Source organism: Nocardia sp. NPDC050413 (assembly GCF_040655475.1).
GTDB lineage: Bacteria > Actinomycetota > Actinomycetes > Mycobacteriales > Mycobacteriaceae > Nocardia > Nocardia coubleae.
This window is the reverse complement of sequence record NZ_JBFAJZ010000007.1, coordinates 1-56,591: the sequence shown is the minus strand read 5'-3', so window position 1 is coordinate 56,591 and position 56,591 is coordinate 1. Positions and strand designations below refer to the sequence as shown.

56 protein-coding genes (1 of these 56 running past the window's edge) are annotated in these 56,591 nt (G+C 67.3%); 30 read left to right on the top strand and 26 right to left on the bottom strand.

The genetic code is table 11. The features are described from left to right. Nucleotides 1–722, top strand: partial view of an ABC transporter substrate-binding protein gene (locus AB0I19_RS18470; RefSeq protein WP_357150255.1) — the 3' portion only. 337 nt of this gene lie to the left of the window's left edge; only the last 722 of its 1,059 coding nucleotides appear in the window; the start codon falls outside the window, past its left edge; the stop codon is at nt 720–722. A gap of 15 nt (nt 723–737) precedes the next feature. Here AB0I19_RS18470 and AB0I19_RS18465 read toward each other — a convergent pair whose 3' ends face one another. Continuing rightward, the gene (locus AB0I19_RS18465) at nt 738–1,757 is read right to left on the bottom strand and encodes an XdhC/CoxI family protein (protein WP_067641961.1); all 1,020 of its coding nucleotides are present in this window, start codon (nt 1,755–1,757) and stop codon (nt 738–740) included. Between the two features lie 15 nt (nt 1,758–1,772). After that, nucleotides 1,773–2,369: an NTP transferase domain-containing protein gene (locus AB0I19_RS18460; RefSeq protein ID WP_357150254.1), complete on the bottom strand. Its 597-nt coding sequence runs from the start codon at nt 2,367–2,369 to the stop codon at nt 1,773–1,775. A 125-nt stretch (nt 2,370–2,494) separates the two neighbouring features. Between AB0I19_RS18460 and uraD the strand changes: the two genes are divergently transcribed. The 9 genes from uraD (at nt 2,495) to puuE (ending at nt 12,908) form a co-directional block, all read left to right on the top strand. Then, nucleotides 2,495–2,983 carry a 2-oxo-4-hydroxy-4-carboxy-5-ureidoimidazoline decarboxylase gene (gene uraD / locus AB0I19_RS18455; RefSeq protein WP_357150253.1) on the top strand — a complete coding sequence of 163 codons (489 nt, stop codon included), beginning with the start codon at nt 2,495–2,497 and terminating at the stop codon, nt 2,981–2,983. Continuing rightward, nucleotides 2,980–3,297 carry a hydroxyisourate hydrolase gene (uraH, locus tag AB0I19_RS18450; protein ID WP_067484762.1) on the top strand — a complete coding sequence of 106 codons (318 nt, stop codon included), beginning with the start codon at nt 2,980–2,982 and terminating at the stop codon, nt 3,295–3,297. Before uraD ends, uraH begins: the two co-directional genes overlap by 4 nt. A gap of 24 nt (nt 3,298–3,321) precedes the next feature. Further along, nucleotides 3,322–4,194: a factor-independent urate hydroxylase gene (gene pucL / locus AB0I19_RS18445; RefSeq protein ID WP_357150420.1), complete on the top strand. Its 873-nt coding sequence runs from the start codon at nt 3,322–3,324 to the stop codon at nt 4,192–4,194. An 85-nt stretch (nt 4,195–4,279) separates the two neighbouring features. Beyond that, nucleotides 4,280–5,641: an 8-oxoguanine deaminase gene (locus tag AB0I19_RS18440; RefSeq protein WP_357150252.1), complete on the top strand. Its 1,362-nt coding sequence runs from the start codon at nt 4,280–4,282 to the stop codon at nt 5,639–5,641. 219 nt (nt 5,642–5,860) lie between these two features. Continuing rightward, entirely contained in the window at nt 5,861–6,712 is an 852-nt protein-coding gene (locus AB0I19_RS18435; protein WP_357150251.1) for an FAD binding domain-containing protein, read from the top strand. A gap of 61 nt (nt 6,713–6,773) precedes the next feature. Further along, nucleotides 6,774–9,761, top strand: coding sequence for a molybdopterin cofactor-binding domain-containing protein (locus AB0I19_RS18430; protein ID WP_357150250.1), 2,988 nt, complete (start codon nt 6,774–6,776; stop codon nt 9,759–9,761). Next, the gene (locus tag AB0I19_RS18425; RefSeq protein WP_357150249.1) at nt 9,758–11,008 is read left to right on the top strand and encodes an aldolase/citrate lyase family protein; all 1,251 of its coding nucleotides are present in this window, start codon (nt 9,758–9,760) and stop codon (nt 11,006–11,008) included. Before AB0I19_RS18430 ends, AB0I19_RS18425 begins: the two co-directional genes overlap by 4 nt. Next, a complete protein-coding gene (alc, locus tag AB0I19_RS18420) occupies nt 11,005–11,967 on the top strand; it encodes an allantoicase (RefSeq protein WP_357150248.1) in 963 nt (320 codons plus the stop codon). The genes AB0I19_RS18425 and alc overlap by 4 nt, the downstream gene beginning before the upstream one ends. Further along, nucleotides 11,964–12,908: an allantoinase PuuE gene (gene puuE / locus AB0I19_RS18415; RefSeq protein WP_357150247.1), complete on the top strand. Its 945-nt coding sequence runs from the start codon at nt 11,964–11,966 to the stop codon at nt 12,906–12,908. Before alc ends, puuE begins: the two co-directional genes overlap by 4 nt. Here puuE and AB0I19_RS18410 read toward each other — a convergent pair. Then, nucleotides 12,864–13,982: a lipase family protein gene (locus AB0I19_RS18410; protein WP_357150419.1), complete on the bottom strand. Its 1,119-nt coding sequence runs from the start codon at nt 13,980–13,982 to the stop codon at nt 12,864–12,866. The two genes, puuE and AB0I19_RS18410, sit on opposite strands and share 45 nt — an antisense overlap. Before the next feature lie 510 nt (nt 13,983–14,492). Between AB0I19_RS18410 and aceA the strand changes: the two genes are divergently transcribed. The 3 genes from aceA to metE all read left to right on the top strand — a co-directional run bounded on the left by aceA (nt 14,493) and on the right by metE (nt 19,372). Next, complete coding sequence (aceA, locus tag AB0I19_RS18405; protein WP_067484780.1) at nt 14,493–15,782, top strand: isocitrate lyase; 1,290 nt, start codon at nt 14,493–14,495, stop codon at nt 15,780–15,782. A 178-nt stretch (nt 15,783–15,960) separates the two neighbouring features. Next, nucleotides 15,961–16,827, top strand: a complete 867-nt coding sequence (locus AB0I19_RS18400) for a 3-hydroxybutyryl-CoA dehydrogenase (protein ID WP_084457380.1) — start codon at nt 15,961–15,963, stop codon at nt 16,825–16,827. A gap of 220 nt (nt 16,828–17,047) precedes the next feature. Next, nucleotides 17,048–19,372: a 5-methyltetrahydropteroyltriglutamate--homocysteine S-methyltransferase gene (metE, locus tag AB0I19_RS18395; protein ID WP_357150418.1), complete on the top strand. Its 2,325-nt coding sequence runs from the start codon at nt 17,048–17,050 to the stop codon at nt 19,370–19,372. 53 nt (nt 19,373–19,425) lie between these two features. On the opposite strand, the gene AB0I19_RS18390 is transcribed toward metE, so the two are convergent. The 3 genes from AB0I19_RS18390 to AB0I19_RS18380 are packed head-to-tail and all read right to left on the bottom strand — an operon-like array spanning nt 19,426 to nt 22,455. Then, nucleotides 19,426–20,157, bottom strand: coding sequence for a ZIP family metal transporter (locus AB0I19_RS18390; RefSeq protein WP_357150245.1), 732 nt, complete (start codon nt 20,155–20,157; stop codon nt 19,426–19,428). 9 nt (nt 20,158–20,166) lie between these two features. Then, the gene (locus AB0I19_RS18385) at nt 20,167–21,366 is read right to left on the bottom strand and encodes an AI-2E family transporter (protein ID WP_357150243.1); all 1,200 of its coding nucleotides are present in this window, start codon (nt 21,364–21,366) and stop codon (nt 20,167–20,169) included. 36 nt (nt 21,367–21,402) lie between these two features. Further along, nucleotides 21,403–22,455: an NAD(P)-dependent alcohol dehydrogenase gene (locus AB0I19_RS18380; RefSeq protein ID WP_357150241.1), complete on the bottom strand. Its 1,053-nt coding sequence runs from the start codon at nt 22,453–22,455 to the stop codon at nt 21,403–21,405. A gap of 118 nt (nt 22,456–22,573) precedes the next feature. On the opposite strand from AB0I19_RS18380, the gene AB0I19_RS18375 reads away from it, so the two are divergent. Beyond that, nucleotides 22,574–23,653 (top strand): trypsin-like peptidase domain-containing protein, encoded by a 1,080-nt coding sequence (locus AB0I19_RS18375; protein WP_357150239.1) that lies wholly within the window; start codon nt 22,574–22,576, stop codon nt 23,651–23,653. On the opposite strand, the gene AB0I19_RS18370 is transcribed toward AB0I19_RS18375, so the two are convergent. The 8 genes from AB0I19_RS18370 to AB0I19_RS18335 all read right to left on the bottom strand — a co-directional run bounded on the left by AB0I19_RS18370 (nt 23,650) and on the right by AB0I19_RS18335 (nt 31,525). Further along, entirely contained in the window at nt 23,650–24,216 is a 567-nt protein-coding gene (locus AB0I19_RS18370) for a vitamin K epoxide reductase family protein (RefSeq protein WP_357150237.1), read from the bottom strand. The genes AB0I19_RS18375 and AB0I19_RS18370 overlap by 4 nt on opposite strands. Next, on the bottom strand, nt 24,213–24,977 hold the full coding sequence (locus AB0I19_RS18365; RefSeq protein WP_357150235.1) for a DsbA family protein: 765 nt from the start codon (nt 24,975–24,977) through the stop codon (nt 24,213–24,215). The genes AB0I19_RS18370 and AB0I19_RS18365 overlap by 4 nt, the downstream gene beginning before the upstream one ends. A 76-nt stretch (nt 24,978–25,053) precedes the next feature. Next, nucleotides 25,054–25,899, bottom strand: a complete 846-nt coding sequence (locus AB0I19_RS18360; RefSeq protein ID WP_357150234.1) for a polyphosphate kinase 2 family protein — start codon at nt 25,897–25,899, stop codon at nt 25,054–25,056. A 15-nt stretch (nt 25,900–25,914) separates the two neighbouring features. Then, nucleotides 25,915–27,345 carry an alanine/glycine:cation symporter family protein gene (locus AB0I19_RS18355; protein ID WP_357150232.1) on the bottom strand — a complete coding sequence of 477 codons (1,431 nt, stop codon included), beginning with the start codon at nt 27,343–27,345 and terminating at the stop codon, nt 25,915–25,917. Nucleotides 27,346–27,381: 36 nt separating this feature from the next. Next, nucleotides 27,382–28,014 carry a class I SAM-dependent methyltransferase gene (locus AB0I19_RS18350; RefSeq protein ID WP_067484801.1) on the bottom strand — a complete coding sequence of 211 codons (633 nt, stop codon included), beginning with the start codon at nt 28,012–28,014 and terminating at the stop codon, nt 27,382–27,384. After that, a complete protein-coding gene (locus tag AB0I19_RS18345) occupies nt 28,011–29,270 on the bottom strand; it encodes a saccharopine dehydrogenase NADP-binding domain-containing protein (protein WP_357150230.1) in 1,260 nt (419 codons plus the stop codon). The genes AB0I19_RS18350 and AB0I19_RS18345 overlap by 4 nt, the downstream gene beginning before the upstream one ends. Beyond that, nucleotides 29,267–30,685 (bottom strand): AarF/ABC1/UbiB kinase family protein, encoded by a 1,419-nt coding sequence (locus AB0I19_RS18340; protein WP_357150227.1) that lies wholly within the window; start codon nt 30,683–30,685, stop codon nt 29,267–29,269. The genes AB0I19_RS18345 and AB0I19_RS18340 overlap by 4 nt, the downstream gene beginning before the upstream one ends. Before the next feature lie 159 nt (nt 30,686–30,844). Next, nucleotides 30,845–31,525, bottom strand: coding sequence for a TetR/AcrR family transcriptional regulator (locus AB0I19_RS18335; RefSeq protein ID WP_084475774.1), 681 nt, complete (start codon nt 31,523–31,525; stop codon nt 30,845–30,847). Between the two features lie 313 nt (nt 31,526–31,838). On the opposite strand from AB0I19_RS18335, the gene AB0I19_RS18330 reads away from it, so the two are divergent. The 6 genes from AB0I19_RS18330 (at nt 31,839) to purU (ending at nt 36,635) form a co-directional block, all read left to right on the top strand. Next, nucleotides 31,839–33,053: a DUF445 family protein gene (locus tag AB0I19_RS18330; RefSeq protein ID WP_357150417.1), complete on the top strand. Its 1,215-nt coding sequence runs from the start codon at nt 31,839–31,841 to the stop codon at nt 33,051–33,053. Nucleotides 33,054–33,146: 93 nt separating this feature from the next. After that, nucleotides 33,147–33,590 (top strand): helix-turn-helix transcriptional regulator, encoded by a 444-nt coding sequence (locus AB0I19_RS18325; RefSeq protein ID WP_067484807.1) that lies wholly within the window; start codon nt 33,147–33,149, stop codon nt 33,588–33,590. Next, on the top strand, nt 33,590–34,231 hold the full coding sequence (locus AB0I19_RS18320) for a heparin-binding hemagglutinin (RefSeq protein WP_067641943.1): 642 nt from the start codon (nt 33,590–33,592) through the stop codon (nt 34,229–34,231). Before AB0I19_RS18325 ends, AB0I19_RS18320 begins: the two co-directional genes overlap by 1 nt. Before the next feature lie 94 nt (nt 34,232–34,325). Continuing rightward, nucleotides 34,326–34,598 carry a DUF2516 family protein gene (locus tag AB0I19_RS18315; protein WP_067485839.1) on the top strand — a complete coding sequence of 91 codons (273 nt, stop codon included), beginning with the start codon at nt 34,326–34,328 and terminating at the stop codon, nt 34,596–34,598. Between the two features lie 73 nt (nt 34,599–34,671). Continuing rightward, entirely contained in the window at nt 34,672–35,724 is a 1,053-nt protein-coding gene (locus tag AB0I19_RS18310) for an alpha/beta hydrolase (RefSeq protein WP_357150223.1), read from the top strand. Nucleotides 35,725–35,744: 20 nt separating this feature from the next. Continuing rightward, nucleotides 35,745–36,635 (top strand): formyltetrahydrofolate deformylase, encoded by an 891-nt coding sequence (gene purU / locus AB0I19_RS18305; protein WP_357150220.1) that lies wholly within the window; start codon nt 35,745–35,747, stop codon nt 36,633–36,635. A gap of 2 nt (nt 36,636–36,637) precedes the next feature. Here the strand turns inward: purU and AB0I19_RS18300 are convergent, their stop codons facing one another. Beyond that, nucleotides 36,638–37,165, bottom strand: coding sequence for an N-acetyltransferase (locus AB0I19_RS18300; protein ID WP_225278474.1), 528 nt, complete (start codon nt 37,163–37,165; stop codon nt 36,638–36,640). Between the two features lie 70 nt (nt 37,166–37,235). Here AB0I19_RS18300 and deoC point away from each other — a divergent pair, with 70 nt between their 5' ends. Next, nucleotides 37,236–37,895, top strand: coding sequence for a deoxyribose-phosphate aldolase (deoC, locus tag AB0I19_RS18295; protein ID WP_357150217.1), 660 nt, complete (start codon nt 37,236–37,238; stop codon nt 37,893–37,895). On the opposite strand, the gene AB0I19_RS18290 is transcribed toward deoC, so the two are convergent. Next, nucleotides 37,896–38,627: a DUF2993 domain-containing protein gene (locus AB0I19_RS18290; protein ID WP_357150214.1), complete on the bottom strand. Its 732-nt coding sequence runs from the start codon at nt 38,625–38,627 to the stop codon at nt 37,896–37,898. It lies immediately after the preceding gene. A gap of 104 nt (nt 38,628–38,731) precedes the next feature. Between AB0I19_RS18290 and AB0I19_RS18285 the strand changes: the two genes are divergently transcribed. Next, a complete protein-coding gene (locus tag AB0I19_RS18285) occupies nt 38,732–39,340 on the top strand; it encodes a hypothetical protein (RefSeq protein ID WP_357150211.1) in 609 nt (202 codons plus the stop codon). A gap of 16 nt (nt 39,341–39,356) precedes the next feature. On the opposite strand, the gene AB0I19_RS18280 is transcribed toward AB0I19_RS18285, so the two are convergent. The 3 genes from AB0I19_RS18280 to AB0I19_RS18270 are packed head-to-tail and all read right to left on the bottom strand — an operon-like array spanning nt 39,357 to nt 41,229. Next, the gene (locus AB0I19_RS18280; RefSeq protein WP_357150208.1) at nt 39,357–40,160 is read right to left on the bottom strand and encodes a class I SAM-dependent methyltransferase; all 804 of its coding nucleotides are present in this window, start codon (nt 40,158–40,160) and stop codon (nt 39,357–39,359) included. Between the two features lie 10 nt (nt 40,161–40,170). Continuing rightward, entirely contained in the window at nt 40,171–40,695 is a 525-nt protein-coding gene (locus tag AB0I19_RS18275) for a DUF2505 domain-containing protein (protein WP_067484831.1), read from the bottom strand. 48 nt (nt 40,696–40,743) lie between these two features. Continuing rightward, nucleotides 40,744–41,229 carry a DUF2505 domain-containing protein gene (locus AB0I19_RS18270; protein ID WP_067641936.1) on the bottom strand — a complete coding sequence of 162 codons (486 nt, stop codon included), beginning with the start codon at nt 41,227–41,229 and terminating at the stop codon, nt 40,744–40,746. 40 nt (nt 41,230–41,269) lie between these two features. Between AB0I19_RS18270 and AB0I19_RS18265 the strand changes: the two genes are divergently transcribed. Next, nucleotides 41,270–42,361, top strand: a complete 1,092-nt coding sequence (locus AB0I19_RS18265; RefSeq protein ID WP_357150416.1) for a UDP-N-acetylmuramate dehydrogenase — start codon at nt 41,270–41,272, stop codon at nt 42,359–42,361. Here AB0I19_RS18265 and mscL read toward each other — a convergent pair. Beyond that, entirely contained in the window at nt 42,351–42,821 is a 471-nt protein-coding gene (mscL, locus tag AB0I19_RS18260) for a large conductance mechanosensitive channel protein MscL (RefSeq protein WP_067641934.1), read from the bottom strand. The genes AB0I19_RS18265 and mscL overlap by 11 nt on opposite strands. Before the next feature lie 78 nt (nt 42,822–42,899). Continuing rightward, nucleotides 42,900–43,640 carry an SDR family NAD(P)-dependent oxidoreductase gene (locus AB0I19_RS18255; RefSeq protein ID WP_357150203.1) on the bottom strand — a complete coding sequence of 247 codons (741 nt, stop codon included), beginning with the start codon at nt 43,638–43,640 and terminating at the stop codon, nt 42,900–42,902. A gap of 81 nt (nt 43,641–43,721) precedes the next feature. On the opposite strand from AB0I19_RS18255, the gene AB0I19_RS18250 reads away from it, so the two are divergent. From AB0I19_RS18250 to AB0I19_RS18235, 4 genes are all read left to right on the top strand, one after another. Continuing rightward, nucleotides 43,722–44,543 (top strand): alpha/beta hydrolase, encoded by an 822-nt coding sequence (locus tag AB0I19_RS18250; RefSeq protein WP_357150200.1) that lies wholly within the window; start codon nt 43,722–43,724, stop codon nt 44,541–44,543. A 399-nt stretch (nt 44,544–44,942) separates the two neighbouring features. Continuing rightward, nucleotides 44,943–45,884 carry an alpha/beta hydrolase family protein gene (locus tag AB0I19_RS18245; protein WP_357150415.1) on the top strand — a complete coding sequence of 314 codons (942 nt, stop codon included), beginning with the start codon at nt 44,943–44,945 and terminating at the stop codon, nt 45,882–45,884. Between the two features lie 145 nt (nt 45,885–46,029). Further along, nucleotides 46,030–47,388, top strand: a complete 1,359-nt coding sequence (gene mshA / locus AB0I19_RS18240) for a D-inositol-3-phosphate glycosyltransferase (RefSeq protein ID WP_357150414.1) — start codon at nt 46,030–46,032, stop codon at nt 47,386–47,388. Continuing rightward, nucleotides 47,385–47,879 (top strand): YbjN domain-containing protein, encoded by a 495-nt coding sequence (locus tag AB0I19_RS18235; protein WP_225278482.1) that lies wholly within the window; start codon nt 47,385–47,387, stop codon nt 47,877–47,879. The genes mshA and AB0I19_RS18235 overlap by 4 nt, the downstream gene beginning before the upstream one ends. 40 nt (nt 47,880–47,919) lie before the next feature. Here AB0I19_RS18235 and AB0I19_RS18230 read toward each other — a convergent pair whose 3' ends face one another. Further along, nucleotides 47,920–49,095: a lipase family protein gene (locus tag AB0I19_RS18230; protein WP_084457351.1), complete on the bottom strand. Its 1,176-nt coding sequence runs from the start codon at nt 49,093–49,095 to the stop codon at nt 47,920–47,922. A 188-nt stretch (nt 49,096–49,283) separates the two neighbouring features. Between AB0I19_RS18230 and AB0I19_RS18225 the strand changes: the two genes are divergently transcribed. The 3 genes from AB0I19_RS18225 (at nt 49,284) to AB0I19_RS18215 (ending at nt 51,791) form a co-directional block, all read left to right on the top strand. Then, complete coding sequence (locus AB0I19_RS18225; RefSeq protein ID WP_357150197.1) at nt 49,284–50,189, top strand: ROK family protein; 906 nt, start codon at nt 49,284–49,286, stop codon at nt 50,187–50,189. Between the two features lie 17 nt (nt 50,190–50,206). Continuing rightward, a complete protein-coding gene (locus AB0I19_RS18220; RefSeq protein WP_067485849.1) occupies nt 50,207–50,944 on the top strand; it encodes a phosphoglyceromutase in 738 nt (245 codons plus the stop codon). 166 nt (nt 50,945–51,110) lie between these two features. Continuing rightward, entirely contained in the window at nt 51,111–51,791 is a 681-nt protein-coding gene (locus AB0I19_RS18215; RefSeq protein WP_357150194.1) for a cutinase family protein, read from the top strand. Nucleotides 51,792–51,858: 67 nt separating this feature from the next. Here AB0I19_RS18215 and AB0I19_RS18210 read toward each other — a convergent pair whose 3' ends face one another. The 4 genes from AB0I19_RS18210 to AB0I19_RS18195 form a co-directional block, all read right to left on the bottom strand. Then, nucleotides 51,859–52,194 carry a helix-turn-helix domain-containing protein gene (locus AB0I19_RS18210; RefSeq protein ID WP_357150191.1) on the bottom strand — a complete coding sequence of 112 codons (336 nt, stop codon included), beginning with the start codon at nt 52,192–52,194 and terminating at the stop codon, nt 51,859–51,861. A gap of 740 nt (nt 52,195–52,934) precedes the next feature. Beyond that, complete coding sequence (locus AB0I19_RS18205) at nt 52,935–53,504, bottom strand: hypothetical protein (RefSeq protein ID WP_357150188.1); 570 nt, start codon at nt 53,502–53,504, stop codon at nt 52,935–52,937. Continuing rightward, nucleotides 53,494–55,971, bottom strand: a complete 2,478-nt coding sequence (locus tag AB0I19_RS18200) for a hypothetical protein (protein WP_357150185.1) — start codon at nt 55,969–55,971, stop codon at nt 53,494–53,496. The genes AB0I19_RS18205 and AB0I19_RS18200 overlap by 11 nt, the downstream gene beginning before the upstream one ends. Further along, nucleotides 55,964–56,293 carry a hypothetical protein gene (locus AB0I19_RS18195; protein ID WP_357150182.1) on the bottom strand — a complete coding sequence of 110 codons (330 nt, stop codon included), beginning with the start codon at nt 56,291–56,293 and terminating at the stop codon, nt 55,964–55,966. Before AB0I19_RS18195 ends, AB0I19_RS18200 begins: the two co-directional genes overlap by 8 nt. Nucleotides 56,294–56,591: the final 298 nt, after the last annotated feature.

The following is a 56,591-nucleotide window of genomic DNA, read 5'->3' as shown; positions in this document are numbered from 1 at the left end:
CCGCCGTGCTGGAGGGTTTGCCCGCCAAGATCGTCGGCGCGACGTACCAGAAGAATCCCTTCGCGATCGTCAGCGCCGCGGGCAAGCCGATCAAATCCCCGGCCGAGATGAAGGGCCGCAAGATCGGTGTGCAGGACACCAACCAGCTGATCTTCAGCGCCCTGCTGGCCGCCAACGGCATCGCCCCCGGCGAGGTGACCGTGGTGCCCGCCCAGTTCGACCCGACCCCGCTGGCCAACGGCGAGGTGGACGGCTGGGTGAGCTACGTGACCAACGAGCCGATCACCTTGGCGGCCAAAGGTTTCGCCAACGATCACTTCCTCTTCGCCGACTTCGGCCTACCGCTGGTGGCCGAGACCCTGACCGTCGCCCAGTCGACCATCGACAACGAACGCGACAAGCTCAAAGCCTTCCTCACCGCCCAGATCAAGGGCTGGAAGGATGCCGTCGCCGACCCCGCCGAGTCGGCCCGCCTGGCGGTCGAGGTCTACGGCAAGGACCTCAAACTCTCCCTCGACGAGCAGATCAAGGAGGCCACCGCCCAGAACGATTTGGTCGTCTCGGCCGCCACCCGCACCGACGGCCTGCTCACCATGTCCGACGCCCTGATCGAACAGAACATCGCTGCCCTGCGCACTGCCAAGATCGACATCAAGGCAGACCAGCTCTTCGACCTGTCGGTTCTCCGCGAGATCTACGCGGAGAATCCCTCCCTCAAATAGGTCGCCGGCCGCGATCTATATAGCCATGCCCACCGAGGTGGAGTTGCCGAAGTCTCGGTGGGCGGCCAGGCGCAGACCTGCGCGCGAGGCGAGGAAGTCGGCCGTGATGAAGACGGCGGTTTCGGCGGGGGTGCGTGGGCCCGCTTCCAGCCCGGCGGGGACGTGCAGCCGGGACAGGGTGGGCTCGTCGAAGCCGCCCGCGCGCAAATCGTCGAGGCGACGTGCCTGGTCGGCGGGGGTGCCGAGGGCCGCGAGGTAGCCGAGTTCGGGCAGGCGAAGGGCAACGGTGAGCAGGGGAATCTCGAATCGCGGCTCGTTGGCGAGCACGACAATGCCTGTGCTGCTGTCGATTTCGCCTGCGGCGGACAGCGTGTTCAGGTAGCGGTGCGGCCAGTCGACGACCACCTCGGCGCCGGGGAACGACGCCGGGTCGGCGAACTCGGGGCGCGAATCGCAGATGCTCACCCGGTAGCCGATCATCCGCGCCTGGGCGGACAGGGTGGCGGCGTAGGCGTTGGCGCCGAAGATGAGCAGGCGCGGCGGCGGGCAGTAGGATGCGACGAACAGGTCCGACTCGGGCAGGGCGACCAGCTCGGTGGCGTGTTTGCGGTCGGTGATCAGGTGCTGGCCGATGACGTCGGGATCCTGATTCCACACCACGGTGAACACGGTGACCCGGCGATGGGCCTGAATGTCGGCGGCGACGGTGGGGAATTCGGGGAAATCGCGGCAGGAGAACGGTTCGACGAAGATGTCGACGAGGGTGCCGTCGTCGGAAGATGATTCCAGCCCGGTGAGCATGCTGTAGCGGCGTAGTTGCCGGATGCCGGTGCGCGCGGCTTCCATGGCCGCCTCGTACACGGTTTCTTCCAGCCTGCCCGATGCGATGGATCCGAAGACGCCGCCATTGGGGGTGACGAGCATTGCCGATCCGATCGGCAGGGCGCTGGTTCCGATCGTGCGGACTACCGTTGCCAGGCCACCGGTAGCGCCCGAATGCCACACTCGCAGAAGGTCATCGACGATATCGCGCATATCTCAAATCTCCGATCACCGTGCGCCGACTTCCGGGAAATCGCGATCGGTCCCTGTCGCCAAGTCGTCGCACGTGACGCACACCATATCCTGTCGGGTGCCCAAATAGGAACCTGCCCCCGCATCCCCAACGGCGGCAGTGTAAATGGCTTCCCAGTGCTTGTTCTCTATCACAACTGGATGGCCCGGAGTGTCGTGGAACACACTACGAGCCAATCCGCTCTCGCTCGCGCGGGCCGCGGCGAGCACTCGGGCCACCACTTCGGCACCGATATCGGGAGTGTCGACGGGGCGGAAGGCCACATATCGGGTACCCGCCCGCGCCGCCTCGGCCAACCCCGCGCGCACCGTCGCCGACAGCCCGGTGGCCCAGTCGGCGACCCAGTGCCACCGAGTGCCGGGTGGCAGGTTCAGCGCCGCCGGGTCGGGGCCGGTGGCGCCGAGCAGCACGATCACCGGGTCGCAGCCGCCGTCGCGCAAGGCGGTGATCGCGGCGGTGAGCCAGGCACCGTTTTCGGCGAGTGCCTTGGGTTTGCCGTAGCGGGTTCCGGCGCCTGCCGCGAGGACGATGCCCGCGCACGAGTCGTGCGTGAGCGCTTCGATCCGGGGCATGCAGGTGAAGGTAATGGCGCAATGTTGCCGGTCGATTACGGCCGGGGAGCGCGCGGGCGACGACACGGGTACGTCGGTGGTCGGCTCGAGTGGCGGGCCGCCGGTATTGGGGAGATGCTGGATCGATGACTAGGGATGCGATCGGACTCGCGGGCTTCAACTCGTTGCCCGTCGACGCCGCTGAGCAGGCATTGCTTGCCTGTTGCTCGTCGCCGCGCTGGGCGAGGGCCATTGCCGCCGCCCGGCCCTATGTCAACGTGGTGTCGTTGCTCGATGCCGCCGACGCGGCCCTCGACGCGCTCGACGAGGCCGATATCGACGCCGCGCTCGCCGGGCATCCACGCATCGGTGAGCGCGCCTCCGGCGCGGCGGCGCACGAACAGTCCGGTGTCTCCGGCGACGACGTGCGGGCCCGGTTGGCTGAGGGCAACCGGGCCTACGAGGAGAAGTTCGGGCACATCTACCTGGTGTGCGCGGCAGGCCGTAGCGGCGAGGAACTGCTCGCCGTGCTGCGGGCGCGACTCGACAACGATCCGACGACCGAAAGGCGGGTTATGCGAGGCGAATTGGCGAAGATCAATCGGCTGCGCCTGACACAGCTGGTGGCGTCATGACCGGGCTGAGCACGCATGTGCTCGATGCCGTACGCGGGGTCCCCGCCGAGGGGGTCGCCGTGTGGTTGATGCGTGGTGAGTTGCGGCTCACCGAGGCATTGACCGATGCCGACGGGCGAGTGAAAGAGCTTGCCGCCGGGCTTAATCCGGGCGAATACCAGTTGTACTTCGATACCGGCAGTTACTTCGCGGCCCAGGGCGTCGAGACGTTCTACCCGGAGGTCTGTATCGCTTTCACCGTCGGCGAGCAAGCGCATCTGCATGTGCCGCTGCTGCTTTCGCCGTTCGCCTATTCGACCTACCGAGGGAGTTGAGCCGTGGCACTGACCGGCCCGATCATGTTGACCGACAACCGATACGGCAAGGCCGAGAACCGGGTGGTGCGGTTCTACAAGGAGAACGCGCGCCACGAGATCCGCGATGTGAATGTCACGACCACGCTGCGGGGTGACTTCGAGGCGGCCTATACCGAGGGCGATCAGCGGCAGGTGCTGCCGACCGATACGCAGAAGAACACGGCGTTCGCCTTCGCGAAGAAGGTCGGTCTCGACACCGTCGAGGATTACGCGATCGCGTTGGCGAGGCATTTCCACGAGACCGTCGAGCCGGTGAGCAGCGCTCGGGTGGATGTCGAATCATATGGCTGGCAACGGGTTTCGATCAATGGTGCCGAACACGATCACACCTGGGTGCGACAGGGACCCGAGGTGCGCATCGTGGCGGTGACGGCCGCCGATGCCGGGACCTGGCTGATCGGCGGGATCAAGGATCTCGTGCTGCTCAAGTCGACCGGGTCGGAATTCGCCGACTTCCTCGTCGACGAATACACCACTCTGGCGCCCACGAACGATCGCGTCCTGGCCACCTCCCTCGACGTGCACTGGCGATTCGCCGAAATCGACGGCGTCGACTGGGACGAGGTGTTCGCCGGCATCCGCGCCACCCTGCTGGAACTGTTCGCCACCACCTATTCCCGCGCACTGCAGCAGACCCTCTACGCGATGGGAACCGCTGTGCTGGAACGTTTCCCGATGCTGGCCGAGATCCGACTCTCGGCCCCGAACAAACACCACTTCGACTACGACCTCGACCGCTTCGATATCGAGAACAAGGGCGAAGTGTTCTGGGCAGCCGACCGCCCCTACGGTTCGATTCACGCGACCTTGCAGCGTGCGGACGCACCCGATGCCGGAACGGCGTGGTCGGCATGAGCGGGCCGGGTGTGGTCGCCGTCGGCGGCGCGGCGGGTCCCGGGACGGCCGACCACGCCCCGGGTAGCGGGACGAGGTGGTCGCGGTGAGCGCGCCGGATCTGGTTGTCGACGGGTGTGCGGTTGTCACTGTCGATGCGTCCGGGACCGAGTATCGGCGCGGGTGGGTCTCGGTGCGTGGCAACAGGATCGAAGCGCTCGGGGAAGGCAGGGCGCCGGCGTTCGGGGCGGAGACCGCGCGGATCGACGGGCGGGGTTGCCTGCTCACGCCGGGGTTGGTGAACACCCATCACCATCTCTACCAGTGGATCACCCGTGGGCTCGCCGCCGACAGCACCCTGTTCGAATGGCTGAAGACCCTGTACCCGGTGTGGGCGCGGATCGACGAGAAGTCGGTGCGGGTGGCCGCGACCGGCGCGCTGGTGTCGCTGGCCCGTACCGGGTGCACCACCTCCGCCGACCACCACTACCTGTTCCCGCACGGTGGTGGTGACCTGCTCGCCGCCGAGATCGCGGCCGCCGCCGAGGTGGGGTTGCGCTTCCATCCCACGCGCGGGTCGATGGACCTCGGGCAGAGCAAGGGCGGGCTCCCGCCCGACGACGTGGTCGAGTCCATCGACGACATCCTCGCCGCGAGCACCACCGCGATAGAGCAGTGGCACGACTCCTCACCCGACGCCATGGTGCGCATCGGCCTCGCTCCCTGTTCCCCGTTCTCGGTGACCGCCGACCTGATGCGCGAATCGGCCGCCCTGGCGCGATCGGCCGGGGTGCGGTTGCACACCCACCTCGCCGAAACCGTCGACGAGCTGGACTTCTGCCGCGAGAACTTCGACTGCACGCCCACCGAGTACATGGAACGGCTCGGCTGGCTCGGCGACGACGTCTGGTACGCCCACGGCGTGCACCTCGACGACCACGCGATCTCGGCGATGGCCCGCACCGGCACCGGCATCGCCCACTGCCCGACCTCCAACGGCCGCCTCGGCGCGGGCATCGCCCGCACCGCCGACCTGGTCGCGGCGGGCATTCCGGTCGGGCTCGGCGTCGACGGCGCGGCCAGCAACGAGTCGAGCTCGCTGATCGAGGAGCCACGCAACGCCCTCCTCTACGCCCGAGCGGTCGGCGGCCCCCAGGCCATGACGGTGCGTGGGGCACTCGAACTCGCCACCATGGGCGGCGCCCGTGTCCTCGGCCGGGCCGACGACATCGGCTCGATCGAACCCGGAAAGCTCGCCGACCTCGCCCTGTGGCGCCTCGACACCCCCGCCCACGCGGGCATCGAAGACCCGGTCGTCGCCCTGATCCTCGGCTCCGCGCCGCCTTTGGCGGCCCTGCTCGTGAACGGCCGCGAGGTGGTCCGCGATGGTGTGGTCACCACGGTCGACGAAGCGGCCGTCGGCGCCGATGTCGCCCAGGCCCAGGCCACCCTCCTCGCCGGAGCCTGATCCCCGGGACACCCGATCAAGATCACCACGCTGTGGTGGCGGGACCTACTCGGCCGATGCCGCCACCACGGCGTGGTGATCGGGTGACCAGGCGCGGAACGCGGGTGGAGGGGCACACTGGAGGGTGGATATCGGGTTTACCGCGGCGCAATCTCGAGTGGGTGTCGCGCAACATCGTGGCAACTCGCCGCCCCTAGTGTGGCTGGTGAGGTAAGCGAGGTGGATGTGGATCTGGATACCGTGCGGGAGGTGGTGCTCGCTCGCCGGCGCGCCGATTTGGCGCAGGTCGGTGCGGGGAGCGCGGTGCTGGCCGGCGGGACCTTCCTCTACTCCGAACCCCACGATCACCTCGACCGGCTGATCGACATCACCACGTTGGGCTGGCCGTCGCTCGTCGAGACCGCCGAGGGTCTCGAAATCGCCGCGACCTGCACGCTCGCCGAGTTCGCCGGTGCGCGTCCCGGTCGTGAACTCGGGTCGAAGACCCTGCGGCCGGATTGGCCGGGGACGGAATTGTTCGCGCAGGCGTGCCGGGCTCTGCTCGCCTCGCACAAGATCTGGCGCACGGCCACGGTCGGCGGAAACGTATGCCTTTCCCTGCCCGCCGGTGCCGTACTCGGTGCGCTGGTCGCCCTCGATGCCGACGCGGTGGTGTGGCCGCATGAGGGTGGTGAACGGCGAATCGCGCTGCGACACTTCGTAACCGGTCCTGGAATGAGTGTGTTGCCGCCGGGATCGGTGATCCGCTCCTTTGTCGTTCCGCTGCGTAACCTTCACGCGCGCACCAGCTTTCGGAAGATCGCGTTGGCTCCGCTCGGGCGTTCCGGTTCCGTTGTGATGGGCAGGCGTACAGGGGATACCTGCGCTCTGACGATCACGGCGGCGACGACCCGACCTGTCGTCCTGGATTTCGATCGACCGCCGAGCGCGAACGAGCTGACCTCCGCGCTCGCCGAGATCCCACCGAACATCTGGTTCGACGATCCACACGGCGCACCGGACTGGCGCAGACACGTCACCCGTTTGCTGGCGGACGAGGTCGTCGCCGACTTGGCGGAGGGTCGGTCGTGAACCCGGCGACAAGCGTCCATGGCGTCCCCGAACCGGCGTTTCGGTACGAGGGAGGTGGACCGTGCGGCTAGAAGTCGACGGCCGCGTCGTCGAAACGGCACCCAGGCCGGGCCAGTGCCTGCGGACCCTGCTGCGGGAGCAGGGCACTCTCGCGGTGAAGAAGGGTTGCGATTCCGGCGACTGCGGCGCCTGCTCGGTCCTGCTCGACGGCGCCCCGGTCCACTCCTGCCTGATCCCCGCCCACCGCGCCGCCGACAGCACCGTCACCACCGCCGCCGGTCTCTCCGGTGCAGGTGGACCGAATACCGTGCAGCGCAGCTTCGTCGACAACGCCGCGTTCCAATGCGGCTTCTGCACAGCCGGAATGGTCGTCACCGCCACCGGATTACTCCGCGACCGCACCGATTCGGAAATCACCGAGGATGAGCGCGCGGAGTTGATGAAAGGAAACCTGTGCCGCTGCACGGGTTACCGAGCCATTACCGACGCCCTCACCGCGTGTGCACCACTGTGCACAATTCGTGATGCCGCCCTTGGACAGCCTCCCGGTGTGGAAGCACGAGATGGAGTGCCTGGCGATGCCGCCCCCGAACAGCCTCCCGGTATGGAGGCACGAGTTGAAGTGCCTGGCGATGCCGCCTCCGTGCGTCCGGACGATGGGCATCGGGGGAGCGCCGAAGGCGTGACGACGGTGTCCGTGGGGGAGGGCCCGGCGGTGGCGGGCCGCGAGGTGCGGGCGGTCGCGGCGCGGATACCGGGCGAGGAGTTCGGGCCCGGACAGGTCGGAAAGGGTGTCGGAGCGCCCGCCGGGGAGCGGGTTGTGCGGGGCGGCGAGGCTTTCACATTCGATGTCGGGGTGGGGGAAGAGCGCGGGCCGGGGGTGGCGCCTTGGCATATCGCCGTGCTGAGCAGTCCGCACGCGCATGCGCGGGTGGTGTCGATAGACATCGCGGAGGCGGCGGCCGTGCCCGGCGTGCGGGCAGTACTGACGGCGGCAGACGCGCCAGGGGTGGCGTTTTCCACGGCACGGCACGAATTCCGGGAGGACGATCCCGACGACACCTTCGTCCTCGATCGCACGGTGCGTTTCGTCGGGCAGCGCGTCGCGGCGGTGGTGGGGGAGACCCTCGACGCGGCGCGGGCGGGGGTGCGGGCGTTGCGGGTGGAGTACGACGTTCTGCCCGCTGTGTTCGAGCCGGCGGACGCGCTCGGAGACGACGCGCCGAAGTTGCACGGTGACAAGCCGGAGTCCGCGCGTATCGCCGACCCGCAACGCAACGTGATCGCTGAAATACACGGTGGTGTCGGCGATTTCGCTCGCGGTATCGAAGAAGCGGCGCATGTTGTCCGTGGTGTCTGGCATTCGCCGCGCGTGCAGCACGTGCACCTGGAAACGCACGGCGGAATCGGCTGGCTCGACGACAACGGCAGGCTCGTCCTGCGCACGAGTACCCAGGTCCCGTTCCTGGTTCGGGACGAACTGTGCCACCTGTTCGGCCTCGACCGCGACCGGGTGCGGGTATTCGCGGCCCGGGTGGGCGGCGGCTTCGGTGCCAAACAGGAAATGCTTGTCGAAGACCTCATCGCGCTCGCGGTCCTGCGCACCGGGCATCCGGTGCAATACGAATTCACGCGGACCGACGAATTCACCTCTGCCACTTCCCGTCACCCCATGCGGGTGGAGGTCACTGCCGCCGCCGCCCGGAACGGGCTGCTCACCGCATTGTCGGTCGACGTACTCGCCGACGCGGGTGCTTACGGCAATCACAGTGCGGGTGTGCTGTTCCATTCCGTCGGTGAATCGGTGGCCGTCTACCGGTGCCCGAACAAAAAGGTCGACGCGCAAGCGGTGTACACCAACAACATTCCCTCCGGCGCCTTCCGTGGTTACGGGCTCGGTCAGGTGATCTTCGGCGTGGAATCCGCCATCGACGAACTGGCCCGCCGAACCGGCATGGACCCGTTCGACTTCCGCAGGCGCAATGTGGTCGTTCCGGGCGACCGGTTCACCGGCGCCGAAGTCGACGAAAGCGACCTGACGTTCGGCAGTTACGGCCTGGATCAGTGCCTCGACACCGCCCAGCGAGCGCTGCATCGCGGCAACGGCGCCAAAGCGCCCGGCCCGGACTGGCGGGTGGGAGAAGGAATGGCCGTGGCGATGATCGCGACCGTGCCACCACGCGGCCATCACGCCGACGCGACGGCGCGCCTGCTCGTCGACGGGCGCTACGAGATAAACGTCGGCACAGCGGAATTCGGCAACGGTACAACTACCGTCCACGCCCAGCTCGCCGCGACCGCCCTGGCGACATCCGCCGACCGGATCGTGATCCGCCAATCCGACACCGACCTCGTCGGGCACGACACCGGCGCTTTCGGTTCGACCGGCACCATGGTCGCGGGCAAGGCGTCCTATGCCGCCGCACTGGAACTGCATGCGATGCTGCTGGCGCGAGCGGCCAAGGTGAGCGGCCATCCCGAGCGGGATTGCGTGCTGGAGGCGGGTGGTGTGCGCTGTGGGGACGAACTCGTCACCGCCGCCCAACTCCTCGCCGACGGTGACCTCATCGCCCACGGAACCCATTCGGGCACACCGCGTTCGGTGAGTTTCAACGTGCACGCGTTCCGGGTAGCCGTGCGTCCTGCGACGGGTGAGGTGCGGATTCTCCAGTCGATCCAGGTGGCCGATGCGGGCACCGTGCTCAATCCGGTGCAGTTGCGCGGCCAGGTGGAAGGTGGTGTCGCGCAGGCCATCGGGACCGCGCTCTACGAGGACATGCGCACCGACGCGGGCGTGGTGACCACCCGCACCCTGCGGCACTACCACGTACCGCAATTCGCGGACCTGCCACGCACGGAGGTGTATTTCGCCGAAACCAGTGACGAACTCGGCCCGCTCGGTGCCAAATCGATGAGTGAGTCGCCCTACAACCCGGTGGCCCCGGCCCTGGCGAACGCGATCCGCGACGCCATCGATGTCAGACCCGACCGATTGCCGATGACCGCCGACCGGATCTGGCGGCTCGCGAGGAAAGGAACGGCCGAGTGAATACCCGACTGCCCGAACACATCCGGGCACGCGTCGACGCAGTCCTCGATTCCGTCGACGCGGAGCTGCGGCTGCGATATCCCGGCCAGGGGACGCGGATTCAACCGGTGCACACGGTGTATGTCCCCGCCGACCGTGCCACCGCCGACACCCCGGCGGAGTGGGGTGCCACCGCGCTGGAACTGCTGGATCGCCATGCCGACTTCCTCGCCGGTCTCGACACCACCGACTCCCTTCCCGCCGTCCGGGTCGGCCTGTCCGCGCGACCGGTGCAGGACCTGCGGATAGATTTCGAGGACGGATACGGTTTCCGCGCCGACGATGTGGAAGACGCCGCAGCGACAGCAGCGGGAAAGACCTTGGCCTTGATGGCCGAAAAGGCGGGCGCACCAGATTCGTTCGGTATCCGTATCAAGGGGCTGGCGAAAGACGAACGTAGGCGAGCGCTACGAACACTGGAATTGGTGCTCGACGGCGTCGCCGACGTATTGCCCGGTTTCCTCTTCACCGTTCCGAAAATCAGAGCGGCCGAACAGGTCTCGGCCATTGTCGACATCTGCTCCGGCATCGAACGCGCCCACGGACTTCCCGACCACACCCTGCGCTTCGAACTGCAGATCGAAAGCCCGCAGGCGATCATCGCGCCCGACGGCACAGCCCCCATCGCCCGCATGCTCGCCCTGTCCGACAACCGCTGCAGTGCACTGCATTTCGGCACCTACGACTACACCGCCGCCTGTGGAATCGCCGCCACCGACCAGGCGCTCGACCATCCGGCCGCGGACCACGCCAAAACGGTGATGCAGGTCGCCGCCGCCCAGACCGGTGTGTGGATCTGCGACGGCTCCACCCAGATCGTGCCGGGCAGCGACCCCGAATTCGCTTTCACCAACCACTACCGACTGGTGGAACGTGCTCTGCGCCGCGGCTACTACCAGGGCTGGGACATGCATCCCGGCCACCTGGTCACCCGCTGGCTGGCTACGCACAACTTCTTCCGTACCGCCACCGATGTGGCGGTCCCCCGCCTACAGGCCTACCTCGGTCGCGGCCAGGAAGGGGTGGTCGACGAGCCGGCCACCGCCGAAGCCCTGTCGACCACGGTGGTGCGCGCCCTGCGCTGCGGTGCGGTCAGCGATGACGAATTGCTCGCCCGTGCACCGGAACTCACCGAACAGACACTCGTCGACCTGATGACCCGCCGGTGGTCGAGCCGAGAAAATACCGAAGCACGGGAGACCCGATGACCGACGACTTCACCCACCTGCCCGACCTGGCGGTCCGGCCGCTCGGCGGGTCGGTGATCTGGGCGAACGACGAGTTCTTCGCCGAGAAGGAAAACCTCGTCAACCCCGGCCCGGCCGAATACCGGCCCGCGACATTCGGACACAAAGGGCAGATCTACGACGGTTGGGAAACCCGCCGCCACCGCGGCAAGCCCGGTGACGACGCGGCCATCGTCCGCCTCGGCGTGCCGGGCGTGATCCGCGGCATCGTGGTGGACACCGCCTGGTTCAAGGGCAACTATCCACCGGAGGTGTCGGTCTCGGCGCTGGCGATCGACGGTTACCCCACCGCCGAGCAGATCGCCGAACGCACCGACTGGGTGCCGCTGCTCGACCGTGTGAAGGTCGCGGGCGACTGCCGGACCCCGTTCACCGTCGACGACGAAAACCGGTGGACCCACGTCAAACTCACCATGCACCCCGACGGCGGCGTCGCCCGGCTGCGCGTCCACGGCGAGGGCCGACCCGACCCGGCGCTGCTCGGTCTCGGCCCGCTCGACCTGGCCGCCCTCGAGAACGGTGCCCTGGTCCTGGACTGCTCCAACCGCTTCTACAGCTCACCCAACCAACTGCTCTACCCCGGCCAGGCGCGCGTCATGGGCGACGGCTGGGAAACCGCGCGCCGCCGCGACGACGGAAACGACTGGGTGCGCATCAAACTCGCGGGCCCCGGCGCCGTCCGGCTCGCCGAGATCGACACCTCCTGCTTCCTCGGCAACAGCCCCGGTGCCGCCTCCCTCACCGGCTTCACCAGCGACGGAACCGAAGTCGAGATCATGCCGCGCACCGACCTGCTCCCCGACACCCGCCACCGGTTCGCCCTCACACCCGCCGGTGCGTCGGTCGAAGAGGTTCGCCTCGACATCTACCCCGACGGCGGCCTGGCGCGTCTGCGGCTCTACGGCGAGCTCTCCGCATGACCGGGCCACGCGACTTCATCGGCTACGGCCCCACTCCGCCGGACCCGCGATGGCCCGGCGGCGCGCGGATCGCGGTGCAATTCGTGCTGAATTACGAAGAGGGCGGGGAGAACAACGTCCTCGACGGATCACCGCATTCGGAAACCTTCCTGTCCGAGATGACACCGGCCGAAGCCTTCCCGAACCGGCACATGAGCATGGAATCGCTCTACGAATACGGTTCACGCGCCGGCCTGTGGCGGATACTGCGCGCCTTCGAACGGCGCGGTATCCCGCTCACCGTTTTCGCGGTCGCCCGCGCGATGCAACGCAATCCCGAAGCGGTCGCGGCCTTCCTCGAACTCGGCCACGAAATCGCCTGCCACGGGCTGCGCTGGCAGTCGTATCAGCTCGTCGATCGCGACACCGAACGCGCCGACATGGCCGAGGCCGTGCGCATCCTCACCGACCTCACCGGCGAGCCGCCACGCGGCTGGTACACCGGCCGCGACTCACCCAACACCCGCGAATTGGTCGTCGAACACGGCGGTTTCGTCTACGACGCCGACTCCTACGCCGACGACCTGCCCTACTGGACCACGGTGCACGGGCAGCAACACCTCGTGGTGCCGTACACCCTCGACACCAACGACATGCGCTACTGCTCGCCGGCGGGCTTCGCCACCGGCGAGGAGTTCTACGCCCACCTGCGCGACGCCTTCGACGTGCTGTACCGCGAAGGAACCGAGGGCAGCCCGAAGATGCTCTCGATCGGCCTGCACTGCCGCATCGCGGGCCGCCCCGCCCGCACCGCGGCCCTGGAACGCTTCCTCGACCACGTGCAATGCCACGAGGACGTGTGGATCACGCGCCGCATCGACATCGCCGAGCACTGGCGAACGACGCATCCGGCCGGATCAGGCGAACAGGTCCCGGACGAACGGGAGCGAGTCGACCAGTGAGGCGTTGACCGTGCCGTCGTGGTCGGTGGGGTAGGTGCGGGTGGTCACCGGCTGGCGGTTGGCCTCGAGCACCGCGAAGTAGCGAAGGGTCGCGGGGGTGACCACGTCGGTGTCGCGCAGGCCCTGAGCCAGCAGCAGCGGGCGGTCGTAGCCGGACTCGGGCAGGCCCATGTACTCGCCGAGCAGGCCGCGCAGGTTCGGGATGGACGACAGCGGGCGGGCGAACATGCTGCCCACCGACGGCTTGGCGGCGGCGAGTTCGTCGCCGAGGGGGCCGATGCAGGCGGTCTGGGCGCGCTCGAGCCAGGTGCGGCCGGTGTCGGTGAGCAGACCGTCGATGTCGAGGTCGGGATAGGTGGTGCGCAGGCCGCTGAGGATGTACAGGACGTAGGCGGTCAGGTGCGAGCTCAGGGCGATCGGGGGCACGCCCGGGCCGACGAGGCCGATGACGTCCTCGATGTAGGCGGGCACGCCCGTGCCGACGGCACCGCGATAGTCGAGTTCGGGGCCGCCGAACTCGGTGGCGTAGCGGGCGGTGAACACCGCGGCGCCGCCGCCCTGCGACTGGCCGACCACGGCCCACTTGTTCGACAGCGACGGGTATTGCGCGGTCGCGGCGCGCACGGCGTCGACCACATTGCGCGCCTCCACGATGCCGTTCAGATACGGGTGCTCACCCGGACCGCCGAGACCGGCGTAATCGGCCGCGACGACGGCGTAGCCCTGCTTCAGCCAGGTGCCGAGGTAGGCCCAGTCGCGTTCGACGGCGGCCGGACCGGCCACGCTGTAGGCGCAGTCGTCGCCGAGGCCGACGGTGCCGTGCGCCCAGGCGATCACCGGCCAACCGCCCGCGGGCGCCTCTCCCGGCGGGAAGTACACGGCGGCACCGGTGGTGGTCGGCTGGTCGCCCGCGGTGGTCGAGCGGTAGATCAACCGCTCGGCGCGGGCCGAACCCGGCAGCGTCGCCGCGGCCGACAGGGCCTCCACCGAGACGACCTGCCCGCCGGTGGGTTCGGCGTGCGCCGGAACGACCGGCAGCACGGTCAGCGCGGCCATCGCCGCGATCGTCAGCATCCTCGACTTGCGCACGGTCCCTCTTCCCTTCGTCGGACAGCCCGATTCTGCCCCGTGCGCCCCAGGGGTGACACGCCGGGCGGGGGTTGCGGAGTGACGACACGCACATGATCGACGCCCGGCGTGGTGTGTGAAACGACTCACAGCCTGGAAGGCTCGAGGGCATCGGCACCCACCCGGCCGAAGATCGCTAACAGTACGGGCGTTATGCTAAAACTCCTGGTCAGCACTACCCATCGGTAGCCGCAGTGCTTGCAATCACAGGGCAAATTTCGCAAAGTTAGCAACAGCGGCGGTAAACCTAGCTGAGATTCACACAACCAACAGGTAGACGGCTATTTCCGGGTGTGCCATTGTTTGGAAGTACACCCCTCAGGCCCTAGCTAGTCCTAGCAAGCCTGCAAATTGCTTCAGCAGTACGACCCGTGCAACCGAAAGCGTTCAGCCGCCGGTTGTTTGAACGGCCGGACAGCGCGGAGCACCGACCACACCGAGGAAGTGGAGTCAGAGATGTCGACTGCCGGCACCCCGAAGACCGCTGCGGAAATCCAGCAGGATTGGGACACCAACCCGCGCTGGAAGGGCATTACCCGCAACTACACCGCCGAGCAGGTTTCCAAGCTGCAGGGCACTGTCGTCGAGGAGCACACCCTCGCGCGTCGTGGTTCGGAGATCCTGTGGGACCTCGTGAACAACGAGGACTACATCAACTCCCTCGGCGCCCTCACCGGCAACCAGGCCGTGCAGCAGGTTCGCGCCGGCCTGAAGGCCATCTACCTGTCGGGTTGGCAGGTCGCCGGTGACGCGAACCTGTCCGGCCACACCTACCCCGACCAGTCGCTGTACCCGGCGAACTCGGTCCCCTCGGTGGTCCGTCGCATCAACAACGCGCTGCTGCGCGCCGACGAGATCGCCAAGGTCGAGGGTGACACCTCGGTCAAGAACTGGCTGGCCCCGATCGTCGCCGACGCCGAGGCCGGCTTCGGTGGCGCCCTGAACGCCTACGAGCTGCAGAAGGCCATGATCGCGGCCGGCGCCGCGGGCGTGCACTGGGAAGACCAGCTCGCCTCGGAGAAGAAGTGCGGCCACCTCGGTGGCAAGGTGCTGATCCCCACCCAGCAGCACATCCGCACCCTGACCTCCGCGCGTCTGGCCGCCGACGTCGCCGACGTGCCTTCGGTGATCATCGCCCGCACCGACGCCGAGGCCGCCACGCTCATCACCTCCGATGTGGACGAGCGCGACCGCGAGTTCCTGGACGGCACCCGCACCGCCGAGGGCTTCTTCGGTGTGAAGAACGGCATCGAGCCCTGCATCGCGCGTGCCAAGGCCTACGCCCCCTACGCCGACCTCATCTGGATGGAGACCGGCGTGCCGGACCTCGAGGTCGCGCGCAAGTTCGCCGAGTCGGTTCGCAGCGAGTTCCCGGACCAGCTGCTGGCCTACAACTGCTCGCCTTCGTTCAACTGGAAGGCGCACCTGGACGACGCGACCATCGCGAAGTTCCAGCGTGAGCTCGGCGCGATGGGCTTCAAGTTCCAGTTCATCACCCTGGCCGGCTTCCACTCGCTCAACTACGGCATGTTCGACCTGGCGCACGGCTACGCCCGCGAGGGCATGACCGCGTTCGTCGACCTGCAGGAGCGCGAGTTCAAGGCCGCCGCCGAGCGTGGCTTCACCGCCATCAAGCACCAGCGTGAGGTCGGTGCCGGCTACTTCGACACCATCGCCACCACCGTTGACCCCAACACCTCGACCGCGGCCCTCAAGGGCTCGACCGAAGAGGGTCAGTTCCACTGAGTTGCTTTGACTAGCAACGGATTTCCTCTACACCAGTAGGGGTGTACGCCCTCCCCTGCCGATCAGCCCCGGCAGGGGAGGGCATCCCTATATCGTGGGTCGCGAACCGCGGAGGTCTGTGACCCGGACCGGGCCGAAATCCGCGGCGCCAGCCGCCAACAACCCCAGGAGTGGGACCGTGAGCGACAAGATTCAGCGCGTCGGCATTATCGGCGCCGGACAGATGGGCGCGGGCATCGCCGAAGTGTGCGCACGCGCGCACGTCGACGTCCTCGTCTACGAAACCACCCGTGAACTGGCCGCCGCCGGTCGTGCGCGCATCCTGCGCTCGCTCGATCGTGGCGTCAGCAGCGGCAAGATCACCGAGCGCGAGCGTGAACAGGCCGCCTGGCGGTTGCGCTTCACCTCCGACCTCAGTGACTTCGCCGACCGTCAGCTGGTCGTCGAGGCCGTTGTCGAGAACGAAGAGGTCAAGACGGCCATCTTCAGCGAGCTGGACAAGGTCGTCACCGACCCCGACGCCGTGCTCGCCTCCAACACCTCCTCCATCCCGATCATGAAGATCGCCGTCGCCACCGCCAATCCCGAGCGCGTGGTCGGTCTGCACTTCTTCAACCCGGTGCCGGTGCTGCCGCTGGTGGAGCTGGTCACCACGCTCAAGACCAGCGAGCCGGTTGCCAAGCGGGCCGAGGCGTTCGCCGCCGACATCCTCGGCAAGCAGGTCGTCCGGTCGGCCGACCGCTCCGGGTTCGTTGTCAACGCGCTGCTGGTTCCGTACCTGCTCTCGGCCATTCGGATGGTCGAGTCCGGGTTCGCCACCAAGGAAGACGTCGACAAGGCCATGGTGCTCGGGTGTGCCCATCCGATGGGCCCGCTGGCGCTGACCGACCTCGTCGGGCTCGACACGGTGAAGTCGATCGCGGACTCGATGTACGCCGAGTTCAAGGAGCCGCTGTACTCCGCGCCGCCGCTGCTGATGCGCATGGTGGAAGCCGGTTTGCTCGGTAAGAAGACCGGCGCCGGTTTCTACCAGTACGGAAACTAGGTTCCACGCACCGACGGCCGCCTTCCTCCCCGACGAGACGAAGGTGGCCGTCGGTGTTTCCAGGGGTGTTTGCAGGGGGAACGGCACACTGCCGACCGCTCGGCTTAAGCTGCTGTAGGCCGTTCGTGCACGCGCGAACCGGCTACTCGTCGAGCGCAGTAATTGCGCGGCGCCCGGTTGCCGGGCGACCACGCAGGTGATGGAAAGGGATGTCCCGTTCATGGTCAACGTCACCGATGGATTCGGGTCGAGCGTTCTCGGATATCCGCGGATCGGTCCGCACCGGGAACTCAAGCGCGCGCTGGAGTCGTACTGGCGTGGGTCGCTCGAGCGGGAGGAGCTGCTCGCGGTAGGCCGGGACATCCAGGAGCGTCAGTTCGACGAGCTGGCCGCCACCGGGCTCACCCAGGTGCCGGGCAACACCTTCTCCTTCTACGACCACATCCTCGACAACGCGCTGCTGTTCGGTGCGGTGCCGTCGCGGTTCAAGCCGCATCAGGAGGGCCTGCACCCGCTGGACTTCTACTTCCTGATGGCGCGCGGTAACCCGGATCTGCCGCCGCTGGAGCTGGTGCGTTTCTTCGGCACCAACTACCACTACCGGCAGCCCGAACTCGACGCCGACTCCACGTTCTCGCTGCACCCCGAGGCTCTGCTCGACGAGTGGGACCGGGCGATGGCGCGCGGGATCGAACTGCGCCCGGTGGTGCTCGGGCCGGTGTCGCTGCTGCTGCTGTCCAAGGCCGGCCAGGTGCCCGGCGAAGCGGAGTTCGACACGCTGAGCCTGCTCGACAAGCTGCTGCCGTTCTACGAGGAACTGTTCGAACTGCTCGCCAAGCGCGGGTCGACCTGTGTGCAGCTCGACGAACCGTGCTTCACCGGGGAGCAGTCCGACGCGGCGCTCGCGGCGTTCGAGAAGACGTATCAGCGGTTGTCGAAGGCGCCGCTGCGCCCGCGCATCCTGGTCACCGGCCAGTACGGTGATTTCGGCGAGGCGCTGCGGATTCTCGCGGCCAGCAACGTGGAGGCCATCGGGCTGGACCTGGCGTCCTACCGGATGACGCCCGAGGAGCTCGCCGAGATCCCCGGCATCCGCCGCAAGCGGATCTACGCCGGCGTCATCAGCGGCACCAATGTGTGGCGCGCCGATCGTTACGTGACGCTGAACTACCTGAACTCCATCGCCGAGGTGTGCCCCGATCTGGTGGTGTCCACCGGCACCACGCTGCTGCACGTGCCCTACGACGTGCTCGCCGAATACGACATCGAGGGCAATGTCGCCGACCGGCTCGCCTTCGCGAAACAGAAGGTCGGCGAGGTCGTCTCGCTGGCCAAGGCCCTCACCGAGGGCCCGTCGGAGAAGTGGCGCAAGCGACCCACCTCGGTGCACTTCAAGCAGAAGCACGCCGTGCGGCAGCGGGTCTACGCGATCACGCCGGACATGCGCGAACGGGTGCCCTACGCCGAGCGGGCCGCCGCCCAGCAGGAACGGCTGAACCTGCCCTTGGTCCCGGCCACCACACTCGGGTCGTTCCCGCAGAGCAGCCGGTTGCGGCAGGCGCGTCACGAAGTCGCCGCGGGCCGGTTGTCCGAGCAGGACTACCGCAAGCAGGTCGAAGCCGAGATCGAGGCGACGATCCGGTTGCAGGAGGACATCGGTCTGGACGTGTTCGTGCACGGTGAGCACGAACGCAACGACATGATCCAGTTCTTCGCCGAACAGCTCGACGGCATGGCGACCACCCGCTTCGGCTGGGTGCAGGTCTACGGCTCGCGCTGCGTGCGGCCGCCGATCATCTACGGCGACGTGGCCCGGCCCGCGCCGATGTCGGTGGACTGGACCACCTACGCCCAGTCTTTGACCGACAAGCCGGTGAAGGGCATGGTCACTGGGCCGGTCACCATGCTCGCACGCTCGTTCGTCCGCCAGGATCAGCCGCTCTACGAGACGGCCGACCAGGTGGCGCTGGCGATCCGCGACGAGGTGATTGATCTGGAGAAGGCGGGCATCGCCATCATCCAGGTTGACGAACCCGCCATCCGCGAACTCCTCCCCGCCCGCCCACAGGGTCGCGAGGAGTACCTGCGCTGGGCGGTCGGCGCGTTCAAACTCGCCACCTCCGGCGTGCGCCCCGACACCCAGATCCACACCCACATCGGCTATTCCGGCCGCACCGAGGTGGTGGACGCGATCGAACAACTCGACGCCGACGTCACCGCGATCGTCGCGACCCGCTCGATCGAATGGGTCATGCAGGCCCTCACCGAGGACGTCGCCACCGGCCACGGCCTCAGCCACGGCGTCGGCCCCGGCGTCTACGAGAGCCGCTCGGCCCGCATCCCCGACATCGACGAACTCGACGAACTCCTCACCCAGGCCGCCAAAGCGGTTACGCCGCAACGGTTGTGGGCCAACCCCGACGGTGGGCTGAAAACCCGCCACTACTGGCAGCTCGACCCGTCGCTGCGCAACATGGTCGCCGCGGCCCGTCGCGTGCGCCGCCGGGCCCTGGCCGCCCTCGCGGAAGAAGCCGTCGCGAAGTAGCGCCTGAACCGAAGGGGCACACCGAATCCAGTGTGCCCCTTCGTCATGTACCGCTAGTGGCTCAGCGCCGACACCACGAACATCGCGCCGACTCCGAGGATGGTGAGGAAGAGGGTCAGGCGGGAGGGGTGTTCGGCGTGGGCTTCGGGGAGGATGTCGGCGGTGGCCAGGTAGAGGAGAAAGCCGGCGAAGTAGCCGAGGTAGAGGCCTATCAATTGTTCGGGGACGTGGATGAGGGTGCCGAGGATGGCGCCTACCACCGGGGCCAGGGCGTCGAGGGCCAGGAGGGTGATGGCGCGTTTGCGGGCGTGGCCGTAGAGGGTGGGGATGGTGAAGGTGTTGAAGCCGTCGGCGAAGTCGTGGCAGATGACCGCGATGGCCACCGACAGGCCGACGGTGGCGCCCGCCTGGTAGCCGATGCCGATGCCGAAACCGTCGAGGGTGCTGTGGAAGATCAGGCCCATCGCGGCGAGCAGGCCGACGGATTCGAAACCGTGGTGGTGCGAACCGAATTCGTCCTCGTGGCCGGTGTGGATGGCGACCGCGCGTTCGATGATGTGCAGGCTCATGAACCCGACAACCGCCGCGATCAGCGCTACCGGCACACCGAACGCCTCGTCGGGTGATTGCTCGAGGGCCTCGGGGATCAGGTCGAAGGCGACCAGGCCGAGCATCACCCCGGCCGCGAGACCGAGGACCAGGTGCTTGCGGTCGCCGATGCGCATGGCGACGAAACCACCGAACAGGGTGGACAGCATGGAGACCACAGACAACAGAATTGCCATGGTGCGGGCCTATTCGTCGGCGGATCGGTCGGTGTCGGCCGGGGCACTCGCCTTGGACCTGGTGAACCAGCGGCGCTTCGGCTTCAGCGGGGATTCGGCTTGCTCGGTCACCTGGTACCGCCGCACATAGGCCCCGGCGAATCCCTGCAGGGTCGCGGTGACCGGGATCGCGAGCAGCGCACCGGTCGGCCCGAGCAGCGCCGCACCCGCGATCACCGCCCCGAACGCCACCGCCGGATGCATATCGAGGGTGGTCGCGGTGATCCGTGGCTGCAGCACATAGTTCTCGAACTGCTGATACGCCACGATGAACAGCAGGATCCACAGCGCGGTGATCGGGTCGTGCACCAGCGCGACCAGCACCGGAAGGGCACCGGCGAGATAGGTGCCGACGGTCGGGATGAACTGCGAGACCACACCCACCCACAGCGCCAGCGCGAACGCCGACGGCACATCGAACACCCGCAGCGCCACATAGTGTGCGATCGCCGAGCACAGCGCGAGCAGCGCGCGCGAGTAGATGTAGCCGCCGGTCTTCTCCACCGCGATATCCCAGGCGCGCAACACATGTTTCTGCTGGCGGGGCGGGAGCAGCGAACACACCCAGCTGCGGAAGCGCGGCCCGTCGGCGGCGAAATAGAACGTGAACAGCAGCACTCCGAGCAGCTGGAACAGCGCCCCGATCGCGACTGTGCCGATGCCCCAGACGTTTCCGGCCAGACCCACGAGATAGCCCTCGATTGTCGAGCTCCACTCGGTGGCGTATTTGGTGAGGTCGGCGCCGGACAGGTCCTGGTCGAAGGTGCGATTGATCCAGTCGACGAGGTCCTGGATGTAGCCGGGTGCGTCCTGCACGAGCATGGTGACCTGGTCGATGAGCAGGGCGCCGAGCGTGCCGAAGAACGCGACCATCACCACCAGCACGACGAGGAACACCGCCCCGGTGCCCGCGCCGCGCGGAATACCGTGCCGGGCAAGCCAATTCACCGCCGGTTCGATAGCGAAGGCCAGGAACAGCGAGACCAGCAGGATGGTCAGCAGGCCCTGCAGCTTGCCGAGCACCCAGAAGCCCGCGATCAGGACGACGAGGGCCAGGGCGGTGTAGAGCAGGGCGCGCGGGAACCAGCTGGGCGGGGTCCGCACCGTCCAGGTGATCGGCAGGGCGCCCACCGCGGTCGGTGTGTCCGGGCGCGTATCGTCGTCGGCCACGACGTCACGGTACCCGGCGGTGGGCGCCGGACCGGCCTAGATGGACGCGGTGTCGATCACGAAGCGGTACTGCACATCGCTGGCGACGACCCGGTCGTAGGCGGAATCGATGTCGTCGGCGGAGATGAGCTCGATCTCGGCGCCGATGCCGTGCGCGGCACAGAAATTCAGCATCTCCTGGGTCTGCGCGAGCCCGCCGATCATCGAACCCGACAGGGAGCGGCGGAAGCCGGCCAGGTTGCGGCCGGTGACGCTCATCGGCTTCTCGGGCAGGCCGAGGATCACCAGGGTGCCGTCGAGGGCGAGCAGCCGCAGGTAGTTGTCGATGGGCAGATCGGCCGAGACGGTGTTGATGATGAGGTCGAACTCACCGCGCAGCCTGCGGAAGGTCTCCTTGTCGCTGGTGGCGTAGTAGTTGGTGGCGCCCATGCGCAGGCCGTCGTCGCGTTTGCGCAGCGACTGGCTCAGCACCGTCACCTCGGCGCCGAGCGCGGCGGCGATCTTCACCCCGACGTGCCCGAGCCCGCCCATCCCGATGATCGCGACCTTCTTGCCGGGGCCCGCGCCCCAGTGGCGTAACGGCGAGTACAGGGTGATGCCCGCGCACAGCAGCGGTGCGGCGACGTCGAGGCCGATGCCCTCGGGAATGCCGACGACGAACTTCTCGTCGACGACGATGTGGGTGGAGTACCCGCCCATGGTGTAGCCGCCGGGCTGGACGTCCTCGGGGACGGGATTGTTGTAGGTCCAGGTGGCGCCCTTGGCGCAGTACTGCTCCTCACCGGCCAGACACGGTGCGCACTTGCCGCACGAATTCACCAGACAGCCCACCCCGACGCGATCGCCCACCTGGTACTTGCGCACCGACGACCCGACCGCGCTGACGATGCCCGCGATCTCGTGCCCCGGCACACACGGGTACCGCGCACCACCCCATTCGTCGCGGGCGGTGTGGATGTCGGAGTGGCAGATGCCCGCGAATTTGATGTCGATCGCGACATCGTCGGGTCCGAGCGCACGGCGTTCGATCGCGACCTTCTCGAAGGAACCGTCGGCGGACGGCAGGGCATAGGCGGCAGCGGTGCTCATGGGTATATGCCTACCGCTGCATACGAGGTTTGCCAACCGCCGGGTGGCGGATGTCGATCAAGCCGGACCCGAGCCGGGTGACAATGGAAAGGGTCGGCCCGCGAGAGAGGACGTGCGCGTGCAACGTGGATCACGGGTGCTCATGGCGCTGGTCGTCGCGCTGCTCGCCCTCGGCGGTGTCTTCGGATATCGCGGTGAGCTGGGGTTCGAGCGGGCCGCGCCGCAGGAATTCGTCGCGGCGACGCCCGCGCCCGTGCCGCTGGATCCGGGCCTGGTCGCCGCGCAGGTGCAGCCCGCGCTGGTCAATATCTCGGTCGACGCGAGCCGGTTCGGAACCGCGGCCGCCGGGTCGGGCATCGTGCTCACCGGCGACGGGCAGATCCTCACCAGCCACCACGTCATCAAGGGCGCCGAGGACGTGTCGGTCACCGACGTGGGGACCGGTGTGCGCTACCCGGCCACCGTGCTCGGTTACGACTCGAGCGCCGACGTCGCCCTGCTGGCGCTGGCAGGCGCCGTCGGCTTGCCGACCGCGCGGATCGGTTCCTCGGCCGGGCTGCGATTACGTCAGGATCTGCTCGCCATCGGTGACGCGGGCGGCGACGGTGGCGAGCAGACCTCGGTGGCCGGGCCGATCACCGACCTGGACGCCAGCATCGTCGCGATGAACTCCGCGGACCTGAGCCGCAAATCGTTGCGCGGGATGGTGGAGATCGCGGCACCGGTGGTCGGTGGGCAGTCCGGTGGGGCGCTGGCCGACGGCACGGGCGCGGTGGTCGGCGTCATCACCGCGGCCTCCGGTGATCGCGGCGCACAGGACCGGCAGCCCAAACCCGCGCACGGTTACGCGGTGCCCATCGACACGGCCATGCGGATCGTCGCCCAGATCCGCTCGGGCACACCCACCGACACCGTGCACATCGGGCCGACCGCCACCCTCGGCGTACAGATCGTCGACGCGAAACCGGCCGGCGCGCGAGTCGACTGGGCCTTCTTCGGGCAACCGGCCCGCGCCGCCGGGATCACCGACGGTGACGTGGTCACCGCCGTCGACGGCGAGTCGATCACCACCGCCCGGGCGCTGAGCGCGGCCATCGGCAGGCGCAAACCCGGTGATGTGGTGCGCCTCGACGTTACCGCGCCCGACGGCAGCGTCCGCGTCGTCGACGTGGTGCTGGCCGAGGGCACGCCCAACTAGACCTTGCTCAGCCAGTAGTCCTGGAACTTCAGGAACATCAGCAGCAGCACCACGGCGTAGAACACGACCACGAGCGTCCAGCGCCACTCGGCCAGAATTCCCATCGGCCCGCGCGAGCCGCCCCAGGTCTCCTGGGTGGCCACCGCGAACAGCACCGGCACCGCCACCCACACCACCATGCAGTACGGGCACAGCGCGTTGATGCGGTACAGGCTCTGGAAGATCAGCCAGCTGATCGCGGCGACGCCGAGAACGGTGCCGACCCACAGCGAACCCCAGATCCAGCGCGGAAAACCGACGCCGACCACCGAGAGCACGCCGAGGGTCACCACCACCGAGAACCCGACGATGCCGATGATCGGGTTCGGGAAGCCGAACACCGCGGCCTGTTGGGTCTGCATGATCGACCCGCACGACAGCACCGAGTCGAAATTGCACGAGGCCATGTAGGTGGGATCGGTGAACAGCTTGAACCGTTCGACGGTGAGTGTGCACGACGCCAGCCACCCGGCCAGCCCCGCGATCAGCAGCAGCCAGGCCGAGCGTGCCGACGCGGTGATCACTTGGCCGCGTCGGCGATCACGGACGCCAGGCCGTCTTCGGTGTAGACGGCGTTGCTCTCGATCAGCTCGCCGTCGACGAAGACCGACGGGGTGCCCTTGAGCCCGCTGGTCAGCAGGGTCTGGGTCGTCTTGGCGAGCGGGTCGGCCATGGCCTTGTCGTTGATGCAGGTGGCCACGGCCGGATCGGTGTATCCGGTCTCGTTCGCGATGGCCACGAGCTCCTCGTTGCTCAGGCCCGCGCCGCCCTCGGCGGGCTGACGGTGGAACATCAGCTGCAGCCAGTTCGGGAACTTGTTCGCGTCCGAGCGGGCCACGCAATAGGCGGCGTTGCCCGCGCGCGAGGAGTACTGGTTCGTCGACGCCTTGTCGAGGAAGGAGATGATCTGGTACTCGACCGACGCGGTGCCGTCGGCCGCGGCCTCGGCCAGGGCGAGGCCGTTGGCGGTCTCGAACTGCTTGCACGCCGGGCACTGTAGGTCGGCGACGACACGCACCTTCACCTTGGCGTCGGGGTTGCCGATCAGCACGCTGCCCGACGGTGTGACGGTGCCGACGGTCGCGGGCAGCGTCGGCAGTCCCTCGGCCCCCGTGGTACCGCTGCCGGTACTGGTGTCGGAATCGGATCGGTTCATCGCGATACCGATACCGATCGCCGCGACCAGCGCCACCAATACCGCGGCGACACCGACCTGGATCGCCAGCTTGCGCTTCTTGTCGGCGGCCTCCGCCGCCGCAAGCGGATTCTTGCTGCCCGTGCTCACCGTTGTCACACGCCTTTCGCTCGTCTGCTCCACGACATCATGCGGGCCGAACCTGAGAGTTTGTTCAAAGACAGGGTCAGGACTGATCGAGCAGGCGCAGCTGTTCGGCCACGTCGAAATTCGCGCCGGGCCAGTCCAGGTTCAGGCCGGTGAGCGCGTCGATCAGTAGTTCGGTGACAGCCAGCCGCGAATACCATTTCTGATCGGCGGGCAGCACGTACCACGGAGCGTAATCGGTATTCGTGCGATCGAGAACGGCCTGGTAGGCCTTCTGGTATTCGGGCCAGAAGGCGCGTTCGGTGATGTCGGCCGGGTTGAACTTCCAGTACTTGTCCGGCCGTTCCAGGCGGGCGCGCAGCCTGCGCTTCTGCTCGTCGAGGGAGACGAACATGGCGACCTTCACGATCGTCGTCCCGGAATCGGCGACCTCCTTCTCGAAGGCGTTGATCCGGTCGTAGCGCTGCTCCCATTCCGACTGCGGTACCAGGCCGTGTACCCGAACCACCAGCACGTCCTCGTAGTGGGAGCGGTCGAAGACGCCGAGCTGGCCGGCAGTGGGCAGGCGCTTGCGGATGCGCCACAGGAAATCGTGCGCCCGCTCCTCCTCGGTCGGCACCCCGAAGGAGGCGTGGTCGACGCCCTGCGGGTCGACCGAACCGATCACGTGCCGCACGATGCCGCCCTTACCGGCGGTGTCCATGCCCTGCAGGATCAGCAGCACCCGGCGGTCACCACCGGTGCGTCCGTGCGCGAACAGCTTCTCCTGCAACACCGACAGCACCTCGCCGCGTTCGGGCAGCATCGACTTGCCAAGCTGCTTGCCGCCGAGGAAACCGGGCGTGGCCGAGGTGTCGATATCGGCGACGCGCAGTCCGTCGGCGCGCAGGGCGGTGGTGACGGGCTCGGTCCACAGTTTCGCCATCAGCCATGCCTACCACTAGTCGCGGCGCGTCTGCCAGCACGCCACCCCGGCGGGGTCGGCGATCTCGGCCCGGTGCACGTACACCGGGTCCTTGCCCGCGCGGCGCTGGGTGCGGTAGTCGGCGAGCAGCCGGAACGCCACCGCGCCCAGCGGCAGGATGGCAGTGAGGTTGACCAGGGCCATCACGCCCATGAAGACGTCGGCCAGGTTCCAGATCAGCGCCACCGAGCCGAGCGCGCCGCCGAACACCGCGACCAGCACCAGCACCCGGAACACGGTGAGCAGGCGCGGATGATCGGTGATGAACTCGATATTGGCGCGGCCGTAGTAGAAGTTTCCGATCATCGAGCTGAACGCGAGCATGAACACCACCGCGGTGAGCACGTGCCCGGCCCAGCTGCCGAGGGTGGTGTGCAGCGCGGTCTGGGTGAGGTCGGCGCTGTGCCGCTCGGACAGGTCCGGGTCACTGGTCAGGATGATGAACGCGGTGATGGAGCAGACGAGCAGCGTGTCGAAGTAGACGCCGAGCGACTGCACGAGACCCTGCTTCACCGGATGCGAGACATCCGCTGCCGCGGCGGCGTTCGGGGAGGAGCCGAGACCGGCCTCGTTGGAGAACATGCCGCGCCGGATGCCCTGGGTGACGGCCATGCCGATACCGCCGCCGACCACCTCCCGCAAGCCGAACGCCCCGCCGACGATATCGGCGAACACCCGTGGCAGATCGTCGAGATTCAGCGCGACCACGGCGATGCCGAGCAGCAGATACACCATGGCCATCACCGGGACCAGCACCTCGGTGATGCGGCTGATGCGGCGCACCCCACCGAAGATCACCAGGCCGAGCAGCCCGACCAGCGCCAGCCCGACCAGCGGCGCGAACCAGTCGCCGTCGAGCGCCGTGAGCGAGGCGCGGCTGGTGGCGACGATGGTGTTGGCCTGCACGGCGTTGAAGACGAAACCGAAGGTCACCGTGATGACCACCGCGAAGATCAGGCCCTGCCAGCGCCGGCCGAGACCGTGCTGCATGTAGTAGGCCGGTCCGCCACGGAATGTTCCGGGTTCGTGTTCGGGTCGCTTGTAGAGCTGGGCGAGTGTGGATTCCACGAATGCCGACGAGGCACCCAGGGTGGCCATCGCCCACATCCAGAACACCGCGCCCGGTCCGCCGACACTGATGGCGGTCGCGACGCCCGCGATATTGCCGGTGCCGACTCGCGCGGCCGCCGAGATGCTGAACGCGCCGAACGCCGACACCGACCGCTTGCCGTCCGCGGCGGGGGTGCCCTTCTCGGCGACCACCCGGAACATCTCCGGCAGGAACCGCAACTGCACGATGCCGGTGCGCGCGGTGAAATACACCCCGGCCACGATCACCAGTGGGATCAGCAACCAGTTCCAGAACACGTTGTTGATGTCGACGATCACCGAATTCAGCGTGTCCATGCCCGGCAGGCTACCGCCGGGCTACCGCGTGTCGGCTCAGGCGGGGCGGGTCGCCTCGACGTATTGCATGAAACGGTGCACGCGCTGGGTGATTTCGGTGAGCCCGGAGGTGGCGAACAGGGTGGGGAAGGTGTCGCGGTCGAACAGGCGAAGACCGCTCACGCCCGCGGCCAGGGTGCTCGCCTTGCCGAAGAGGTTGTCGTCGCGGTAACTGGTGGTGATGGCGATGCGACCACCCGGCGCGAGGACGCGGATCATCTCGCGGGCGGCGGCGATCGGGTCGGGGATCAGGTACAGGGCACCGAAACAGCAGACGGCGTCGAAGGTTTCGTCGGCGAAGGGCAGGGTGCGGGCGTCGCCGCGCACGTAGCCGACGCGCGGTCCCGCGTTGTCGGCGGCGGCGCGCGCCAGCATCGGCGCGGAGTAGTCCAGGCCGGTGACGAAGCCGTCGCCGCTGAGGTGTTCGCTCAGGTAACGCGTGAAATTGCCGGGGCCGCAGGCCAGATCGAGCACCTTCTCGGGTCCGCCCAGGCGCAGCGAGCGCACCGCGTCGCGACGGTCGTCGCCCGTGGTGCGGCCGCTGGCCAGGTAGAACAAGGTGGGACGCCAGGCGTGCTCGTAGATCGCCGCGAGCGCGGGCGCGTTCATGGCTTTGCGGGCCAGGTTCACTGCCGTGCGACCTCGATGGTCATGCCCGCCGCCCGCAGCCGCTCGGTGAGCGCCTCACCCATGGCCGACGCGGGGGTGAGAATGCCCGCGCGCTCGGGCAATTCGTCGAACGCCAGGCACAGACCGCTCTGGCCGAGCAGCACAGCGGTGGCCTGGTAGCCGGGGTCGCCGGTACCGGAGAACGTCGCCTGGTACTTGGCACCGGAACTGGTGCGGGCGAAGGTCTTCATGGTGAACCAGCCGCTGCGGCGGGCCTTTTCGTCCGGGCCGGTGCCCGGCTTGGGGAGGATACGGTCGAGCAGTTTGCGGCCGAGCGACACCCGCGACAGCACCGCGCCGGAGGTCATCCCGGCTACGATGCCGCCCGCGATACCCGCCGCGACCAGCGGGGCGGTCGCCGAGGTGCCCGCGTTCATCACCTCGCGATAGCGGAACTGCTTGCCGTAGGGCCAGCCGAGCAGGCCGTTGCTGCGGCGCACCACCTTGGTGTTGTGCGAGGCCATGATGAACGTGGTGACCCAGCCGTGCAGGCTCGGATCGATGCTGTCGGCGCGGGCGAGGGCCTGGTCGGTCTGCCTGCCGACATCGGGATCCATGCTGCGATCGGGGCTCAGCGAGTACGGGTGCGCCAGGATCTTCGCGCGCCCGGAATCGGCGGCGATGTCCTCCATCATGGCGCGCCCGGAGTCGATGGTTCCGCCACTCATCCCACCCTTGAGGTAGGCGACCAGCGTGGTGTCCTCCAGCTCGCCGGTGTTGTCGGCGACCGAGGCGCGGTAGATCTCGTACACGCTCAGATCCGACGGAATCGAGTCGTAGCCACAGGAATTCACGATCCTGGCGGCCGAGTCGACGGCGGTCTGCTCGAACTGCTCGATCGCATCGTGGATGAACAGCGGTTCACCGGTGAGGTCGGCGTAATGGGTGCCCGCCGCGGCACACGCGCCGAGCAGCGGCAGACCGTAGCGCAGGTACGGGCCGACGGTGGTGACCACGACCTTGGTGCGCTCGGCCATCGCCGCGAGCGAGGCCGCGTCCGTCGAATCGGCGACCACCAGATCCCACGACGCGGCGGCGGGGCCGAGCTCCTCGCGCACGGCGGCGAGCTTGTCGCGCGAACGGCCGGCCAGCGCGATCTTCGCGGTGGTGGGGGCGGCGGTGAGCAGGTACTCGGCGGTGAGTTTGCCGACGAAGCCCGTGGCACCGAACAGGATCAGGTCGAACTCGCGGTCTTGCGGCACGGAGGAGCCTTTCATCGGGTGGTTGCCTTGCGGGGGCGCGTCTTCTTCACCGGTTTCGGTGGGTGGGTGCGCAGCCAATCATGATGGGCGATGCCGAGTTCGGTGATCGGCGGCTCGTCGTAGAGCCATTCGCGGGCGATCGAATGCCAGTTGTTGGTCGCGTCGAGCTGGCCGAGCATGCCGAAGGTGAGGAAGTCGGCGCGGCGGGAGAACAGGTGCTCGGGCGGCAGATTCTGCTGCTTCATCCCGGTGAACTCGCTGGCCCTCGGGTCGACGGCGAGCAGGAACGCGCCGCTGGCCAGCTCCGGGGTGATGGTGAGGACCTCGTCGACGAGACACCACTCGGAGGCGGCGAGCACGTATTCGAGACACTCCTCGGCGCCGATCTCGTCGGGCGAGTCGATCACGCCGCGATCGATCATCAACTGGCGCAGGTCTTCCGAACGTTCCTCGGCGGCCGCGCGCAGGCACAGTTTCTCGAAGTGCACCAGTTTCGGGTCCATCCGGTTGAACAGGCCGAAATCGAGGAACGCCACCCGGCCGTCGGGCGCGAGCAGCACATTGCCCGGATGCGGGTCGCCGCAGAACTCGTTGAACGTGAACAGCGAACCCACGTAGAAGCGGTAGACGATCTCGCCGATCCGGTTGCGCTCGGAGTCGGGCAGCGTGCGCATCTCGTCGAAACCGGCGCCGTCGACGAACTCGCTCACCAGCACCCGGGTGGTCGACAACTCGGGCACCGCCGACGGAACGAAGATGAACGGGTGGTCGCGGTAGAGGTGCGCGATCTCGCTCTGCGTCGCCGCCTCGGCCCGGTAGTCGAGCTCGGCCTCCATATTGAGCTTCAGCTCGTCGAGCACGGCCGGGGTGATCCACGGCATGGCCGAGGCGAGCACGCGCCGGAACATGGTGAGGTTCTTCAGATCGGCGCGGACCGCCACGTCGACGCCGGGGTACTGCACCTTCACCGCGACCCGCCTGCCGTCGGCGAGCGTGGCGCGATACACCTGGCCGATCGAGGCGGCGGCGATCGGCTCGGGGTCGAACTCGGCGAACACGTCCTCCAGCGGGCGGCCGTAATCCTGCTCGATCACCGCGCGCATGTTCTCGAACGACACCGTCGGTGCCGCGTTGCGCAGGACGGCAAGACGCTGCTGGAACCGCTCGCGATGGTCCTCGGGGACCAGGTCCAGATCCAGCACCGACATCATCTGGCCCAGCTTCATGGCCACGCCCTTCATGGTGCCGAGCACCATGACCACCTGCTCGGTGGTCCGGATCATCGACTCTTCGGCCATCTTCGCGCGCACGGCCTCGGACCTGCCGCGCATCGACAACCGGGTCTTCTTGGAACGGATGACCGAACTCGCCGCCACCGCCCCCAGCTTCGTGCCACGGGCAAGCCGGGATGTCGGCACGTTCTTCGCCATCGAGGTACCTCCGTTGGTGCCGACGTGCACGCTGCCCGAACGCCTGACGGCGCACGGCAACCTCGCGGTGACACATGCCACAGCGCCCCGCTCGGTTCAGCGTAACCAACCGCGCGGCGATGTCGAGCCCGGGACGGCGATATCTGATATCAGCGCTGGTCAGGACTCCGGCAGTGGCGGTAGAACGTGTGTCTGCTCGGTGAAGACAGCGGGCGAGCCACCCGCGCGAGCGATGCCCTCGATCGCGCTCCAGGCCATCATCGTGAGGTAGTCGATGACGTCCTGACGCGGCATCGCCTTGTCGGTGGTTGTCCACCAGTGGGTGGCCAGCTGGATGCCGCCGACCAGCACATAGGACCACAGCATCGCGCCGTCGGTGCGGATGCCCTTGGCGCCTGCCCGGTCGATGAGCACGGCGGTGACCACCTCGGCGAACAGGCGCTCGAACTCGGCGAGCGAGGCATTGTCGCCGCTGCCGTTGTGCATGATGAACCGGTAGACCTCGGGGTCGTCGTCGACGGTCCCCACGTATTCGGTCATGGCGGCGCGCACCAGCTGGTACTCGTCGGCATCGAGGCTGATGGCGCCGTACACGCGCGGCAGCAGCGTGGTCTCGATGAAGCGCTGCATGGTGGCGTGCACCAGGTCGTTCTTGTCGGCGAAGTACCGGTACAGCACGGTCTTGGACACGCCGATCTCGGCGGCGATCTCGTCCATGCCCGCCTGCGCGCCGCGTACGCGGATGGCGTTGAGGGTGCCGTCGACGAGCTCCTCGCGCCGGTCGATCTTGTGCTGGCGCCACCGCCTCTTGCGGCCGTCGACGGGACCCGCGCCGCGCACGGCGGAACCCCGACCGGTCTGCTCGCCGATCTCGACAAGGTCTTCGGTGGACAGGACAGCCCCCTTGCGATCGATGTGGCGTCTCTCGCGATACAGCTTATGCCTGCCGATGTGGGGTGGCGCTCGTTTAGGCGACGTTGGGGGATTTACCACAGGCCGGCGTCGGCGCGGCGGCATTTCGCACAGCAGAATGGGGGCCATGGAGAAAGCTCCCGGCAACACGGCGGTACTCACGCCGCGCACCGCACCGGCGCAGCCCGCCGGGTTCGCGGATCTGACCGACGAGGCGGGCAAACGACGCGACCTGTTCAAGATGAAGGCCCTCGCCACCGGCTTCCTGCTGGTGGCGACAGTGATCTATCTGCTGTGCCGCTGGCTCGAGTCGCGCGGCGGCGGCGGCGCGTGGGTCGGTTATGTGCGCGCGGCCTCGGAGGCGGGCATGGTCGGCGCGCTGGCCGACTGGTTCGCGGTGACGGCGTTGTTCAAGCACCCGCTCGGCCTGCCCATCCCGCACACGGCGATCATCCGCAAGAAGAAGGACCAGCTCGGCGAGAGCCTCGGCGCGTTCGTCGGCACCAATTTCCTCGCTCCCGACGTGGTGTCGGCCCGGCTCGACGCGGCCCAGATCTCGCTGCGGGTCGGGCGGTGGATGGCCACACCGGCCAACGCGGCGCGGGTGGCGCAGGAGAGTTCGACCATCCTGACCGCCGTGGTCGGCGTGCTGCGCGACGAGGACGTCGAGCAGATCATCGACAACACCATCGTCAAACGCATCGCCGAACCGCAGTGGGGTCCGCCGCTCGGCCGGGTGCTCTCGGAGCTGATCGCCGACAATCGGCAGCTGCCGCTGATCGATCTGCTCGCCGAGCGGGCGCACCAGTGGGCGCTCGGTTCACAGGAGACGATCGACCGGATCGTGCTGCGCGACGCGCCGCAATGGGCGCCGAAATTCGTCAACACATTGTTGTCGGAGCGGATCTACCGGGAATTGGTGGAATTCACCTGGAAGGTGCGTTCGGACCCCGAACACGAACTGCGTCTGGCCGCCACCCGATTCCTGCAGGATTTCGCCGACGACCTGCAACACGACGAGGCCATGATCGCCAAGGCGGAAAAGGTGAAGGCCGAGATCATGGGCCGCGAACAGATCACCGGAATGGCGGAGGCCACCTGGCGTGCGGCCAAGCGATTGATTCTCGAGTCGGCGAACGACCCCGATTCCACGTTGCGACGCAAAGTGGCGGAGAATGTGCAACAGCTGGGTGAACAGTTGCGTGACGATCCGGCGATGCGTGCCAAGGTCGATGGGTGGATCGACCGGGGGGCGCGCTATCTGGTCGGTAACTACGCCGCCGAGATCTCGACGCTGGTGACCGATACGGTCGCCCGCTGGGACGCCGACGAGGCGAGCCGGAAGATCGAATTGCAGGTGGGGCGGGACCTGCAATTCATCAGGATCAACGGCACGGTGGTCGGATCGCTGGCCGGCCTGGCGATCTACACGATCTCGCAGCTGCTGTTCCACTGAGTCCGGGCGTTCGCCCGGTGGCTGCTAACTGTAGTGCTTGCAAGAGCTAGCACCCTGACCTAGTATTGACCGTACAACGCCAGAAGGTGAGTGATGGCAGACCAGCCCGAGAGCTTGACGCACGCGGCTCGAGATATCGGAGGGTTCATCAGGTCCCAGCGCGAAGCTGCGCAGGTGTCCCTGCGTCAACTCGCCGCCCTGGCTGGGGTGAGTAATCCGTACCTGAGCCAGATCGAACGCGGATTACGTAACCCTTCCGCCGAAGTACTCGCGCAGATCGCCAAGGCACTGCGGGTTTCTTCGGAGGTGTTGTATGTGCGGGCCGGATATTTGGAACAGCGCCCGCACAGCCCGGTCCGGGACGCCCTGCTGGCCGACACTTCGGTGACCGAACGGCAGAAACAGGTGTTGCTGGAAATCTATGAGTCGTTTCGCCGGGAAAACGGGGAAGAAACCGGCTCAGGGGGGAACGAACGGGACAGCGACGTTTCGTTCACGACAATTGACACTCCGCCACACCAGGAGAGCGAAGACTGATGACCGAGAAGACCGCTACCGTGACCAAGCCGCTGTTCGCCACCGTCGGCGCCGGTGATGCCATCTACACCGCCGTGAACGAGGTCGTCGCCGACGTCCGCGAGCGCGTCGCCACCACCGATGCCAAGGCCCGTGTCGAAGAGGCCCGCGAGCGCATCGCGAACGTGCCCGCCGACGTGCAGGCCCAGTTCGACACCATTCGTGAGCGCCTCGCCGGCCTGCCCTCGGAGCTGCCGGAGGACCTCGCCGAGCTGCGCGAGAAGTTCACCCCCGAGGAGCTGCGCAAGCTGGCCGAGCAGTACTACCGCCAGGCTCTCGACATCTACGCCGACCTCGCCGTGCGCGGTGAGGAGACCGTCGAGCGGTTGCGTGCCAACGAGGCCGTCGACGAGCAGATCGGTCGCGTCGAGTCCCTGTACAAGGATGCCTCCGCCCGCGCCGAGGAAGCCCTCGCCAAGGTCACCGACCTGCTGGGCCGTGGCAAGGAAGAGGCGCAGGCCGCTGCCGCCGAGGCCGCCGCTGTGGTCGAGGCCGAGGTCGTCGCCGTGACCGACGAGGCCGCCCCGGCCAAGGCTCCGGCCGCCAAGAAGGCGCCGGCCAAGAAGGCGCCCGCGAAGAAGGCCGCACCCAAGAAGGTGTAACCCTTCACCGCCGACAGCGGCCCCGCGCACCCCTGGTGTGTGGGGCCGCTGTTCGTATGATGGGGGTGTGAATCTGGTGCATGGAGTGACGGGGATGATTTTGCTGGTCCTGTGGCTGGCAGCCTTCGGTGCGACGGTGTTCGCGCTGATCCATGCCGTGCGTCAGCGGCCGGACGCGTTTACGGCCGTCGACAAGATGACCAAGCCGATCTGGCTGGCGATCCTGGCGGGTGCGCTGGTGTTCCTGCTGCTGGGGATCAGCGGGTTCGGCATGCTCACCTCGTTCATCGCGATCATCGCGACCGGTGTGTATCTGGCCGATGTGCGGCCGAAAGTCGACGAGGTGCAGCGCGGGCCGCGCTGGTAAATCGTCGCCGGACCCTCGCGGTCGAGCGCTCCCGGTGTTACTGTTTCTATGAGTAACACAAAGGAGTGTGTCGATGCGCGCAATGCTGCCCGCGACCGTGAACGACCTGGTCGATACCGTGACCACCAGGATCAAGGCCGGACTTGCCGCCCACCGGGCCGATTTGCGGACCCGCACCCACGGCGTGGCGGCCTTCGATCCGCCGACCGTCCCGCACGAGGTGATCCCCGTGGTCACCGCCGACGGCGCCCGGCTGCGCGTGCACGCCTACGGCCCGGTCGACGCACCCGTCATCGTGTTCGCCCACGGCTGGACCTGTTCCATCGAATACTGGAACGCCCAGATCAACGCCTTCGCCGGCGAGTACCGCGTGATCGCCTACGACCAGCGCGGCCACGGTGAGAGCACCAACGGCTACGCGCGCCCCAGCACCGACCTGCTCGCCGACGACCTGTGCGACGTGCTCGACGCGGCCCTGCTGCCCGGCCAGCGCGCGGTGCTCGTCGGTCACAGCATGGGCGGCATGACGCTCATCGCCTGGGCGGGCCGCTACCCCGAACGAGTCGCCGAGCAGGCGGCCGCCGTGCTGCTCACCAACACCGGCGCGCACTCGCTGGTCGAGGTGTCGACCATGGTTCCCGGTCTGAACAAGCCGCTGCGATTGCTCCGCGGCCGGGCCCTGCCCTCGCCCGACTGGCTCGGCAAGCTCATCCTCGGCACCCCGGTGGTGTTCCCGCCGATCGCGCCCGTGCGCTGGATCTTCGCCCGCCAGGTGATGACCCTGGACACCACGCCGGAGAAACTGAGCTACGCCCTGTCGGTGGTGCGTGGTTGCCCGATGATGACCCGCTCGCGCTACGGCCTGCTGCTCGCCGCGCTGCACCTGGGCGACGCCGCGAGCAACTTCACTGTGCCGACCACCGTGCTCGCCGGCGACCGCGACGACATGACCCCGACCATTCACGCCGAACGGCTCGCCGAACTGCTGAGCAAGGCGGGCACGCTGGCGAAGTTCAAGGTGCTGCCCACCGGCCACCTGGGCAATGTGGAGCGCTACGACCTGTTCAACCGGGAGCTGCGCGAGGTACTCGCCGCCGTCCGCGAGCCCGCACGCGCCTCTGCCTGAGGGCCTGCGAGGATGAGGGGATGAGTTCTGCCCCTGTGACCTCGGACGACCGTCGGTTCGTGTTGACGCTCGGCTGCCCCGACCGGCCCGGCATCATCGCCGCGATCTCCTCGTTCATCGCCGATTTCGGCGGGTCGATCGTGGAGGCCGGCTATCACTCCGACGGTGACATCGGCTGGTTCTTCACCCGGCAGGCGGTGAAGGCATCGACGGTGCCGTTCGGCATCGACGAACTGCGCACCCGGTTCGCGCGGGTGGCCGCGGAGTTCGGTCCCGAGACCGACTGGCAGTTGCACGACACCGGCGCCCGCCGCCGGGTGGTGCTGCTGGTGAGCAAGGACGGGCACTGCCTGCACGACCTGCTCGGCCGTGCGGGGGCCGGTGAGCTGCCCGCCACCATCGAGGCCGTCATCGGCAACCACCCCGACCTGGCCGCGATGACCGAGGCGCACGGGGTGAAGTTCCATCACGTGCCGTTCCCCAAGGACCCGGCCGAGCGCGGTCCGGCGTTCGAGCAGGTGCGCGAACTGGTCGACGTGCACGACCCGCACGCGGTGGTCCTGGCCCGGTTCATGCAGGTGTTGCCCGCCTCGCTGTGCGAGCACTGGGCTGGCCGGGCGATCAACATCCACCACAGCTTCCTGCCGTCGTTCGTCGGCGCCCGCCCCTACCACCAGGCCTACGACCGTGGCGTGAAGCTGATCGGGGCGACCTGTCACTACGTGACCGCCGAGCTGGACGCGGGCCCGATCATCGAGCAGGACGTGATCCGCGTGGATCACGCCGACGATGTGCCCGACATGGTCCGCCAGGGTCGCGATATCGAGCGGGTGGTGCTCGCCCGTGGCCTGCGCTGGCATCTCGAGGGCCGGGTGCTGGTGCACGGTCGGCGCACCGTGGTGTTCGAGTAGGCCTACAGGTCGTAGAACGGCGCCGGGTAGCGGAATTCGCCGGTGACCGCCGGGTCGTAGGCCGCCAGCGGCCGGACCTGGAAATATTCGGCCCAGTCGGCCTGGTCGGGGACGATGCCGCGGCGCGCGCCCGGCACGAAACCGAAGCGCGAGTAGTAGTCGGGATCGCCGACGAGGCCGACCACCGATTCGTCGAGCGCGTCGGCGGCGCCGAGCGCCGCGTGCACAAGGGCCGAACCGACGCCGGTCTTCTGATGATCCGGGTCGACGCCGAGCGGACCGAGGGCCAGCACCGGGAACGGGCCGATGCCCGCTCTGGTGAGGCAGATGTGCCCGACCACGGTGTCGTAGGCCAGCGCGACCAGCGACAGCGTCGGCATCCAGGATTCGTCGGCGCGTAGGGCGTCGACCAGCGCGGGCTCCGGTGGTTCGGTGACGGCTGGATCGCCCAGATAGTGCGGGGCGAAGGCGGCACGATGGATCGCGGCGATCGCCGCGGCGTCCGCAGGGGTCTCGCGACGAATCAACACGGTCCAAGTCTCCCGGATAGGGGTACGCGTGCGCAATGGACTTCTCTGCCGATATGCCAGACTCGCTGCTATGACGTCGCTGACCCGGGCCGACGTGGCCGCCATGATCGATCACACCCTGCTCGCTCCCGAGGCGACGCCCGACCAGGTGAACGACCTGATCGCCGAGGCCCGCAAACTCGGCGTGTACGCGATCTGCGTTTCACCGTCGATGCTTCCGGTGCGCGCGCCGGGGTTGGTGGTCGCCACCGTCGCGGGATTCCCTTCGGGCAAACATCATTCGCTGATCAAGGGTGCCGAGGCGCGCCTGGCCGTCGACAGCGGCGCGGCCGAGGTGGACATGGTGATCGACGTGGGTGCCGCGGTGGCCGGTGATTTCGCGGCGGTGCTCACCGACATCATCACCGTGCGCGAGGCGGTCGAGGACCGGGCCGTGCTGAAGGTCATCATCGAATCGGCCGCGCTCACCGACGAGGCGATCGTCGGTGCCTGCCGGGCCGCCGAGAAGGCCGGTGCCGATTTCGTAAAGACCTCCACCGGTTTTCATCCCGCCGACGGGGCCAGTGTGCACGCGGTGCGGCTGATGGCCGACACCGTCGGCGGCAGGCTCGGCGTCAAGGCCAGTGGCGGGATCAGGACCGCGGAAGACGCGGCGGCGATGATCGAGGCGGGCGCCACCCGGCTCGGGCTGTCGAAGTCGGCGGTCGTGCTCGACGGCTTTCCGGACTGATCAGCAGCGCAGCTCGGCGTCGCTGCGCCCGGAGCTCTCCAGGACGGTGCGGCCGCCCGAAAGGTGAACCACGACACCGTCATCGGTGACGTCGACCTTCTGGGCGCGCAGGCCGAGCGGGTAGCTCTGCAGGCTCTGGGTGAAGGTCTCGACGATGCCCTGCACCAGGTCGGTGGGCAGGCCGATGCCGAGCAGCTGCGCGGACTTGGTCTCCACCTCCACATTGCCGTCGCGGACCATCGGCTGCACCTGCAGCTGGGCCAGGCCGCCGAGCACGTCGAGGGTGAGTACGTCGCTGCTCGCCGAGGAGCTCACCCCGCTCACCATGGTGCCCAGGGTTTGGCGGATGCCGTCGTTGTTCCAGGTCACCTCGGCGCTCGAATTGCCGACGGTCGCGCCGCCGCGCCCACGATCGGTGAGTTCGATATCCTCGAACTTCGCGTGCACGACCATGCCGACGGCCGGGCCGAACTTGTTGTCCTCGCTGTCGATGCTCATCGACCCGACCTTGCCGTCGAGATAGGTGATGAGCATCGGTTTCGGACCGAAACTCACGTCGATGCTCGAGCCCATCTCCTGCTCGAACTGGCTGCTGATGCAGCGCGAGATCTGGTGGCGGGCATACGCTTCGGTCGCGACGATGGTGCCGACGAGGAGCACGGCGACCACGGCCAACGCGATCACCAGCGTGCGCCGACGGACCTTCGGGCGTTGGGGTGTCTGGGTGCTCATGACAGTCGATTCTTCCGGATTTTTCTGTGTCCGCTCTGAGGAGGCCATGAAGGCCTTCTTTCAATTTGTGATCTGTACCACTTCATGCGGCGTAGCATGGCTGGATGGCTGGCGAGGGAGCGCGCCGGATGGCGGGGACCACCGAACACCGGTGGCGGGTGCTGCGGCGCCTCGCCGGACGACACGCGGGGTTCTTCACCACCAGGCAGGTCCTGCGCACCGGTTGTGAGCTGCGGGTGCGGGCGGCGCTGGCCGACGGGTCGGTGACCAGATCGGGAGTCGGGATGCTGCGGCTGGCGCAATGGCGGCCCGGCCCGCTCGACGAATACGCGATGTGGGCGGCCTGGTTCGACGGTGCCGCCGTGGTGTCGTATCAGAGCGCGGCCGAACTGCACGGGCTCGGGCGGTTGCGGCCACGGTTTCTGCACCTGTCGGTGTCGGCGGGGCGGCCACCGGTGACGCCACGGCTGGTGCTCACCCGGCGCAAGCTCACCGTGGAAGCGACGGAATCGGCGGGATCGTTTCTGGTGACCACACCGGCGCGGACGGTGCTCGACCTGGCCGAAACCGAGATCGCGCAGTCGGCGCTGAACGAGGTGGTCACCGACGCGGTTGCCATCCATCGGTGTGACATCGACGAGATACGTTGGGGTGCGGAGCAATTGGCTCCCCGGGCGGCTGGCCGGATACGGCGGGCACTGCTCGCGGTCTGACCTTCTTCCGGCGGGGTTACTCGCCCGCCTGCCATCCGTTCGGTGCGACGACATCCCACGGCACCGACAGCACACAATCACGCATCCGCCGGTTGTAGGCGCGCACCGGGAACCCGTTGGCACGCAACAACTCCGCCGTACCCCGCCAGCGGATACGCGGACCGAAGGGTGCGAGTGCGGCACTGCGCTCCCAGGCCTGATCGGCGGCGGTGAGCAGGGCGTGCACCTTCTCGCCGCGAATATTGCGGTGGATCAACACCTTCGGCAGTCGCTCGGCGATGTCGGACGGGCGCTCGACGGTGAACGGATCCCACGCGAGGGTGAGCGAGAGGGGGCGGTGCCGATCGAGGAGCACCCAGGCGCTGCGGCGGCCGAGTTCGTCGCAGGTGCCGTCCACGAGCAGGCCCTCGGGTGCCAGATTCGACTGGATCCGCGACCACGCTGCCGGGACCGCGTCCTCCGGATACTGGCGCAGCACATTGAAGGCGCGGACCAGCACCGGGCGCAGACCGGCCAGTTCGAAACCGCCGCGGGCGAAACGCACGCCGTCGCGCGGGGGCAGCACCCGGGCGGGGTCGATCTCGAGGCCGACTACACGCAGATCGGGGCGAACGGTGCGCAGGCGCGCGGCCATTTCGATCGTCGTCCAGCCCGCCGCGCCGTAGCCGAGGTCGACCACGAGCGGGTCGGCGGCCTCGCGCAGGCGGGTGCTCACCAGCTCGTCGTTGACCAGCCAGCGATCGCTGCGGCGCAACCGGTTGACGCCGGTGGTGCCGCGCGTGATGGTGCCGACCGGCACCGTCCTCCTCGTGCCGGTCATGGGACGAGGATCAGACCGGGTTCTTGGCGGCCGTCTCCAGCCACCGCAGGGTTTCCTCCTGCTCGGCGCGGAACAGGTCGACGAGATTCACCAGCATCAGCTGTTCCAGGCGCGGGCCGACCATGGGGATGAACACCTTGGCGACGGGGGAGAAGCGCATGGTCGCGCCGGTCTCGGTGGGGAACAGGCGGATGGTGCCGTTGAGGCTGCCCGGGCCCGCCGGGATGGAGGCGGAGAACTTGCCCTCGGTCTCGTCGTGGTCGAACGGACCCCAGCTCTCCTTGCGGGTGATGACCATGTCCTTGCGCATCACCGTCTGCGCGATCTCCGGGAGCATCTCGCGCGGCAGGGTATGCGCGAGCACGATATCGATGCCGTCGTCGGTCACCTCATGGCTGACGACTTCGTTGTGCGGCGAGTACTTGCGCATCTCCTCGACGCGGGCTTCCCAGTAATCCCTGCTCTGCAGGGCTGCGTACAGCTCTTCAGTGGTGTGCAGGGGGTAGCGGGCGGAGTAGTCCAGTCGACGTGCCATGCCCGAACACGTTACCGGGGCGCCGTCAGCGGGCGCCCCGGACGGGTCCTACTTGGTGGCGAGCCACTGTTCGGTGAAGGTGGCCTCGTTGCTCAGCAGTTCGGTGAGGCGTTCGGCGATGGCGGCTTCGATCTTGCCGCCGAAGAGGGGGATCTTCACCTCGATGGTGCCGGTGACCGAGCCTTCGCAACCGGTGGCGGTCGGGGTGAGGGTCACCGTGCCGCGGACGGTGGCGGGGGCGCCGTCGACGTGGGCCTCGAAGGTGCCCGAGGTGCCGGTGTAGTGCTCGACGCGGGGGATCACCAGGTCGCCGGGGCGCACGGCGGTGATGGCGGGCGGGAGCTGGTCGGCGGGGATGGACTGCACCAGCTGGATGCGGACCTGGTCGCCGTCTACCGTCAGCGAGTCCAGGCGGGCATTCGGGCCGCCGACCTCGGCGATGCGGGCCTTCCAGTACTGCTCATCGGAGTACGCGGCGCGCACCGCGTCGATGGAATGCGTATAACCGGCCGTGAACGCCAGAGGTGTAGCCATGTGCGACACGGTACCGTCTTCTGACGTGCGAACAACACGGGTGGTGTCCCCCGAACAGCTGCGTGACCTGCTGGCCGAGACCGGTGCGGTGGTGCGCCCGGCGGTGCCGCTGTCGGAACTGACGACGCTGCGCGTCGGCGGTCCCGCACTGGTCGCCGAATGCGACAGCACCTCCTCGCTCGTCGCCACGGTGCGGGCCCTGGACGATGCCGGTGTCGCGGTGCTGCTCGTCGCGGGTGGGTCGAACCTGCTCATCGATGACGCCGGTTTCGACGGCGTGGTCGTTCGGGTGCGCAACACCGGAGTCGAGTTCGGGACAGATTCGGTGCTCGCGGAGGCGGGCGCGAACTGGGACGAGCTCGTCGCGGCTTCGGTGGCGGCCGGGTTCGGTGGACTCGAATGCCTCTCGGGTATCCCTGGTTCGGTCGGGGCAACGCCGGTGCAGAACGTCGGCGCCTACGGCGTCGAGGTGGAGTCGCTGCTGCGCCGGGTGCGGCTGCTGGACCGGGTGAGCGGAGAGGTCCGCTGGGCGGAGCCGGCCGATCTGGGATTCGGTTATCGCACCAGCGTGCTCAAGCACAGCGACGCCGCCGTGGTGCTCGCTGTCGAATTCCGGCTCGACCCCACCGGTACCAGCGCACCGTTGCGCTACGGCGAACTGGCCCGCGTGCTCGGCGCGAGCGAAGGCGAGACCCGGCCCGCCGCCCAGGTGCGCACCGAGGTGCTCCGCCTGCGCGCGGGCAAGGGCATGGTGCTCGACCCCGCCGACCACGACACCTGGAGCGCGGGTTCGTTCTTCACCAACCCCGTCGTCGGCGACGACCGCCTCGACCAGGTGCTGGCCGCGATCACCGCCCACGTCGGCGAGGTGAGCGTCCCGACCTACCCGGCCCCCTCGGGCACCAAGTTCTCGGCGGGCTGGCTCATCGAACGCGCCGGTTTCGCCAAGGGGTTCCCCGGCGAGCACGCGGGGGCGCGGCTGTCGACCAAACACACTCTCGCCCTGACCAATCGGGGCGCGGCGCGGGCGGCCGACATCGTCGAGCTGGCCCGCACGGTCCGCGACGGTGTGCGCGACCGGTTCGGCATCGTGCTCGAACCGGAACCGGTGACCGTCGGGATCAGTCTGTGAGCTGAGCCGGGTCCTTCTTGGCCTGCTCGGTGCTCAGCGCCGCGGTCTGCTCCGCGTTCAGACCCTGCTGCTTGGCCAGCAGATCGCGGATCTCGATGAGCAGTTCGGTCTCGGTCGGCTCGGCTTCCTTGGTGGTACCGAATTTGTTCTTCAGCGACTTCATCGGGACCATCAGCACGAAGTAGAGCACCGCGGCGACCATGATGAAGTCGATGAACGCGGTGATGATCGGGCCGACCGCGATGAACGTGGCGGGCTTGTCGGCGATGAGCTGCACGCCGAGGCCGAGTTCATTGGTCGAGCCGAACACCGCGAGCAGCGGGTTCACGAAGCCCTTGGTGACCGAGGTGACCACCGCGGTGAACGCGGTACCCATCACCACGGCGACCGCGAGATCGATCACGTTGCCGCGCATCAGGAAGTTCTTGAAACCGTCGAATACCGACTTGATTCTGCCCATCGCAGAGATGGTAATGACTGGTCATTCGCTCAGCGAATTGTCAGCAACGATCTGTGGTCAGGCTCACGACCTGCGGTTTCAGTTCGCCGGGCGACGCGAGAAGCGGCCGGGCCCCTCCTGATCGCGCGGCTTCACCACGATCGTGTCCAGGTTGACGTGCGCAGGCCTGCTCGCGGCGAAGGCGACGATCTGGGCGATGTCCTCGGCGTAGAGCGGATCGATGCCCTCGTAGACCTTGGCCGCCCGCTCGGCGTCACCGTCGAAGCGGACGAGGGAGAACTCGGTCTCCACCGCGCCGGGCGCGATCTCGGTGAGCCGCACCGGCTGACCGAGCAGTTCCCCGCGCAGGGTCCGGTGCAGCACCCCTTGGGCGTGCTTGGCCGAGGTGTAACCCGCGCCGTTGTCGTAGGCGTGCATGGCCGCGATCGAGGTGACGGTGACGATCAGGCCGTCACCGGAAGCGATGAGCTTGGGCAGCAGCGCCTTGGTGACGCGCAGGGTGCCGAGCACGTTCGTCTCCCACATCCACCGCCAGTCGTCGAGGTCGGCCTCGAGCACGGGGGCGAGGCCCTTCGCGCCGCCCGCGTTGTTGACCAGCACGTCGACCCGCTCCACGGCGTCGGTGAACGCGCGCACCGAATCCTCGGAGGTGACGTCGAGTTCCAGTGCGGTGCCACCGATCTCCTCGGCCAGCCGTTGCACGCGGTCGAACCGGCGGGCCCCCACGTAGACGTGATACCCCTGCTTGGCCAGTTCCCGTGCGGTGGCTTCCCCGATGCCCGAGCTGGCTCCGGTGACGACGGCGGTGCGAGTACTCATGACTGTCGATCCTATTCGCCGCCGTTTCGCCGCCGCCACGGCTCCGATCACGGTGAGCGATACCGGCGTTAGCCTGTCGGCATGGGTATTCGTGATGCTGTCAGCGCCGATGGAACGACGATCGTCTACCGGGTCACCGGTCCGGAGACGGGCAGGCCGCTGGTGCTGCTGCACGGCTGGGCGGGCAACCTGCGCTGCTGGGGCGCCGCCGCCGACGACCTCGCGCAGCGCTACCGGGTGATCGCGGTCGACCTGCGCGGGCACGGCTACTCCGACGACCCCGGCGTGTACGACGACCCGAAGGCCTGGGCCGCCGACGTGGCCGCGGTGCTGGCCGCCGAGGGCATCGACTCCGGCGCCGTGCTGCTCGGCTGGTCCTACGGCGGCATCGTCGCCACCGACTACCTCGCCACCTACGGCACCGGCGCCGTAGCGGCCGCGATCTACACCGGTTCGCTGGCCCACATCGGCCCCGGTGTGCCGGGTGCGGCGACCGGGCCCGCGATGGACAAGGCGATCCCCGGTGTGTTCGAGGAGTCGGCCGGGCGGGCGGTGCGCGCGTTCGCGGTGTTCGGCAATGCGAACACCGGGCCGGGGGAGGACAAGGGTGTCGACGCGCAGCGGTTGTTCGGCGGCAGTCTCGCCACCGCGCCCTCGGTGCGCAAGGCGCTGTTCTACCGCACCATCGACAACACCGAAACCCTTCGCGCCCTTGATATCCCGGTGCTGGTGCTGCACGGCACCGCGGATCCGGTGGTGCCCGTCGGCAACGGGCGCTACATCGTCGACAACGTGCCGGGCGCGCGCGGTTCGTTCTGGGAGGACGCCCAGCACGGGCTGTTCATCGAGGACCGGGCCCGGTTCGTCGCCGAGGTGAGTGAGTTCGTCGACGCGCTGGACTGAATTACGGCGCGGTGTCACGGGGCATTGCCGGACTGTGCCCGGAACCAATCCGGAGGGTCTATTTTTAGGCTGTAATGGGGTTGATTCCGGCATAGTCGATGTCCGCCGTGAGCGCTTCGCATCGAGTCACTCGTCCGCTGTTTCCGCAGCTAGAGCGCTGGTCGTCAAGTAGCATTGCACGGGCGTGATAAGCCCGTGATTGCGATCGTTCCTGTAGCGAACTATCCGCACAGTTTCACGGAAAATCTTCTGGGGATCGTCACAATGATTTCCCGAAAGCGTGTGTAGCGTTCGGATATGTCGTTGAATCACGAATCAGGAACAGGATTCGGCGATCGGAGTTCGATGATGTCTTGTCGGGCGTTGGGGGTTCGGATCGTCCTCGCGGCGCTGGCCGCGATGCTCGCCACCACAACGGCGGCGGGCCAGGGGATTTCCGAGCCCACCGAGCGGGCACGGATCGACGATCAGCGCGTGGAAGCAGATCAGACCATCGATATCGGCGTGTACTCACCCGCCATGGACAACGTCAACCGGGTGCGGGTGCTGCGCGCCGCCGACCCGTCGAAACCCGCGCCGACGTTGTACCTGCTCAACGGCGTCGGAGGCGGCGCCGACGGCAACTGGCTCGACCGCACCGATGTGGTGTCGTTCTTCCGCGACAAACAGGTGAACGTGGTGATCCCCTTCGGCGGCGCGGGCAGCTATTTCGCCGACTGGCGCAGCGACGACCCGGTGCTGGGCAAGCAGCGCTGGGCGACGTTCCTCACCAAGGAACTACCGCCCCTGATCGACGCCGAATTCGGGGGCACCGGCGCCAACGCGATCGCCGGGCTCTCGATGGCAGGCACCTCGGTGTTCCAGCTCGCGCTCGCCGAACCCGGCCTCTACCGGGCGATCGGCTCCTACAGCGGGTGCGTGCGCACCAGCGACCTGCGCGGACAGGCGATCGTGCGCACCGTCGTCGGCAGCCGGATGGGCAACGCGGCCAACATGTGGGGCCCGCCCACCGACCCGGCCTGGTCGGCCCACGACCCGTACCTGCATGCCGAATCCCTGCGCGGCACCGAGGTCTACATCTCTTCCGGCACCGGCCTGCCCGGCCCGTACGACAACCCGGCCGTCCAGCCGGACCCGCTGCAGCTCGCCTACCAGCTGGCCTTCGGCGCCACGCTCGAAGCGGTCACCCACCAGTGCACCCGTCAGCTGCGCGACCGGTTCCAGTCGCTCGGCATCCCGGCCACCGTCAACCTGCGGCCGACCGGTACCCACTCGTGGGGCTACTGGGAGGAGGATCTGCACACCTCGTGGCCGCAGTTCGAGTCCGCGCTCAACCGCTGAATGCGACGACCGAAAAGCGCTGGCGTGTGCCGTCCGGATCGGGCACGCTCGATGGCGATCGGTGCGTGAGCTCACTCACCGCACGCCTGTGATGGCCGTCACCGATCCCGGTAGGGATGTTATCGGTGGCGTCGCGGCGTGCACACTGGAAGGTGTGAGCCAGCGACGTCTTGAACTTCGGCCCCGCCGCATCGCGGTGTTGTCGGTGCATACCTCCCCGCTGGCCCAACCCGGCACCGGTGATGCCGGGGGCATGAACGTCTATGTGTTGCAGACCGCGCTCGAACTGGCCGCCAGGGGTACCGAGGTGGAGATCTTCACCCGGGCCACCTCCTCGGACCTGCCGCCGGTCGCCGAGGCCGCACCCGGTGTGCTCGTGCGCCACGTCGTCGCCGGACCGTTCGAAGGGCTCGACAAGCACGAACTGCCCACCCAGCTGTGCCCCTTCACCGCTGAAGTGCTGCGCCAGGAGGCTCGGCACCTGCCCGGCCACTACGACCTCGTGCACTCGCACTACTGGCTCTCCGGTCAGGTCGGCTGGCTCGCCCGCGATCGCTGGCGGGTGCCGCTGGTACACACCGCGCACACGCTGGCCGCGGTGAAGAACCTCGCACTCGCCGAGGGCGACACCCCCGAACCCGAAACGCGGGTGATCGGGGAGAAGCAGGTGATCGCCGAGGCCGACCGGTTGGTCGCCAACACCGCCGACGAAGCCGGTCAGCTGGTCGACCTCTACGGCGCCGACCCCGACCGCATCGATGTGGTTCCCCCGGGCGCCGACCTGGGCCGTTACCGGCCCGGCGACAAACTCGCCGCCCGCGCCGAACTCGGATTGCGCCCCGACGAGCAGGTCGTCGCGTTCGTCGGCCGCATCCAGCCGCTCAAGGCCCCCGATGTGCTGGTCCGCGCGGCCGCCGAGCTGCTGGCCCGTGACCCGCGGCGCGCGCTGCGCGTACTGATCGTCGGCGGACCCTCCGGCACCGGCCTGGCCCGCCCCGACGCCCTGATCGAACTGGCCGCCGACCTCGGCATCGCCGAGCAGGTCACCTTCCTGCCGCCGCAGCCCGCCGACCGCCTCGTGCAGGTGTACCGCGCGGCCGACGTGGTCGCCGTCCCCAGTTACAACGAGTCGTTCGGTCTGGTCGCCATCGAGGCGCAGGCCAGCGGCACCCCCGTGCTCGCCGCCGACGTGGGCGGCCTGGGAACCGCTGTGCGGCACGGTGAATCGGGTCTGCTCGTGCCGAGCCACCGCACCGGCGACTGGGCCGACGCCCTGGCCGCCCTGCTCGACGACCCCGATTGCCTGCGCCGCATGGGCACCACGGCGGTCGAGCACGCGAGCCGGTTCTCCTGGGCGCACACCGCCGAAGGACTGCTCGACAGTTACGCCGCCGCGATCGCGGGTATGCGCGTGGAACGCAACCCGATCGCCCTGCGCGCGGGTGAGACAAGCCAAGCCAGATCGCGGGCGCTGTGGCGGCGCCGGACAGGAGTACTCAGGTGAGCGCCGTATCGCAGGTGATCGACGAGACGCTGCGCGACCGGGAGATCGAATACACCCGCCACGGTGACGACACCTTCATCGTGGTGCTGCCCGGCGAGCGCAAGCTCAAGACCACCGTGATGCTCACCGTCGGCAAGCACGGTGTGCGAATCGAATCGTTCGTCTGCCGCAAGCCCGACGAGAACTTCGAAGGCGTCTACAAGTACCTGCTGCGCCGCAACCGCCGCCTCTACGGCGTGGCCTACACCCTCGACAATGTGGGCGACATCTACCTGGTCGGTCGCATGTCGACCGAGTCGGTGACCGCCGACGAACTCGACCGCATCTTCGGTCAGGTCCTCGAGGCCGTCGACACCGACTTCAACATGCTGCTCGAGCTGGGCTTCGCGGAATCCATTCGCAAGGAATGGAAGTGGCGCGTCTCGCGCGGGGAATCGCTGAAGAACCTGCGCGCCTTCGAACATCTCATCGACGAGGCCGACAAGGTATGAGAAACGCGGGTGCCGTTGTGCGGCACCCGCGTTCGGGTTCTCAGCAGGTGGTCGGCACCGGTTCGTCACGGAAGCGGGACTCCACGTAGCTCCACGCGTCGACGAAACCGGCCACGGCCGCGGTCATGTGCTCGGCGATGTCGTAGGTCGCCAGCTTCACGGGCGCGCCCGCACCGCACCAGTGCGACACGGTGTCGGCCACCGGGCCGTACGGGGTGAGGGTGTCGTAGCGGCCCTGCCAGATGTAGGTCGGCGCGGTCGGCGCACCCTCGTAGTGCACGATGCTGTTCTCGCGCAGCACACCACGTGCCACCTGGCTCGACAGCAGTTCCTTCGACGCGGCCATCTGCTCGGCGTTGCGGAAGATGCCGTGGAAGAGCAGGAAGCGACGGCAGGCGTCCTTGGTGAACTCGCGGAACCACAGGCCGGTCTCGTTGAGCTGATCCGACACGGGCACCCGATCCGGGTACTCGCGCTCGATGCCCATGGCGGCCGCGAAGGCGAGGCCGAAGCCGGGGTGCGGTGCGAAACCGAGGGCGTCGGCCATCAGTTCGAGGTCGCTCGGGATGCCGCCGGCGACCACCGCGGCCAGCTTCAGTTCGGGCGCGTACTCCGGTTGCAACGCACCGGCCCACGCGGTGGCCATGCCGCCACCGGAGTACCCGGCCAGCGCCACCGGCGAGCCGCCGAGGCCCAGTTCGGTGACCTTCTGCACCGCCCGCACGCTGTCGAGGGTCACCATGCCGCTCATCCGCGCCGCACCGTAGGCGACGGTCGGGCCGAGATAGTCGGGCACCGAGACCGCCCAGCCGCGACCGATCGGCAGCATCGCGCCAGGGGCGTCCTGCAGCTCACCGTTGAACAGCGACTTCGACGGGTTGCACCGCGTGCCGATGGAGTTGATCAGCGCCTGGTAGGAGACCAGCGGCGGGCTCTTCACCCCGATCGGCATGAAGACCGTGGTCACGCCCATGATCGCGTTGCCCGCCGAGTTGGTGGAGCGGAACGCGACCTGCCAGCCCTCGGTGCCGGGGTAGAGCATCGTGTCGATGCGGCGAGTACGGACCACGTCGCCGGGAGCCAGCTCGGCGATGTCGGCCGGTGCGGTGAAGAACGGGTCAGGATCGGGCGTCGGATACAGCGGATTCGCAGCCGCGGGAGCGGCGAGGAGGCCTACCGAGAGCAGGCTCAACACCAGTACTACTAATTTCGACACAACTTTCCTTCATCATCAGTAACGCAGCCCAACGGAATCACCCGACCCGGACGAAGTATCCAACGAAAACCGCCGGTGTGGAGCAACCACTAGTCAAAGTGTCCACCGCCACATTTTTGTGAGCGTTCACATCGCCGGCCGGGTCGTGGCTGATCAACCCGTACAGGCCGAACAGACAGGAGTGGGCGATGGTCGTCCTCGCGCTCGACATCGGAGCGACGAAATTCGCTGTAGGAGTGGTTGATCCGGACTACACGGTGCATTCGGTGCGGCGTGCGGCCGTGGCGGTCGACGATCCGTGGGCGGTGTGTCGGGAGTTACTGCTCGCTGTGGCGGGGGACAACGAGGTTCGCGCGGTCGGCATCGGGTCGGCCGGGCCCGTCGACGTGCCCGCCGGGGTGACGCGACCGCTGAACTTTCCCCGGTGGCGCGACGGGTTCCCCATCGTCGACCGGGTGCGCTCGGTGTTCCCCGGTGCGGCCGTGCGGTTCGCGATCGACGGCGCGTGCCTCGTGCTCGCCGAACACCGCGTCGGCGGGTTGCGTGGGCTCGACAACGGGCTGGCGTTGACGGTGTCTTCGGGGGTCGGCGGCGGGGTGCTCGCCGACGGGCGGGTGCTTCGGGGGCGAACCGGCAATGCGGGCCACATCGGTCACATCATCGTGCCCGGGGATGAAACACCTTGTGCCTGTGGTGGTTTCGGTTGTGTCGAAGCGGTTGCCGGTGGGATGTCGACCGTGCGCTGGGCGCGGTCGCAGGGCTGGACCGGGGCGACGGGGATCGAACTCGCACAGGCCGCCCACGCCGGCGAGCCCGTCGCCGTCGCCGCGATGGCACGGGCCGGGACCGCTCTCGGTCGGGCCGTCTGTTCGGCCGCGGCCCTGCTCGACGTGGACCGCGTGGTGATCGGTGGCGGCTTCGCCGACTCCGGCGAACCGCTGTGGGGACCGTTGCGCGAGGCTGTCGACCGGCACGCCGGACTCGAATTCATCGACGCTCTTGACGTTTCACTCTCCACCCTCCCCGAGGGCGCCACCCTTGTCGGTGCGGGCGTGCTCGCCATCGACGAGGTGGCGTGGGCCGAGCGCGGGTGAAATGCCAGAATGACCTCATGACCTACACCCTCGTGCTGCTGCGCCACGGCGAGAGCGAATGGAATGCCCTCAACTTGTTCACCGGCTGGGTGGATGTGCACCTGACCGACAAGGGCATCGCCGAGGGCAAGCGGGCAGGCGAGCTGCTCGCCGAGCACGACGTGCTGCCCGACATCGTCTACACCTCGCTGCTGCGCCGCGCGATCAGCACCGCCAACAACGCGCTCGACGCGGCCGATCGCCTCTGGATCCCCGTCATCCGCGACTGGCGCCTCAACGAACGCCACTACGGCGACCTGCAGGGCAAGAACAAGGAGCAGGTCCGCGAACAGTACGGCCAGGACCAGTTCATGCTGTGGCGGCGCAGCTACGACACCCCGCCCCCGCCCATCGCCGACGACAACGAGTACAGCCAGGAAGGCGACCCCCGCTACGCGGGCATCGAGGTCCCCAAGACCGAATGCCTCAAAGACGTTGTCGCCCGCATGATCCCGTACTGGGAGAACACCATCTCCAAGGAACTGCTCACCGGCAAAACCGTCCTGGTGGCAGCCCACGGCAACTCCCTGCGCGCCCTGGTGAAGCACCTCGACGGCATCTCCGACGAGGACATCTCCGGCCTCAACATCCCCACCGGCATCCCCCTGCGCTACGAACTCGACGAAAACCTGCGCCCGGTGAAGCCGGCCGAATACCTGGACCCCGAGGCCGCCGCGGCCGGTGCCGCCGCTGTCGCCAACCAGGGCGGTAAGTAAGTCACTCGGCCCCGCATCCGTTCGATGCGGGGCCGACGTGTGTGCGGTGCCCGTACAGGTGCGGATTTCCCTGATGAGTCGACCCAAAATCCGACCCGCCTACCGCGTTTCCCGATCACCCGAACCCTAGGTTCGGTGCGTTCGTACTCCACGTGGAAGGGCAGTCATGGCAAACAAGCTCCAGGCGATGATCGCGGCCGGTGCCGCACTGGTGTCGCTGGCCGGCTCCGTCGTCGGCGCGCACGCGCTCACCGCCGCACCGGCCGACGCCGCAGGCTGCGCCGACGTTCTCGTGCTCGCCGCCCGCGGCACCAACGAGGCCCTCGGCTGGTGGTGGACCCCCGGGCTCGGTTCCGTGGTCGGCAACCCCGTCTACAACGCCATCGACAACGCCTTCGCCCAGACCACCAACGGCTACAAGGTCGAATACCCCGCCGGCACCAACCAGCCCGCCTCCGTCCAGCAGGGCAACCGCGACGTCGTCGCCCACCTCACCGAACGCGCCGCCGCCTGCCCCGACCAGAAATACGTCCTGGTCGGCTACTCCCAGGGCGCCAACGTGATGGACAACGCGATGGGCATCTCCAGCGAAGGCGCCAAGGTAGGCGGCCCCATCGTCGCCACCATCCCCGCCCACGTCGAACCCCGCATCAAAGCGGTTCTCCTCTTCGGCAACCCCATCCGCGGCATCGGCAAATCCGTAACCGGCCCCTACGCCACCCGCACCTACGACGTCTGCAACACCAACGACCCGGTCTGCGACCCCAACGGATCGGATTGGAACGTGCACCTCCAGTACAAGAAGTACGCCGACGAAGCCGCGGCGTTCGTCAAGGCCCGCCTCTAGCCCGTCTGACGCAGGTCGGCGGCGGGTTCCTAACGCATGCCCGTCGCCTTCCGGTGGTATGCGGAGATCAAGCAGTCAAACCGAGGACCTCATCAGCGGTGTCCGAATCCGCGCCCACGGTCAAGGAAAACCGCACGCCGAGAGCTCGCCCGAGCCTGTCCAGTACCGACCAGGTCGGCACCCCACCGCCACCGGCTTCGAGCCGGGAAATCGCGGGCTGCGTGGTCTGCGCCCGGCGCGCCAACTCTGTTTGTGACATACCGAGCGCAGTGCGCCGCTTGAACACGGCCCGACCGAGCGCGATCTCGACCCTGGCAATTTCTCGTGCCGCCCGGTACTCGTCGGTGTCGCGAGTCGCCGCGAGCACCGGGTCGTCACCGAGCTTGCCGTGTGTCTTGTTCATCGGTCCTCCCACGAGGTGTCGAACACATCGACAATCTTGTCGATGTCGTGGTGACTGATTCGGGCTGCGGCGCAGTGCCGAACCAGTCGGAGCACCCAAGGGTGCCGGTGTCGTTACCGTCCCTCCCGGTTCCCCGCACCGAAACCCCGATTTGCGTCCTCGGCCAACACCGGTAGCCCCACGCCTGTTTCGGCGTGTGGCGGGGTTGGACCTGGGCGGTAGGTGTGTACTCCCGAAGCCGTCCAGGTGCGTACGCGCGCGGCGTACGACTGTGGTGCTCGCAGGAGGCTGGTTCGGCGGGTTGTGGTGTCCGCTTTCGGTCGGGCTCTCCGATAACGACCGACAGGGCCGGTCGCCAGGACACGGACACGACACAGACGGCCCGTCGTGGACATGTTGTGTCCCCGAACGACGAAGGCCCGGCGTCATGGGACGCCGAGCCGTTGCATGTAGGATTTCATCCCACGGTGCGAACAGGCTGTGACTGTTTCGTACCCAGGCCGACTGTTTCATACCCAGGCCGTTCGGTGAGTTGGCGCTCGCCGGGCGGCCGTTCTTGTTCGTGTGGCGCTACACACTCCCGCCGCTGTGGGCAACTGGCGAGTTCCGCTCTGGCCAAAGGGTTTCGCGTCTCCTGTGGCATCGGCAACCAAGCGGACACCCAGGTCTGCCGCGATATGGGCCTGGGTGGCGGAGACCTCGGACACCGTCTGCCTACCGGGAGCCGATGCCCGACTTCATTATGGACTGCGGGGAAGGCTGTTCATGATCTCATTCGCGAGTTCGATGGCCTTGTTCTTCGTGACCCGGCTCGAATCTTCCAATGATCCCTGAGGGAACCAATAGCGCACCTCGACGAGTATCTTTCGACCTTTGTATGGAATCAAAACATCGCAGAATGGTTTGCCGTGGATGTCATTTGTTGCGACACATCCGACAGTGCTTTCGTAGTCGGAAGTGGAAACTGGTTCGAATATCTGGTAGCCATACCCGAACTGATTTCCTGGCAGCCAGTCGTCGCTAAGCCCGACAACCATCGCGAATCCAGATTGGTCGGCCTCGGTCGTGTACGAGCATCCTAACGAATCACCCACCGGCTCCGGGTGATAAATCCTGTGATTGACATCAAAGTATTTTGGTTCACCAAGCCCGTGGCGCTCGCGAATCTCTACCGATACCCGGCATGGATCGAAAAGGCTATCCAGATCGGGTTCCGGTTGTTGTGTTGACGTACACGAGGTTGCAACGATGCAGACAGCGGGCAGGAGGGTTGCGAGGCTGATCTGGCGTGCAAAAGTCCTACCGCGCATTTTTTCCCGCCAAATAGTTCTTGAGTTCGTCTGGGGTTGCGATCAGTCCGGGAATGATCGTGGTACTGTATCGGTTCATATACTGGTTCGAATAGCTCAACATATGGTTGTCCTGGAGGGCCTTATTTACGGCCTTGTCTGCTTTGTCTCCAGTTAGATCTCGCGATTCGACTACATTCCCGTCGTTGTCGAGAAGCGCGGTGGTATTCTGATCTATCGTAACGGTGGCCGGGAGTTGACCCCGCTCGTTGAGTTCCTCGAGGATGATCTGTCGGATTCCAAGGTTAGAGCTGGCCTGAAGATCGGTCACGCTGGGTGGTACGAAGCCCTCAGGTTTGGGAGCTGGATTGATATTTTCCATCAATGCTCCATAGCCTTCGTCTTTAAGGGCGCCGAACACTTCATTCACTACGGGAGCGCCCGGCACCCGGTTTGGAACTTCGATATTGTCGATGGTCATCGACTTGATGATCTCGCCTGCCTTCTCCCGATTCTCATAAATCTCGGTTTGCTTGTTATTGTGCTCGGAAATGTTGTTCTCGTCCTGGTAGGTCAAAGCGTTATTGATCGCCGCAGTAAATCGCCCATCCAAGCTGCCCAGATTTCCGCCGTTTACCTCTAGCCAGGCGCCGGGGTTGTCGCCGCCGCTGTTGAATGCCTTATCGAGCATCTCGGTCTGGTACTCCTGCCGTGCTACCTCGAGTAGTAGTCGCCCGCCCTCGGACTGGCTGGACAGAAATAGCATCCTATCTGCGTCTTTCCCGCTCAAGACGGCGTCGCCATCATTGGCTCCCGGGCTATTCGGGTCGTTGCGCACCAGGGTCTCCGTGGCGGATGGGTCAATATACGATGGAATGTTGTTTGCCATAATGTTCGCCAGAGAGTCCGACAGCTGTGGATTTGTATTGAACGCTGAGGTGCTCTTTTCAAATACTGAGGTGTCGCCTTCCATCTTCAGTGGCGGGCGGTCGGATTCTGAAAGATCGTGGTTTGGTGTGCCTTCGGGTGCAAAATAGTCGGGTAGCTCGGCGAGTGTTTGGCGTGCACGGATGCCCTCTTCACCCGGTTTGCTGGTGTCTTCTGCGATCCAATCCATTAGGCCACTTGCAACTTTGCCGTCGTCGGGCCACTCGTGCCGGAACATGGTGTTGCGGAACTCTTCGGCGTTGAACGGGCGGTCGTTCTTGTATTCGGATCCGATGTCCGGCGATGCGGGCATGTCGTTGCCGGTCAGCAGCGAGTAGCTGACATCATCGTTGCGGGTGGCGACTTCCAGGAAGTGCTGTGCGCCTTGTTCCATGTCTTCTTTGGCACTGTCGGTAAAGCCGGGCGGCATTTGCCCGCCCATATTCTTGTCGACATTTTCGAGGTAGGCGACCATGCTCTCGCTCTGCCTGCCGAGTTCGACCCCGAGTTGCTTGCCGGGCTGCATGCCAGGGTCGGACTGGCCGAGAAGCTCGCCGAACTGGCTGAGGTCCTCGTATCGACCCGCGAGCTGATTGTAGCCGTTGTCGTAAACGCCGTTGAAGTCTTCGGAGCGGCCGGAGATGAGGTTTTGCAGGTCGGGTGGCAGGTTCGAATACGAACCCTTGGATCCGTTGCTCGTACCGACCTTTTCGTTGGTCATCGCCAGCATGGTGTTCGCGAGGTTGTTCCGTTGCGCCGCAGCGGTCGTGTCGCCCGCGTTCTCTCGTGCCAGCAGTTGTTCGTTGAGCCCGAGGATGCCGTCTTTGCCTGCCGCTTGGAAGAACGTCTTGTAGTAGTCCTGGGTGCTCTGCGGGAGGGTGGTGACTTCGTTACCTGCGGCCAGCTGGTCGATCTCGAACTGGGTGAGGGCCGGTTGTGGCATCTGGGCGAGGATCTCGTCGATCTTCGCTTTGTCGCCGGTCTTGACCGCTTCAGCGAGCTCGTTGCCGTCGTCTTGGCCGAAGCGCCCGGCCTGTGTATCGGCTGCGCTGACATCCTGGCTCGACCCCAGTAGGTCGCCTGCCGAGCGAATCTCGGTCGCCTGCGCGGTAATTGCCTGGACCGCTTTTGTGACAGAGTCTTCGAAGGGAAACAGGGCGTTGTTGATCAACTGCTGATGATCATTTCGTACGTCGGCCTCGACGTTCTCGTAGTCCATCACTTTCCACACATCGTCGACAGTCATCCCCAGGGCCTGCGCGTCGGCGACTTTGTTCAGGAGTATGGTGCGGTGAGACGCGACGTCGTCCACGCTCGTGTTCACCGCAGTGACCAGCTCATCTATCTCCAATGCCAACTTCTGAACTTGGCCGTGGTCTTCGGCGACGCGGTCGTAGGCTGCCAGGTACGCGGCACCCGACCAACTGCTCTGAATGTCGCGCATATGGGTCATCGTGGTGTCGGCGCACACCATCAAGGAACCGCGGGCCGCCGCCAGTTGCGTCGCCCAGGTCTTGACTGCTTCGAGGTTCCATTTCTCGACCGCTGAGCGCTTATGCACCGCGCACATCCAGCTCGTTGAGCTTGCGGCCGAATTCCTCGTCGCTCATCTGCAAGTTGTCGGCGCACTGTGTGCACAACGTGGATACCTGGCGGTAACGGTCAGCTGCTCGCAGGAAGGCGCCCTCCACCGCCAGGGCTGCTTGAGCGGCGGCTTCGGGGATCAAGAACGTCGCATCGTTGGTGCCTTCGGGCAGCGCCGCGTCCAGCAAGCTTGCGCCGTGCCTGACGTCGAGCGCATCGATTGAGTCACCCGCATTGCTCAATTTCACAGCTAGCGCACGGATCTGGTCGATATCAGCCTTGAGCATGGGGTTCTCCATGAGGTGATGGTCGTCTGGCTCGGCGGTGTGGGCGTCGACCTGGTAGGACCGACTGTCCCGGTCTCGGTTCGCGCCCCATCTGCTGTCAGGCGCGCGGAGGCTAGCCCCGTCTGCTGTCAAGCGCGGAGGCTATCAGTGGAAAGTGAAGCCGTCGGGGGTGGTCGCGGTGGCGACCATGAAGATCGCGCGGGCTGGCGGTGAAGGGGGCTGCTGCAGGGGTAGGTGACAACCGAGATGGCTTGCCGAGAGGTAAGCCTGAGAGGATGTCGCAGTGCCCAAGCCGTATCCGAAAGAGTTC

Bases quoted from the DNA above. Each gene is read 5' to 3' on its own strand.
- AB0I19_RS18315 (WP_067485839.1), top strand. From the start codon at position 34,326: ATGATTTTGCTGGTCCTGTGGCTGGCAGCCTTCGGTGCGACGGTGTTC.
- AB0I19_RS18255 (WP_357150203.1), bottom strand. From the start codon at position 43,640: ATGAGTACTCGCACCGCCGTCGTCACCGGAGCCAGCTCGGGCATCGGG.
- AB0I19_RS18250 (WP_357150200.1), top strand. From the start codon at position 43,722: ATGGGTATTCGTGATGCTGTCAGCGCCGATGGAACGACGATCGTCTAC.
- AB0I19_RS18345 (WP_357150230.1), bottom strand. From the start codon at position 29,270: ATGAAAGGCTCCTCCGTGCCGCAAGACCGCGAGTTCGACCTGATCCTG.
- AB0I19_RS18270 (WP_067641936.1), bottom strand. From the start codon at position 41,229: ATGGCTACACCTCTGGCGTTCACGGCCGGTTATACGCATTCCATCGAC.
- AB0I19_RS18245 (WP_357150415.1), top strand. From the start codon at position 44,943: ATGCTCGCCACCACAACGGCGGCGGGCCAGGGGATTTCCGAGCCCACC.
- deoC (WP_357150217.1), top strand. From the start codon at position 37,236: ATGACGTCGCTGACCCGGGCCGACGTGGCCGCCATGATCGATCACACC.
- AB0I19_RS18330 (WP_357150417.1), top strand. From the start codon at position 31,839: ATGAAGGCCCTCGCCACCGGCTTCCTGCTGGTGGCGACAGTGATCTAT.
- puuE (WP_357150247.1), top strand. From the start codon at position 11,964: ATGACCGGGCCACGCGACTTCATCGGCTACGGCCCCACTCCGCCGGAC.
- AB0I19_RS18360 (WP_357150234.1), bottom strand. From the start codon at position 25,899: ATGGCGAAACTGTGGACCGAGCCCGTCACCACCGCCCTGCGCGCCGAC.
- mscL (WP_067641934.1), bottom strand. From the start codon at position 42,821: ATGGGCAGAATCAAGTCGGTATTCGACGGTTTCAAGAACTTCCTGATG.
- uraD (WP_357150253.1), top strand. From the start codon at position 2,495: ATGACTAGGGATGCGATCGGACTCGCGGGCTTCAACTCGTTGCCCGTC.
- AB0I19_RS18215 (WP_357150194.1), top strand. From the start codon at position 51,111: ATGGCAAACAAGCTCCAGGCGATGATCGCGGCCGGTGCCGCACTGGTG.
- AB0I19_RS18340 (WP_357150227.1), bottom strand. From the start codon at position 30,685: ATGGCGAAGAACGTGCCGACATCCCGGCTTGCCCGTGGCACGAAGCTG.
- AB0I19_RS18195 (WP_357150182.1), bottom strand. From the start codon at position 56,293: ATGGAGAACCCCATGCTCAAGGCTGATATCGACCAGATCCGTGCGCTA.
- AB0I19_RS18355 (WP_357150232.1), bottom strand. From the start codon at position 27,345: ATGGACACGCTGAATTCGGTGATCGTCGACATCAACAACGTGTTCTGG.
- AB0I19_RS18465 (WP_067641961.1), bottom strand. From the start codon at position 1,757: ATGCGCGATATCGTCGATGACCTTCTGCGAGTGTGGCATTCGGGCGCT.
- aceA (WP_067484780.1), top strand. From the start codon at position 14,493: ATGTCGACTGCCGGCACCCCGAAGACCGCTGCGGAAATCCAGCAGGAT.
- alc (WP_357150248.1), top strand. From the start codon at position 11,005: ATGACCGACGACTTCACCCACCTGCCCGACCTGGCGGTCCGGCCGCTC.
- AB0I19_RS18285 (WP_357150211.1), top strand. From the start codon at position 38,732: ATGGCTGGCGAGGGAGCGCGCCGGATGGCGGGGACCACCGAACACCGG.
- metE (WP_357150418.1), top strand. From the start codon at position 17,048: ATGGTCAACGTCACCGATGGATTCGGGTCGAGCGTTCTCGGATATCCG.
- AB0I19_RS18460 (WP_357150254.1), bottom strand. From the start codon at position 2,369: ATGCCCCGGATCGAAGCGCTCACGCACGACTCGTGCGCGGGCATCGTC.
- AB0I19_RS18310 (WP_357150223.1), top strand. From the start codon at position 34,672: ATGCGCGCAATGCTGCCCGCGACCGTGAACGACCTGGTCGATACCGTG.
- AB0I19_RS18275 (WP_067484831.1), bottom strand. From the start codon at position 40,695: ATGGCACGTCGACTGGACTACTCCGCCCGCTACCCCCTGCACACCACT.
- AB0I19_RS18380 (WP_357150241.1), bottom strand. From the start codon at position 22,455: ATGAGCACCGCTGCCGCCTATGCCCTGCCGTCCGCCGACGGTTCCTTC.
- AB0I19_RS18410 (WP_357150419.1), bottom strand. From the start codon at position 13,982: ATGCTGACGATCGCGGCGATGGCCGCGCTGACCGTGCTGCCGGTCGTT.
- AB0I19_RS18390 (WP_357150245.1), bottom strand. From the start codon at position 20,157: ATGGCAATTCTGTTGTCTGTGGTCTCCATGCTGTCCACCCTGTTCGGT.
- AB0I19_RS18205 (WP_357150188.1), bottom strand. From the start codon at position 53,504: ATGCGCGGTAGGACTTTTGCACGCCAGATCAGCCTCGCAACCCTCCTG.
- pucL (WP_357150420.1), top strand. From the start codon at position 3,322: ATGTTGACCGACAACCGATACGGCAAGGCCGAGAACCGGGTGGTGCGG.
- purU (WP_357150220.1), top strand. From the start codon at position 35,745: ATGAGTTCTGCCCCTGTGACCTCGGACGACCGTCGGTTCGTGTTGACG.
- uraH (WP_067484762.1), top strand. From the start codon at position 2,980: ATGACCGGGCTGAGCACGCATGTGCTCGATGCCGTACGCGGGGTCCCC.
- AB0I19_RS18220 (WP_067485849.1), top strand. From the start codon at position 50,207: ATGACCTACACCCTCGTGCTGCTGCGCCACGGCGAGAGCGAATGGAAT.
- AB0I19_RS18280 (WP_357150208.1), bottom strand. From the start codon at position 40,160: ATGACCGGCACGAGGAGGACGGTGCCGGTCGGCACCATCACGCGCGGC.
- AB0I19_RS18290 (WP_357150214.1), bottom strand. From the start codon at position 38,627: ATGAGCACCCAGACACCCCAACGCCCGAAGGTCCGTCGGCGCACGCTG.
- AB0I19_RS18320 (WP_067641943.1), top strand. From the start codon at position 33,590: ATGACCGAGAAGACCGCTACCGTGACCAAGCCGCTGTTCGCCACCGTC.
- AB0I19_RS18225 (WP_357150197.1), top strand. From the start codon at position 49,284: ATGGTCGTCCTCGCGCTCGACATCGGAGCGACGAAATTCGCTGTAGGA.
- AB0I19_RS18325 (WP_067484807.1), top strand. From the start codon at position 33,147: ATGGCAGACCAGCCCGAGAGCTTGACGCACGCGGCTCGAGATATCGGA.
- AB0I19_RS18210 (WP_357150191.1), bottom strand. From the start codon at position 52,194: ATGAACAAGACACACGGCAAGCTCGGTGACGACCCGGTGCTCGCGGCG.